This window comes from Hominimerdicola aceti, from assembly GCF_025567495.1.
GTDB classification, from domain to species: Bacteria; Bacillota; Clostridia; order Oscillospirales; family Ruminococcaceae; genus Hominimerdicola; species Hominimerdicola aceti.
This window is the reverse complement of sequence record NZ_JAOQJZ010000010.1, coordinates 1-57,671: the sequence shown is the minus strand read 5'-3', so window position 1 is coordinate 57,671 and position 57,671 is coordinate 1. Positions and strand designations below refer to the sequence as shown.

Below are 57,671 nucleotides of genomic sequence, written 5' to 3'. Positions count from 1 at the left end.
TCCCATATTTCGGCTATTTCAACTTCCGTGTTGATAAATGTAAACTTTTTCAGAAAACAGGTTGTAATATATGACAATTTGGGATAAGACTGTAGACAAATGGGGCGATTAGCAAGCTGCACAGCACATAGCTAAAAAATATGATGATGACGGATATCTTCGCAAGAAGGAATAGCATAAACAAAAAAATAAGCTGCTACAGAAAAATCTGTGGCAGCTTATTCTATTTAGAATAGTCCTAATTTTAACCTATCAATATCAGCTCCTGATATCTGTTTGTACGAATCCATAAGATTTTGAATCATATTTAATGACGAGCGGTTCGAAGGATCAGTTACATAGTGTATTGTCGGCGAAAACTTATTATAAGAAAAAATGGCTTTGGTTTATAAGCATATTACTTCTTCGTTGTCACACTCTTAACAGCCGACCATTCTCCATAATATTTAGTACCCTTTACAAGCGTATAGGAACGTACCTTAACATAGTATTTCTTATTTGCCGAAAGCTTTGAAATCGTCATTTTGTCGGTCTTGTTGTTTGCAACATCAAGCTTCTTTGCGCCTGTAAACTTAGAGTTTGTGGCGTACTGCACCTCATAACCTGTTGCAGAGCCTTTCTGCGCCCAATCAATAAAGAAAGCCTTTGACTTCGCTGTGAGCTTCTGTATCTTCTGCTTAGCAGGGTTTATCTTGAATGTCTTGCTGACAGTTCCGCCGTATTGTCCTTTGCCTGTTATCTTTACTGTGGCTGTTCCTACCTTTTTGTTGTTTGAATATGAAACTGTGTAATCTGTGCCGCTTTTAAGCGTCTTGCCGTTGTATTTTACCTTTACGCTCTGCGTGATATTCTTTCCTGTGTATGTCTTTGTAGAAATGCCTGAGATAGCTGACTTTGTAATGTCATACTTTGCGGCGGTAACATTTTTGCTGTCTGACCATGCTCCATAGTATACCTTTTCGCCAACGTTTGTGTAGGAACGTACACGAACATAATATTTATTTCCTGCTGTCAGACCGCTTATGTTGAGAGTATCAGGCTTGTTTGCGGTAAGCTTTTTAACCGTGCTGTCCTTAAAATCAGCATTTGTGCTATATTCTATCTCATATCCTGTTGCAGAGCCTTTCTGCGCCCAGTCTATGAAAAAGCCTTTGAAGCGTGTTTCAAGCTTCTGTATCTGCTGTTTTGCAGGCAGTATATCAAAGCTTTTCTTTATCTCGCCGGTATATGAACCTGTTCCTGTTATGGTGACTTCAACAGTACCCACCTTTGTGTTTGCAGAATAAGTAACAGTATAGTCAATACCCTCATCAAGGACGACATTGCCATTTTTGATAACTATATTTTGCGTAACAGGCTTTCCGGTGTACTCTTTGTCCTTAATACCTGAAACGGCAAGCTCGTCAATTTTTACCTGATATGTGTCATATGGAATTCCATTTTCTTTTGCATACTTTTCAGCGGCGCTATCCTTAGCGCAGGTCATTGAGAAGTTTTTATTAAGTGTAAGTTCTGAGCCGAAAGTATAACCAAAAGCCTCAGCGCCTATTTTCTTTACACTTACAGGTATGTATACCTTGGAAAGTGAAGTGCAGTTTTCAAAGGCATAATCGCCTATTTCTTCAACACCATTGCCAAACATCACGCTTTCAAGGGCAGTGCAGCCATAAAAGCTCTCATCGTCGATATATTTTACCGTATCAGGAATGACTACGGTTTTAATTGTCTTGTTGTTCTTAAAAGCACCAGTTATGACACCCAAAGGGTGAGAATTTGTAGGTTTACCCGACCAACCGCTTATACCTGTTATCGTATATCCATTGAGTTCAGCAGGGATAACGACATTTTCTTCCTTGCCATTATATTCAACTATATCAGCAGTTTTATCAGCTTTTATGATATACACAAAGTTGCCGTATGTTGCATAGTCTATGCTTGCAGACTTTGAGATATCATCGGCATAAGCTGATATTGGCGCAGCCACGCCTGTGAATGTCATTGTTATTGCCGCTAGTCCGGCGAGATAGTTTGTTGTTTTCATATTATTAACTCCTTTTTTACAATGTTTTTTCTTTGGTATATTAATTTTTTCTAAGATAAGTTCACCACCTTTCAATTGCCACCCACGCTCATCAACACGAAACAGTCTTGCTGAAAGCCGTGACAGTTTCATACTTTGAGCCACTGTAAACATCAGCAGTCGTCTTTACACGATAAGTACCGCTGCTTAAAGACTCTTTGGAATTTGAATAAATCGCATACCAACTGTTGAATGTTTTTGTCCAACTACTGTATTTATTCCATGAAGATCCATTTTTCTTCTGAAGTGTTTGAGTTATAACGATTTTAGTAGTTGTACCTGAAATACCACGTACAGTGGATTTACAAGTTGCAGCCTTGTTGGAGATTGACAATGTACCTGATATTTTATCTGTGTATAAATAACAAACAGAAATGTCATCGTCAGAAGGCGTTTGCAGTTCGGTTTCGGCAAAAGCTGTAAGTGATAGGCATAGCATAATAACAACCGATATAATTGTAGATATCACTTTTTTCATATATGTAAGTTCCTCCTTTCACAAAAAATAGGTGCAAGAGATTTATTTTCTCCTACACCTACTATGACAATGAAAATTGTTTGTTTGTGATATGTTTTTATTAATTTACTTTATTTTTGTGGATTCACACAATTCCAACACAGATCGTTTGTCTAAGTTGCTGCATATTTCAAAAATATATTTACCATTGTCCCATATAAATGTATGATCATGATCTGTATTATGAACTAGATACTCTTGTCCGTTTTCATCTGTATATGATTCAAATGTTGACTGTTCATTATCATAATTACTAAGATATGCATCTTTTGTGTATTGTTCAAAAAAGATATAATCATCATCCTTGAAGTATGTTATTATAATTGAATTTTCCATTTTATCATAGTCGACTTGTTTAAATCCATTGGGAAGTGAAGATATATGATATTCCTCGTCAATCGAATGCGGATATGAATTCACAATTTCACTGTCTGCTATAATCTCCGTATGGTCTGAAAAAATATTCATAAAGAAATTACAAACTGCCTCTCTCACAGCTTTTACGCTAAGCGAAGAAAATGATAGGATCAACAATGCTGCAACACAACAAGCAACACGTCTGCCGGTCGTGCATATCAGAGTAAAATAGGGCTTTTCTCTGTGTTTTATAAGTTTGTTTATTTTTTTATTGTACTTTTCCGAAAATTCATATCGTTTGTCTACTTCAAGAGTTTCAACATAATCATCCAATCTGGCATCTACGACTTCATCGAGAGCTTTTGAAAAATATGAAAAATTATTCATGTTATAAATCACCCTTTTCAAGTAATATCTTCAATCTGTTTTTGGCATACTGCAGACGTTTTCTTGCTGTGGCAGATGTAATGCCAAGCGTTTTTGAAATTTCAGAATATTCAAGTCCACACGAAAACTTTAAATAAAGAATCTCTTGATCGTCAACTTTCAGTTTCTTGATGCAACCTTTCAAAAATTCAAATTCGTAACATGACATATTTTCATTTACAAAATAAGAATCATCATCGTAGGAAACCGTCATTAAATTTTCTTTTTCCTTTTTAGATATATTCTTTGCCATGTTCCTACTAGTTATGACAATGTAATAATCCAATTTGTGATATTCTAAATGTTTAATTTTTTGAAAACATTTAGCCAACGATAAAAAAGTGTCAGAAGTTGATTCCTCAGCAAGTTGTTCATTTTTTAATATATTCAAGGATATTGCATGAACTTTATTTTTGTATTTATTATACAGCTTTTCAAAAGCCTTTTTATCTTTTTCATCATCGATCAATGCCATATATATCGGCAACATACAATCACTCCCTTCCTATCTCCATTTCAGAATATTATCCGTTTCCAATTTAAGTATATCATGTTTTCATACACCATGCAACTTGGAAAGGCTGTAATAATAAGACACGGATAGCCGTCTGAAGCAGGACGGCTATCCGTGTCTGAGTGTATTCGGCAGCTAAGGTAGGTATTATAAGTACGCAAATGATATCAGATTTTTTACCCCTAAGCAGTGATATGACTGTATGTCATATCCTGTTTTTCTTTCTCATCAGCTTATTTTCATACATTCGCTCATCAGCGGTCTTGAGCAGCTCGCTTACAACATTTTCACTGTAAGGAGCGCTTGCCCACCCTATGCTCGCTGTTATCTCGTAGGGCTTGTCGGAACTTCGACCCACAGCTTCGAGTGTTTTTAAAAAGCGTTCTGTCCGTCTTTGCGGTTCATCATCAGCGTATTTTCCTATCCCTATAAGACAAAACTCATCACCGCCTGTGCGTACACATATCTCATCATTACTGGTAATGCTCTGAACAACATTCGAGACGGTTCTGATCCCATAGTCTCCTTCAGCATGGCCAAAGGTGTCATTTATCGCCTTCAAGCCGTCCATATCTGTTCTAAGTACCATTGCAGTATCGTCAGGGGCGGCATTCTGAGCCTTTTCGTGCAGCCAGCTTTTCATGCCGCAGCGGTCTGACAAACCTACAGTGAAAACACGGCTGTACAGCTTAATGATAACCTTTCAATCATTCTGTACTGTCTGATCTGAGTCTGTGCAGCGTGAGCGGTACTCCTTGGGAGAGCAGCCGCCGGCGGATCTGAACTGCCTGTTGAAGTTCGAGAGGTTGTGATATCCGCATTCAAAAGCTATATCTGCAACGCTTTTGTCGGTGTCTCTCAAAAGCTCTCTTGCAAGCTTCAGGCGCAGCTGGGCTATATATTCCATTGCTCCGACGCCGGTTTCCCTCTTGAGTGCACCCATGAAATAGCTTTTGCTCAGGTGAACAACGCCCGCAAGCTGGTCTATGGTGAGGGGCTCAGTAAAATGCTCATTGATGTACTCTATCGCGGGGCGCATCAGTGAGCTTTTTTTTACAAAACCGTTCCTTGAAATGCTGCCGCTCTCATAGAGCAGGAACATGAACCGCAGCAGCTCGCTTTTTATCAGCATATCAAGAAGGGGCGTGTCACCCTTGGCGGCGCTTATCATATTTTCCGCCGTGGTCAGAAGCTCGCTGTAATAGCAATGCTCGGGGGTAATGTGAGTTTCTATACTGTACGCTCCTGAAATGAGAGGTGCGATAAACGCGTCTGCGGCACGGTCATTGTCACGGCTGCCCAGCATGGAGCCGTCAAGATCAAGGGTATCGTAGACACATCTCTTGTCATCATGCTGATAAACAGCATGGAGCATGTCAGGCGGCGTCAGCACAATATCGCCCTTGTAAGCTGTAAAGTGTATATCGCCCGTTACAAAATCACCCTCGCCCTCCAGAATGACATTAAGCTCAAATTCCTTATGCCAGTGCATTGGAGCATTGGGAAAGTATTCGGGAATATTCGAGATATAGTAAGAAAACGGCTTGTCGGCTGTGCTGTGCCGGCGGTGTTCCTTTAATGCGGCTTTTTCCATATTATCACCATAAAAGTATTATAGTATCGGTTTGTGATATTATCGGCGTAGATTATTTCTTCGATATGTAGTATTATATCATACAGAAGCAAACAAATCAACCCCTTGACGAATATTTATACGGAGGTAATTATTATGGCAAAAAGACCTGACTGGCTCGACGACGCAGTATTTTATGAGATCTATCCCCAGTCCTTCAAGGACACGGACGGTGACGGCATCGGAAATATAAACGGCATCACCGAAAAGCTGCCCTACATCAAGGAGCTGGGCTGCACGGCGATATGGATAAACCCCTGCTTTGAATCGCCCTTTTTGGATGCAGGCTACGATGTTTCGAACTATTGCAGGGTAGCCCCCAGATACGGCACAAATGACGACCTCGTCCGTCTGTTTGAGGAGGCTCACAAGCTGGGTATGCACGTTCTGCTTGACCTCGTGCCGGGGCACACCTCATGGGAGCACCCCTGGTTCAAAGAAAGCATGAAGGCCGACCGCAACGAGTTCACCGACCGCTATGTCTGGACGGACAGCGTTTGGGAGGAGCCTGCGGGCTACCCGTCAATAAGGGGCATATCCGAACGTGACGGCAGCTGTGCGATCAATTTCTTCACCCACCAGCCTGCTCTTAATTACGGCTTCTACAAGCCGAACGCTCCCTGGCAGCAGTTTATGGATTCCGAGGGCGCTGTAGCTACCCGGGAGGCGCTCAAGGACGTCATGCGCTTCTGGCTTTCACGGGGCTGTGACGGCTTTCGTGTGGACATGGCAGGTTCACTTGTCAAAAACGATGAGGATCAGAAGGGCAACATCGCCCTCTGGCAGAACATAAGGGCATTTCTTGACGAGGAATACCCCGAGGCCGCAATGGTCTCCGAGTGGGGAGAGCCTTACCAGAGTCTTGCAGGGGGGCTTTCATATGGACTTTCTGCTGCACTTCGGGTCTTCCCACTACAACGACCTGTTCAGGAATGAAAAGCCCTTCTTCAGTGGAGAGGGTGACGCATCGACGTTTGTGTCCAAATATATGGACAGCTATGAGCGCTCGGAGCGTAAGGGACTGATTTGCATACCCTCGGGCAATCACGATATGGACAGACTCGCCCGCCACATCAAAGGAGAGCGCAGAAAACTTGCCTTTGCCTTCCTGCTGTCGATGCCGGGAGCACCCTACATCTACTACGGCGATGAGATCGGCATGAATTACGTTGAGGGGCTGAACTCTGTTGAGGGCGGTTACGGCAGGACCGGCTCGCGCTCACCTATGCAGTGGGACAGCTCGGAGAATGCAGGATTTTCTTCCGCTCTGGCAGAGAAGCTCTATATCCCCCTTGACCCCGACCCCGACAGACCGACTGTGGAGAAGCAGATTGCCGTCAATAATTCGCTGCGCAGCGAGGTCAAAAAGCTAATTGCAGTAAGACAGGCGCACAAAGCTCTGCAAAGCCTTGGAGATATCGAGTTTGTCTGCGACGGCGCAAAGGGCAGACCTCTTGCATATGTCAGAAGCTTTGACGGCGAGAGAATACTCGTTGCAGTAAACCCCACCGATTCCGCCTGTGAGCTGACGGTCGGCGGCTCACTTGGAGAGGTTATATACAGCTTCGGGAGCGGTGCAGAGATAAGCGGCAACAGCTGCGTTATTGGAGCAGGCTCGGCAGCGTTTGTGAAGCTTGATTAAAAAGGACGGTGATACTATGCGAATAAGAAATCTTGCGGCTTTTATGGCGGCAATGTCCATAATGCTCAGCTGCACGCTTTCGGTGAGCGGCACTTCATCGGGCAGAACAGTGAACATAACCGTTGATACGGGCAAGGACAGAAAAGCGATCTCTCCCTATATTTACGGCGTTAATGCGGAGCTTATGGAAAATGACGTTTCCTGTAAGGCGGTGCGTGCGGGCGGCAACCGCTACAGCGCTTACAACTGGGAAACGAACGCTTCAAATGCAGGAGCTGACTGGAAAAACATCTCCGACGGATATTTTCAGCAGAATGTTCCGGAGAATATGAAGGACAAGCCGGGCTGTGCCGCTCTGAAGCTGAATGAGGTCTGCACCGCAAAGGGCGCATACCCTCTTATGACGCTGCAGCTTGCGGGCTACGTTTCTGCCGACATGAACGGCGAGGTCAGCAAGGCTGAGAGAGCGCCCTCTGACCGCTGGAAAAAGGTTGAACTTGTAAAGGGCGATGAATTCAGCCTGACGCCCGATCTAAATGACGGCACTGTTTATATGGACGAGTTTGTAAACTACCTTGTGAACACCCTTGGCGACTCACAGAACGGCGGCATCAGGGGCTATTCTCTCGACAATGAGCCGGGGCTGTGGAGCAGCACTCACTCACTCGTTCATCCCGAAAAAACCACCTGCGCTGAGATCGTTGAAAAGTCGGTAACTATGTCTAAGGCAGTAAAGGATATTGACCCGAATGCCGAGATATTCGGTCCTGCGCTTTTCGGCTACGGGGCGTTTACGAATTTCGCCGATGCGCCTGACTGGAAAGAGATAAAAAACGACAACCCCGAGTACAAATGGTTTATAGATTACTATCTTGACGAAATGAAGAAGGCAGAGGACGAGAACGGCAGGCGACTGCTCGATGTGCTCGATGTGCATTTTTACACCGAGGCAAAGGGCGCCTGCGGAAAGCGCTACTGCGAGCATTATGGCGATCCCGACTGTGTTTACAATAAGCTGAACTCGACCCGAAGCTTCTGGGACGATACCTACACCGAGGACAGCTGGATAACCGACGCAGGCGCAGAGTTCCTGCCGATACTTCCGGCACTTAAGGAGTCAATAGATACCTATTACCCCGGCACAAAGCTTGCCATCACTGAATATGATTTTCAGGGAGCTTACGATGTCTGCGGTGCTATAATGGAGGCGGACACCCTCGGCATTTTTGCACAGAACGGGGTCTATGCTGCCAACCTGTTTACAATGGACGCACAGTATCAGCTTGCCGCGATCAATCTGTACACCAACTATGACGGCAGCGGAAGCGGCTTTGGCGATACGCTTGTGTCCTGTACCACGGACGATATCGAGACCTCGACCGCCTATGCTGCAATTAACGGAGATAACGAGGACGTCATCACCCTCGTAGTGACAAACAAGGCGTTTGACGACAAAACGACCGCAAATATCGAGCTTGGAAACGAGTACAAGTACGCTCACCTTTACGGGATAAACAGTATGTCAGCACAGTTATTTGATATGACCGATTCAAACCCGGCTGTGACACTGAATGGCAGCAGCCTGACTCTTGAAATGGAGCCAAGGACGGTATCGCTTCTGGTAATTGCCAAGGATAAGGAAGCTCTTGATACAAGAGAAGCTGTTTCCTCCGCTGCCGAAAAGGGAGAGGGAAAAAGCAGTCTCCCGCTTATCTTGGGGATAGTCGGAGGGGCAGCGGCTCTTGTGGCAGCTATAGTGTTTGCTGTATTCAGGATAAAGAAAAATCAACACTGATCGCAGGTTCTCGGAAACGCCCTGAAAGCGTTTTCGAGGGCTCTTTTGGGCGCTTTAGCGTAATTAAACGTCCGGTTCTACCGGGGACATAAAAAAAGCTTCAGCGAACGCTTTAAAATAACCTCCGAATATGATAAAATAGTAGTAATTTGGCGACTGCATTACTAAATTAAAATACACGGAGGTTATAAACAAATGAAATTAAGCACCTAACATATAAGGGCTGCCAGTGAGTGTAATGCGGTGCTGAACCCTCGGAGTCTCTTGAGGGGCAAAGCCAGTAACAGTTCCTTTTTGGAGCAGAGCAAACCACCACTTTTGTGGTGGTAATGATTATAAAAAGTCACTTTAACTATGCGTGCTAATATCCTCTTTCTAAAATCATCTCCGTCATTTCCTTCTCGGCAACAGACTGCTGTATGAAAAATACAATAAGAAGAATAAGGACTCAGTAACCAAACGGTTATGGAGTCCTTTCTGCTTTCATGAGACAGATAATGTCTGTTAGAACTCTATTTTAAATATGAAATTTCCAGAGCTGAAAGCAAAGATAATTCTGATTTTGGAATATACGGCACAGCGATATTTTTCCAGCTATACTTAAAAATGAGGGCTATCGTCAGCACATCTGTCATCAGGTTCGGCTGTTTGGTGTCGATCACAGGCGTAAGATCATCACTATGCCGCCCATTGTCATTTTAACGGACAGGGCAATATATCGCCTATGCCTGATTATGCAGCTTGCAGATTCTTTTTGAATCTTTTGTAAACGAGTGCAAATTTCACCCGAGTTCTGTCCTATATATGTGAAACGTGTATTCAGTTAGAGCAGGCTGGCTCTTTTGACCAAATTTCATTTTTTCTCGCAAGTATTGACAGAGCATATGCTCTGTCACCCAAACTCTTCCAATTCTGCTTTCCTGCAGAATTGGGCTAAAATGGAACCCTGACCCTTTTAGAACCGAGTATCCGTAACACAGACAACAAGGAGGTCGATAATATTAAGGTAGAAAACAGGAAGTATAAACATCTCACGTTCACGCTTGGTGAATGGGAAGAGGTAAAACAAAGAGCCGACGAGTGCCATATGAAAACTGCTACATATATTAAGTACATGGCACTGCACGGTAAGATCGTGAATGTTGATATGGAGAACGCCAACAGTATCTTGGGTGCGTTGAGCCGTATCGAAAAAAGCGTGACTGACAGCCGCCTAAAATGCTTGATGGATTATCTCCTGTCGATTACAGACTTAGAGCAGCATAGCAAAAGCGACCAAGATCACTCTTAGTCGCTTTGCATAATTATTCCTTATGGAACCCTCTGCGGTGATATGACGCAGAACATTGAAGAACGTGCAAAAATCAACACCTTCCGTTCCGTCAGTGCCATGATTGCAATCGGTATTATCAATATTATCACACTGCCGTTGATTTCAAAACTGGGCGGCAGTGACAAGCGTGGTTATCTGCTGGTAGCTGTACTTTATGGTGCGATTTTTGCTGCCTGTCATATTTTCTGCTTTGCTAAGACAAAGAAAGCAGTAACCATTCCGGAAAAGAAGAAAATCCCCATAAAGCTGCAAATTCAGACTGTGCTTCAAAATAAGCCCTATCTGCTGGCATTACTGGGACAGTTCCTGTTTGGCGTGACACTCTGTGGAAGAAATGCAGATGCACTATATTATTTTAAGCATGTGGAGGGAACTGAATCCCTGTTTACTACTTATTCCATGGCAATTATTATTCCGTCAATTATTGGTGCCGGACTGTTTCCTATTATTTTCAGATGGTTTGGAAACAAAGGCAGATCAGCTTCTATATTGGCGCTTGGAACAGGTGTATGTATGCTGTCGCTGTATCTGTTCAGTCCTGTAGAGACACCTGTTCCGTTTTATATCTGTTCTGGTCTGACACGGTTCTTCTTTGCAGGTTTTAACACGGCTATTTATGCCATTATTCCCGATTGTGTAGAATATGGCGAATGGAAAACCGGTGTCCGCAATGACGGGTTCCAGTATGCATTTATCTCTCTTGGAAATAAAATCGGCATGGCAATCGGTACATCTGTTTTTGCAGCAGTACCGGGAGCAGCTGGTTTTGAGGCAAATATGCAGCAGAAGCCTTGTTGCGTAAGGAAGTGAAAATTGATGTAATCACATTGGGCAAATTGGGCGCTTATGTACGGACATATGACGGCGGTCAGATCGTCAAGGGTTTCAGAAATAAAGCATTAGATGCAACCGGAGCCGGCGACGCATTCTGTGGCGGATTTCTCTATCAGTTCTGCCGCTGCGGAAAACTTCCGGAAGAGGTATCTGTTTCTGAAGCGGCATCATTTTTTTATTTGCTGTTTTATATTGCTCGGAACAGATTCAACCAGATCTTTTACAATATGAATCTCTCCACGGAGTGTAAATCGCTTTGTTTTGACACTTTTTACGAAAATTGATTACATTTATTGTTAGTTTATTGATTGCATAAAAGCAAAACCCCTAATTCGAGATGAATCTAGGGGTTTTGCGACAGGCTGAGCGTCCCGAAAATTATCGGAACGCTCTTATTTATTTCTTCTTGTCAGAAAGCTCAGTGATTATCTGAATGAACGAATCAACGTCAGAGAAGTCCTTGTAAACGGAAGCAAAACGCACATATGCAACGTGGTCAAGCTTTTTCAGTCCCATAAGCACCATATCGCCTATCTCGCTTGTAGTGGTCTCGGTCTGCATTTTGTTTGCAAAGGTGTTCTCTATATCGTCAACAAGGTTTTTCATATCATCAACACTGACAGGACGCTTTTTGATAGCGTTCTGAATGCCTTTTATAAGCTTCTGTCTGTCAAAAGGCTCAAACGAGCCGTCACGCTTGTATACCATAAGCTGTGGCTTTTCCACCACCTCATAAGTAGTGAAACGCTTTCCGCATTTCGGACACTCACGGCGGCGACGCTTTTTTCCCTCGCTTGGACGTGAATCTATTACTCTTGTATCTTCATAGTTGCAAAAAGGACATCTCATTATAAACACTCCTTAGTTAAGAGAAAATTTTGTGCGTGATATTGCATATATTGTGCTTTTATTAATTAATTATACCATAGATTGTGGACGATTGCAAGAGGGTATATAAAAAAAGTTGCGGTAAAGGGACTCAGCAGTTTTGCGGCAGACAAACCATAGCATAATTGTAGAGGACGACGTCCCCTACATGGGTAGCGCAATATTTATGCACGGATATTGCAGACTTGAAGGAAGTTTTAGTGTACAAAAAAACAGACAGCAGAAGCCGTCTGTTTTTGTTTGATATATTACTTGTTAAGATATTCGAGATTTTTTCTGATAAGCTCGCATCTCTGCTTTACGCAGTCAACAGAACGCAGTGGGTCTGACGGAGTGTTGAATGTGTAATCCATAAGCTTGTCGATCGTTGTTGCCGCAACGTGAAGTCTTGTGTCTGATGAAGCGTAGTAAATATACACGTCACCGTTTTCACGAACGATCGCGCCGTTTGTGAACGCAACGTTTGATACGTCACCCACTCTTTCACTGCCGTGTGGTGCAATGAAAAGTCCTGACGGCGAAGCGATTAGCTTAGAAGGGTCTTTAAGGTCAGTTGCAAATACATAAATTACGTATCTAAGACCTGCGGCTGTGTTTCTTACGCCATGTGCAATGTGTATCCAACCCTTTGGTGTCTTGATAGGCACTGCGCCTGCACCGTTCTTTACCTCTGTGATTGTGTGATACTGCCTTGGTGAGATAACAACTTCATCTGTGCAGATAACAGGATTTGTGATGTCTTCGCAAAGACCAAAGCATACTCCTCCGCCTGAGCCAGTTTCGATAAAATCGTCCTGTGGACGTGTGTAAAATGCGTACTTTCCGTCAACGAACTCAGGGTGAAGCACAACGTTTCTCTGCTGTGGCGACTTGGACTTGAGATTAGGAAGCCTTTCCCATGTCTTAAGATCCTTTGTCCTTACGATTCCAGCCTGAGCCGTAGCGGCAGAAAGATCGTTTGAAGTCTTGTCTTTGCTCTCTGAGCAGAATACACCGTATATCCAGCCGTCCTCATGCTGAGTAAGTCTCATATCGTATACGTTTGTTTCCTCCGGTTCAGTGTCAGGAAGCTGAACAGGGAAGTCCCAGAAACGGAAACCGTCAACAGGGCTGTCGCTCTCTGCTACTGCAAAAAATGACTTTCTGTCATTGCCCTCAACTCTTGCAACAAGGTAATACTTGCCGTTGAGATAAATAGCGCCAGAGTTCAGTACTGCGTTTATGCCCAATCTCTCCATGAAGTATGGATTTGTCTCAGGGTTCATGTCATATTTCCAGATAATAGGTGCGTGTGCGGCTGTCAGAACAGGGTAAACGTATCTGTCATAAATTCCGTTGTAGCTGTCGGACACAATGTTTTTTCTGTTGATGAGAGCCTCGTATTCGGCTGTCACCCTTGCTTTGTTTCTTTCAAAATCTGTCATATCAAGCAATTTCCTTTCGGTAAAAAATCTTCTTAAACAAGTATACTATAATAATTCGCTAATTACAAGTACCACTGAAAACATCAAACGATTACATGAAAAAAGTTTTACGAACTGCATAAATGCTGTACATATTTTGCTGTTTTGGTTAATGTTTTCTACAAAAAGCTCTTGTATCTGTTTTATATTCATTCAAAACGGGCATATTGAATATTTGAACTTTATGCGTATATTTTAAACTATATTGATTGTAATACCGCGTTTTAACAATACATATGGATTTAATTGTGCAAAGTGTACAATTAAATTGCTGATAATTGTGCTATAATGGTGATTGACAATAGCTTTGTATGTGTTGTATAATTATAGCAAGATTTAATATATGAACTCATCAACTACATACGGACAGCTTTGATGCTAAAATATTGAATTATGGAGGAATATTTTATGAATTACAAAAAGTACATAGCGGCTGTAATGGCTTTGTCAATGGCAACAGGAGTAGCGGGTTGCGGAAGCTCATCAAACTCTTCAAGCAAGGCGGAGGACGATTTTTCTGCAACAGAGAACGTTGCGGTAGCTGACACGGAATCTATCGAGGCTATCCCTGAGGGTGCTGAAAAAGAGATACTTTATCTCGGTGAGGGCGACCTTAACCCTACTAAGGGCAGTCCTGAGAAGAGCACAGAGCTTCAGCTTTTTGAGAGCAAGGGCGGAAAGATAAGATTCCAGCAGACTTCAAATGAGGACAGATTTGATAATCTTGCTGCTGCTATCACAGCTAACAAGGATATTCCTGATATATTCAAGTATGAGTGGCTTGCGTTCCCTTCACAGGTAGTAAAGGATATGTATCAGCCTATCGACAGCATAGTTGATTTCAGCCAGCCTTTGTGGTCTGCAACAAAGGATACAGCAGATCAGTTCATGCTCAATGGAAAGCACTATGTTGCGCCTCTTGGCTATTCTGCTTCTGCTATGCTCTGCTATGATAAGGATATCATTGACGCAGAGGGCCTTGACGATCCATATGAGCTTTATGTAAACAATGAGTGGACTTGGAAGAATTGGGAGGATATCATGTCCTCATATGTTGGCAACGCACCGGCTGATACTGAGCGTTACGGTGTAAACGGCTTCTTCAGAGCGCACGTTGTTCAGCAGACGGGCAAGCGTCTTGTAAACTATGATCCTGCAACAAACGAGTTTTCAAGCAACCTTAACGACCCTGATATCGAAAAGGCTCAGAACTTCCTTTATAATATGATGAAGGACGGACTTATCCTCAACGGCTGGGTAGGCTCTGCAAGAGATTGCTTCAATCAGAACTGCTTGTTCTATGCAATGGGCGATTGGGCTTACACAGGCAACCAGACTCCAAAGGAGGGCGAGAACTGGGGCGTTGTTCCTATCCCTCAGTATGACGATAATCAGCAGAAGATAACAACGTCTGATATGACAGCTTTCATGTGGGTAAAAGGTTCAACAAGAAGCGAAGCTGTTAAGTGCTGGTTTGAGTGTGTAAGAGCTTCAAAGACAGATCCTAAGTATGAGCAGACAAACAAGGACAAGTTCATGGAGAACAACCATAATTGGACAGACGAGATGTATGATGTGAAAATGGACGTTGTTTCTGACGATTACCTTATGCTCTTCGACTATGCTTACGGTATATCTTCCGCTCTCGGCGACAGAAAGCAGTTTGACGGAAACCAGTGCCTTGTTGACGCACTCTACAGTGATGCTTCAAATGTTAATGAAGAGGGTGTACAGTCCACATGGACGCAGGTTCGTGAGAAGTATTCTGCAACTGTAGATTCCGAGATCAAGGAACTCAACCAGAAGATCGCAAGCCTTAAATCATAATAAATAACTCCTGATAAAAAAATAACGCAGGCTGTAAAAAGTCTGCGTTATTTTTATGCGTATTTTAGAATAGCCCAAGACCTAAAGCTGTGCGGACTGTGATGAAGATAAGCCCGGCAAAGGCGAGTATGGTAACTGGTGCGGTGAAATAGATGACTATCTTTTTGCCTTGTGAAACGTCAGGGCAGAAGTTTATGAGCCTGAAGCTGTCACGGTGATACCTAAGCTCTTTTACAAAAAGTACAAGTCCTACTATCATAAGTCCGAATGAAAGCAGTGCGACAGCTATTATTATCATTGGTGCTGTGCCTGTTATCCTGCCCTTTTCGAGTTCTGCGGCAAACTTGTCAAAGTCTATGGAACCAAGTGCGACGCTCTGAATTGCTCCGATAGTGTTCATGGTGAAGTGAAGTATCAAAGACGGGAAGATAGAACCTGTTTTTGCAACCATAAAGCAGGCACACATTCCCATAACAGCCGCATAGAGTATCTGCTGATAGCTTCCGTGCCACAGTCCGAAGGTCAGACCTACCATTATAATGCCTGTGAGCTGACCGCATTTTTCGGCATTTCTGAAAAGCGTACCTCTAAACATAAGTTCCTCAAAAAACGGTGCAAGCACTGACATTGCCAGCACGCTCGTTACGCCGCCCAGGGCAGTGCCGCTTGAAGTGAAGTCAACGCCTTTAAGGCTCGTTCCCGAAGCTTTCTGCACATATGAGAAAATAAATGTGTTGATATAATTTGCGGCATAGATAAGCCCGAATGATATGACGATCCATTTTGCGACCCATTTTGCAGGCATTGAAGGTTTTCTGAAACAGGCTGTTATTTTAAGCCCCTCTTTTTTGCCACTCACAAGTCTGAATACAACAAGAACAATTGGCACAACTACTAGATACTGTATGCAGTAGCTCACAAGCTGAGCGATATCCTCATAGTAGGCGGACTTTCCTGCGATATGGTACACCACTAAGTCGCCAAGTCTTATAAGTGCGATATCAAGCATATAGAAAATTATCACCATAAGTGAATTTACGTTTGAGGTTTTCCGTATAAGTTTTATTGTATCATTATTCATTTTATAATCTCCATATTTGCGTTATGTGTTTTACAAGAAAATTATATCACAGGTGGAGTTTTGTGTCAATCGAAACGTTGTTGTCAGTGAGGAATTAGGAGTGAGGAGTGAGAAATTATGGTATCGCCTGCGGCGATGATTTTTTATATGAAAAAAGACCGCCCTATGATGAGCGGTCTTATATGTACTATGAAATTAGAGCTTAACTATCTCGCCGTACTGCTCTCTGCCTGCGCCTACAGCGTTTGACTCGTCTGTATCAATGTGCATAGCAAGAGCGAACTTGTCGCTTACTCTGATAACGGTGTCGCAGAGGATAGCTGTTCTTTCTGCAGACTCTATCTTGACAGCAACGATATCCTTATCCTTTACGCCGAATGTTTCAGCGTCAGCAGGTGTCATGTGGATATGTCTTTTAGCAACGATAACGCCCTCAGAACACTCAACTTCGCCACATGGGCCAACAAGCTTGCAAGCGCCTGAGCCTGCTGTGTCGCCTGACTCTCTGATAGGAGCGGCAACACCGATAGAACGTGCGTCTGTAGCTGAAAGCTCGATCTGGTCTGCTTTTCTTACAGGACCGAGGATAGAAACATTTGCAAGCTCTTTCTTAGGACCTACGACTGTAACTCTCTCCTCACAAGCAAACTGACCAGGCTGTGAAAGATCTTTCTTCTTTGTAAGTGTTGCACCCTTTCCGAACAGCGTTTCAAGAGTTTCCTGAGTAACGTGAACGTGACGTGCAGATGTTTCAACGATAAACTTTGGCATGATGAACATTCCTTTCAATTATTGTATTTACATTTCTATTTTACTACTATTTTCGCCACAGGTCAAGAGGTAATTTAACTTTGGGTAACAAATTTTTTGTCATGTTGATCAAAAAAACAGCGGCTGCCGTTTGAGACAACCGCTGTGTGCAGTTAAGAGATCAGTTATTTCTTGTGCTTTTTCTTTATTCCCATTGCCGCACCGCCGCTTATCAACAGCATTGCAAGCCAAAGGCTCATACCACTGCCGCTTCCGGTCTGTGGATTTTTCTGCTCGCTCTTAGGCTTATCAGCCGTGGAGCTGTCTGCCTTGGTTTCGCTTGAATCGTTTTTCGGCTTTTCTGCTGTAGAGCTGTCTGTCTTGCTCTCATTAGTATCGCCTTTCGTATTATCTGGCTTTGAGTTATCTTTTTTGTCATCACTTGGAGTGTCTTTCAGCTTATCTGTAATAGTGTCTGCCTTTTGTATCTCCTTTGTGCCGTCCTTGTCACCGAAATACTTGCCGCATTCTTCGCAGTACCAATACTCGATATTTCCCTCTTTGTCATGTGTTGCGTCAACTTTATCTATATGTGTGAGCTTTCCATGATTGTTCGGGTCGATATCGCCGTATTCACTGCCGCAGATATCGCAGGTGGCTTTCTTTGTGCAGGTCGCCTTGCCGTCGGAATGTGTACACTTGTATCCACACTCTGTACATTCGCCTGCGTTCCATTCATGGGGTTCTCTCTCGATAGTCACCTCGCCGCAGCAATCATATTTTTTCTCGTGTTCTTTGCTGTCAAAGTCCCAAACAGGTTTGCCTGTGTGATTTGTCGGGTCAAGGTCGCTGTATTCTTTATTACAGAATTTGCACTTTGCTTTTTCAGTACAAGTCGCAGTGCCGCCCACATGGTTTTCCAGCACAGTTACTTCTTTTTCACCTGTGATGACAAAACCGTCTTTGAGTTTTGCCGAAGCGTAAACCGTCATTGTTCCGCTCTCAAGATCTGACGCACTTACCTTTGCGGTGTAAAGATCGTCTTTTGCGGTAAACGCCAATTCCGTACCGTCGCCTGCAAATCTGAAGCCTACTGTTACGTCAGTACAGCCCTCAGGCAGAGCAAATGTAAATTCATAATCACCTAAAGGACAGGTCTCGTCAGTTCCGTTTATGGATATCTTCAAAATAGTTGATTTTTTCGTTTCATATCCGCAAATTGTACATTCCTGCCAATATTCGCCGTCTTCCGTATTCCACTTGTAGGCGTGAAGTTCCTTTTGGCTGTCAGTTCCGCACTCACTGCACTGCTTCCAATGTCCGTTTTCGTCGGATATATAATCGCCGAAGCTGTGTTCGATAGGCTCGCCCTCAGTAGCCTGACAGCGTTTGCAGGTCTTTGGAGCTGTGCAGGTCGCTTCTTTCCAATCATGTCCCAATGGGTTTATAGGCTCATCTTTGCACTGTGAACATTCGGAGCAATTAAACCTCTTCACACCCTTATCGATGCAAGTCGGCTCGGAGATTATCGTTCCCTCGTCAAATATATGTCCGTCTACTTCGCAGTTTCTTATTACTGTAAGCGTTGCTTTTTCCGATACCCAGGTACCCACATAGTCCGTATTTTCAGCGTTCTTGACCGTACATCTGTACATATATCCGTTAAAGCTTATGTTCGTTGCACAGGTGGTGAAAGTAGTCGACCATTCTTCCTTGCCGTCCACGACTTTTGAATCAAGAGAGAACGTTCCGTCAGCTTCGGTAACGTCTGCAAAAGTCTTTCCATCGTCCTTGCTCACCTGCCATATCACCTCAGCTCCGTAAGGATTTCCCTGAGCGATAGGAAGTGTGAACGTAGCCTTTTCTCCGCTGTTTATGGTCTTATTGCCGAGTGAGGCTGTAAACTCAGGAGAATAATATATTGTAAGCTTTGCCGCATTTGAAACTACAGAGCCGTATTCATTTGATACAACACAGCGCACAAGCTTTCCGTTGTTTTCTTTTCGCACTTTTAATGAATGTGAATTGTCGTTGGTATGTGGGATATCAACGAAAGTTTCTCCATTATCGCTGCTTTCCTGCCACTGATATTGGAGCGGTTCACTGCCTGTTGCTTCTACATTGAAGAAATAGTAACGTTCAATTACGATAGTTATTTCTCCGGGCTTAACAGGTTTAGGCTGGCTAGGAGCGTTTGTTGCACCGCTTTGCGGGTGTTTTACTATGACCGGTGCTTTTTCGGAGAAGTTTATCGTAACAGGGCCGAAAACGGTCGGCTCAGTTTTTTGTCCGTCGCCTGTTGATACCCATGTTTTGCATCTTATCTGCCAGCCGTTCATTTGGCTTTCTATAGTAGGCTCGTAAACAGAAGAAGTTTCTCCGTCAATGGCGGTGAAAGTCTTTCCGCCGTCCTTGCTCACTTCCCATAGATATTTGAGCCTTACTGCGCCATTTGGTGTATTGTTTGTGACCTCGAATTTTGCCTTTTTATCCAAGTGGAATTTGTCAGGAGCAGTAAATACCGGCTCGTCAATGAAGATATATGCGTCATAGGTATATGAATGATTGAGCTTGGAATCCCAGCCTAAATAATATACATCTGCCTGATAATGCGTACCATTGTCACTGTTGCCCATACGCCCCACATACATGCTTGTGCCATGGGCATTTATTTTTGTGCGCTTGTCGTTTTCAACACTGTACCATTCTACTCGGATATCACTGTCTTGCAGTGAGGACGGCTCGTTTTCCATTGTTTTCAGCGTAACGACGTCGTTCTTTTTCACAACAAAGTATTTTAATGTTATAGGATCAAAAGGTATCCTATGCTCTAAGATATTCGTTCCATAACGCAGATTAAAATAGGTGTTCTCATCTTCAAGAGTGCCGTCAGCTTTTATTTTAAAAGCATTCACGCCATAAATGGAATCCTGTGACTTGAGCCAGAGATGAAGCTTGTTTCCGTCATGGAATATTTCTGAGCGGTTATAGCCATAAAAATCGTCATATGGCGGCTGACGTGTGTTAGCACTGCCTATAAACTCATTGCCATCTGCACCCCTTGCAACATAGGTGTACTTGTGTACCGAGTTTCCTTTTGCGTCCACAGCCTTGCCGTTGTCATTGAAGTCAGCGCTTCCGCCTGATATCTGCAAGATTACGTTGTCACCAAGCGTTCCAGAGTAGTTTCCGCTATCAATGATGACCTTGCCCTCTCCTACAATGTTAAGTCCTCGCACGATCGCACTGTTTGTAAATTCTATCGTGCCGCCTTTCAGCTCGATAGGATAAGTGAAATTATATGTTTTATCAGGGGAGGTCTTTAATTTTAAAGTTGCGCCGTCATAGACAATGATCTTCGGAAGCTCAAAACCGCTTTTGATATCTATGTTCATTTTGATATCGCCTGAAAGTATGTTTACATCAAATGGAACGTTGGTGTCCAGATCGATTTCATATATATCTTTTAGATCTATTCCGCTTGCTAAATAAAATGTTTCATAATCATGCATATCCTTGAAATATGACATTTTACCACGGCCATTATCATCTTTTATATAGATGTCATCCATGTTTTCTGTATAATATTCTGTATACCCTCCGAAGCCATACTGCGCAAACTTCTTGAAGTCAGCGGGACAAGTATCGCTTTCATAGAGTTTCAGCCGTCCCGAAACTGTTATTTCGTTGCCGCCTGATTTACGGAAACCACGATTGACGCTTTCATAATCCACATACTCTGTTCCGGCACGGACACGTCCTCTTCCTAAAAATTTTATGGCGTAATGGTGAACTTGTACGCCATATTCCATGAATCCCGGCGTGGACGGATTAATGTTTCTGCCTTCTACTGTGGCGTTGTTCTTTATTACAATACCGCCTGCTTCAAGGCCTGAGGTGTATTCTGAATCATACTCTTGTGGTTTGTATATCTCTTTAAAGACGTTACCTTCGACCTTACTGCCGTCAACTGTCAAAATTCCATATACCATTATTCCTGCAATAGTTGAACCTGCATTGTTGAAATATCCGCCTGAAGTGAGATTTTTTGGTCTGTAGTGTGTGTAATTGGTGCACTCTCCCTTAACAGGTCTGTATGTAGCACGACCCTCTACGGTGGTATTAGTGCCGTTTACATAAAGCGACCCCTCAACATAAATGCCGTTCATGCCCACAGTTGGTCCGTTTGCGCAAGCCCAAACAGTACTGTAGTCATTAACTATCATATTATACTTTACGATAATGCAAGCGCCGAAGCTTTCGCACGATACATTAGTAGCATTTTGTTCAGTTCCGTCGCCGATAGTAAGATTTGAGCAGTATATTGCTGCGTCATGTGTTACTGCTGAAAACGTTCCGCTGCCAATGATAGTGATATTACTGTCAGGAGCATAAATTCCGCTGTAGCTCTCATTGTATTTTGTTGCGGCTTGGCTTGAAAACGGACTGTCGCCAAGATCAATGCTGCCGACAAGCTTTATGTTCAGATCTTGTTCGCCTTCAACGTATATAAGACCAAATCGGCTGGGTCTTTCGCTGTTGCCGTTTATACGTTTGCCTATAGTCGCCATATTGTAGCCAAGAAGCGTCAGAGTCTTGCTTTGTATATCGTATTTCCAGCCTTGTTTGCTCCATGTTTTATCAGACGTTACCTGTTCTTCACCTATCCATATGCCATATTCTGTGACCGCAAATGCGTTCAAAGGCGTAATGGACATTACCATACATAGAGTAAGTATGATGCTCAATAACCGTTTTTTCATCTTGTTTCCCCCATTTCGTCGTCTTTTGAAAGTTTAAAATCGAATGTCATTTCCAACATTGCAAACAGCTTATACATGACCTCAGTGGCGATAGCTCTAATATCAAGCGATCTAATAAATGCAAGCACTTTTGCCTGTTCTTCCTCTGGTACTTTATACACTCGCATTGCCGCCGTCAGAAAACGGCGAAGCTTGTGGTAAAGTGGGAAATGGATATCGCATTTTCTTGCCATATAGTTGCGCATTATTCCTGATGTTCCGATTTCCATTTCATAGAAATCGCTTTCGGTATAGCCCGGAAAATTCGAGCCGAATATCTGTTTCAGTTCCGCCGTAGTGTGAACATAGATATACTCAGCCGTTTCAGGCATAGTATAAGCTTCAATGTAGATCTCTCGGAGATTTTCATTCAGCTCAGTGAGGGTTATCTGTATGGCAGTTTCCACCGCATATGTGTATATCGGCGACATATTATCACCAACAATGTTTTTTGCCACTCCAAATTGTCCGCTGAACATCGTGCCCACAAGTTCCATTAGAATAGCGTCTTTTGTGGAGAATAAGTTCTGAAAGCTTCCTCTTGCAACGCCAGCTTTTTTTACTATCTGCGAGATAGTTGTCTGTTTATACCCCTGTTCCAGAAACAGTTGGACGCATACAGTGAGTATCTTTTTTTTCGTTTCGATACCGTCTTTTCTTGTAGAAATATGTATCACCTCTTTTCATTATTTATTAATAATGATTTATAAATTAGTATGTGTATTAGTTATAACATATATAACACAAATTGTCAAGTATCAGAAAGGGGTAACAGCGAAATTTTACAATGGGCAACGATTTTTTGTGTTATTTTTGCCTTAATGATTTAAAGCAAAACTCTTGTATTATTATAAAAAGTATGGTATAATCAAATTACGAATTTTATTGTATATTTCTAAGGAGGAAATAATTATGAGTATGTATATCACTTGTCTTGACCTTGAGGGAGTTCTCGTTCCTGAGATATGGATAGCTTTTGCTGAGGCTACAGGTATCCCTGAGCTTAAAAGAACAACAAGAGATGAGCCTGACTATGACAAGCTTATGAAATACCGTATCAACATTCTTAAGGAGCATGGTCTTGGTCTTAAGGAAATTCAGGATACTATCGCAACTATCGACCCAATGCCAGGCGCAAAGGAGTTCCTTGACGAGCTGAGAAGCTTCACACAGGTAATAATCATCAGCGATACTTTCTCACAGTTTGCAGGTCCTCTTATGAAGAAGCTTGGTTATCCTACTATCTTCTGCAACACTCTTGAAGTTGCTGACAACGGCGAGATCACAGGCTTCAAGATGAGATGTGAAAAGTCAAAACTCACAACTGTAAAGGCTCTCCAGTCTATCGGCTTTGAAACTATCGCAAGCGGTGACAGCCACAATGACCTTGGCATGATTCAGGCAAGCAAGGCAGGCTTCCTTTTCAGAAGCACAGACAGCATAAAGGCTGAATATCCTGAGCTTCCTGCTTATGAAACATATGATGAGCTTATGGCTGCAATAAAGGCTGCTATGGACTAATAGTTTTTAGACAGAGGAAAAACATAGATGAAAAAGGTAATATCACTTATAATAACAGCGGCTTTGTCACTGTCTGCGATGCATTCATGAAACAATTCGCAGAGCTTTTAAGCAAATAATATTTGTTTTTTTACGGCGTTGTGTCTTTTGGCACTTCGCCGTATTTTTTTGCAAAACAATACCAAACATAATCTGCGATATGTAACGCATATTATATATAGTATCTTCGCTTTTGCCGTGAATATTTTATCATATGAAAAGTTTATACTTCTGACATAAGTTTCCCTTGACAAACGGGGTTAGTTTGTGCTAATATGAATATGGTTAGTAAATACTAACCCAAATTAATGAAAAGGAGGAGTTCAGAAAAGTATGAGCGTTATAATAGTAGGCGGAAATGACCGTATGGCAACACGCTATAAGGATATCTGCAAATCATATGATTGCAAGGCTAAGGTGTTCATCAAATATCCTACAGGTTTTGATAAGAAGATAGGCAGTCCTGATCTGGCAGTGGTGTTTACTGATACAGTGTCACATAAAATGCTCAATGGTCTTAACCAAAGAGCAAGCAAACTTGATTTTCCCGTGGCTATATGCCATTCATCAAGCTGTTCGGCTTTGAAGAACGTGCTTGAAAAATATTGTACTAAAGGCGTTGTAAACGCATAGATTTATATGTATAGGTTAGGAATTTCTAACCAAAGGAGGGACTATGTCACAGTCTGAGCTGAGAAATTTTGAAAAAAGCATGGCTTATCATCTTGCCCCTGCAATGCTTGGAATAAAGCCTGCCTGTCTTATGTCAATGGAAAAGAACAAGGACGGGCTTGAAGAGAATGTCGAGCTTTTTAACAGCAGGGCATATACAAAGGGCATGAAGCTAACAGTGCTTTGCGAGTGCAAAAGCAGAAAGCTGCTTTTTCTCTATAACGAAAAGCTTTTATCTGACAGACTTGCAGACAACAGAGTAAGAAAGCTTCTTGAAAGCTTTGGCTATGACAGCCGTATGACCCTTGAACAGCAGCTTGAAAGGCTGTCTGGAAGAATATCCGCAAGTGAGGATTTTCCTCATGAGATAGGTCTGTTTCTAGGCTATCCTGTTGATGATGTTACAGGGTTCATACAGAACAAGGGAAGAAACTATCTTCTTTGCGGATATTGGAAAGTCTACTCTGACGAAAACAGAGCAAGACGTATTTTCAGCAATTATGACAAGTGCAGAAATTATCTGTGTAATAAACTTGCTCAGGGTGAAAGCATTTACCAAGCCCTGAAAATTTCTTAGGAGGTAATCATAATGAAAACAGCAGTAATTTATTGGAGCGGTACAGGCAACACAGAGGCTATGGCAAAGGCAGTTGCAGAGGGTGCAGGCGCAGAGTGCTTCGCAGTTTCTGAGTTCAGCGGCAATGTTGAGGATTATGACGCAATAGCTCTTGGATGCCCTGCAATGGGTGCAGAGGAGCTTGAGGAAAGTGAGTTCGAACCATTTTTCGCAGGTATAGAGGGCAAGCTCTCAGGAAAGAAGATAGCACTCTTCGGCTCGTACGGCTGGGGTGACGGCGAGTGGATGCGTCAGTGGCAGGACAGAGTTACGGGCGACGGTGCAACACTTGTAAATGGCGAGGGACTTATTGTAAACGAAACTCCTGACGACGACGCTCTCGCAAGCTGCAAGGCTTTGGGCGAGGCTCTTGCTAAGTAAGCATATATCTCTAATGTAATAATGTAAACTGCAAACGCAGGCGGAAAAAGGCAGTTTTGCTTTTCTGTCTGCGTTTGTGCAGTAATTGAGTTATTAAAAACTAACTAAAGTTATGCTTAACTAACTTATGATTTTGTGCAAGCTTACAAAATTAAAAAAACGGCACATTTAGTCTTGACAAATTCGGTTAGCCATGCTAAACTATATTACGGGTTAGAAAATGCTAACCCTTTTAATAAGCCTGAAAGTTAGATAAGTCTAACTTTTGATACTGACAAAAGAACAGGAGGGTCTGAATGATGCCGCTGACATTTGCAAACGTAGGGGAAGAAAACATGATAAAGAAAGTAGGCGGAAAACCTGAAACAAGAAAGTTTCTTGAAAATCTGGGTTTTGTCGCAGGTGGAACGGTAACGGTAGTAAGCACTATCGGAGGAAACGTTATCGTTAAGGTCAAAGAATCAAGAGTAGCTGTTTCAAAGGAAATGGCTGCGAAGATAATGGTATAGGAAACATTTGGCGGTCAAGCCATGATAAATATGTTTGAAGATATTTTGTATAGTTAGGAGGATCAGGTTATGGCAACATTGAAAGAAGCTAAGATCGGTTCAACAGTTACTGTGAAGAAGCTCAACGGCACTGGTGCTGTAAAGAGAAGGATCATGGATATGGGCATCACAAAGGGTGTTGAAGTCCATGTAAGAAAGGTTGCGCCTTTGGGTGACCCTATTGAAGTAACGGTCAGAGGCTATGAGCTTTCGCTCAGGAAGGCTGACGCTGAGATGATCGAAACGGTCTGATACATAGTTCAGGCAAACAGCAAAAAATTTCATCGGCAGAGCTGATGTGTACTTAGAAGATGAGGATATATCAGAGTGCCAAAATTCTGAAAGGATCGAATTGTATGGAGATCAAAATTGCTCTCGCAGGTAACCCTAACTGCGGTAAAACAACTCTTTTCAACGCTCTTACAGGTTCAAACCAGTTCGTAGGTAACTGGCCGGGCGTAACAGTTGAAAAGAAAGAGGGTAAGCTCAAGGGTCATAAGGACGTAGTTATCATGGACCTTCCTGGTATCTACTCACTTTCACCTTACACACTTGAGGAAGTAGTTGCAAGAAACTATCTTATAAGCGAGCGTCCGGACGCTATCCTCAATATCATCGACGGTACAAACCTCGAAAGAAACCTTTATCTTACAACACAGCTTGTTGAGCTTGGTATCCCTGTTGTTGTTGCTATCAACATGATGGACGTTGTTAAAAAGAATGGCGATAAGATAAATACAGACCAGCTTGCTAAGGAGCTTGGCTGTCAGGTCTGCGAGATATCCGCACTTAAAGGCACCGGTATCAAGGAAGCTGCTGAGCTTGCAGTAAAGGCTGCTGAGTCAAAAGTTCCAATGGTACCTCAGCATTCATTCAACGGTGTTGTTGAACACGCTATCGCTCATATTGAGGAAGCATTCCTCAATGATGTTGCTGAAGAACAGCAGAGATGGTACGCTATAAAGATATTCGAGAGAGATGAGAAGGTCATCGAACAGCTCGGTATGTCTGAGCAGGTAAAGACCCATATCGAAAAGGATATCTGCGCTGCTGAAAAAGAAATGGACGACGACTCGGAGAGTATCATCACAAACGAGAGATACATTTACATAGCTTCAATAATCAAGGATTGCTATAAAAAGAAAAATCAGGGTGGTCTTACAACATCAGATAAGATCGATAAGATCGTAACGAACCGTTGGCTCGGTCTTCCTATCTTTGCAGTGGTTATGTTCCTTGTTTACTATATCTCAATGGTAACAGTAGGTTCTGCCGCAACTGACTGGGCAAACGACGGACTCTTTGGTGACGGTTGGCATCTGTTCGGCATTGGTTCATCTGACGCTGAGGACGCTGCTGACGAATATGGCAGCTCGCTTGACATAATCAACGCATTTATCGAGCAGCAGGGCGGCGAGGCTATCGACAACGAAGCTGACGATTTTGACGTTGACGCTGCTAAGGCAACAGCAGACAACCTGCTTGCTACAGTAGATAAGTCCGCAACTGCTGATTATACAGTAGAGGACGAGGAAACACTTGAAGAAACAACAGAAACAGCTAAGTATGCTGATCTGAAAGCTGCAGTTGCAGCCGCTGAGAAATACAGCTTCGCTGATCCAGACCCAGCGGATTACGGCGTATGGGTACCTGGTATCCCTGTACTTATCGAAAGAGGTCTTGACGCAGTAAACTGCGCAGATTGGCTCAAGGGTCTTATCCTTGACGGTATCGTTGCCGGTGTTGGTGCGGTGCTCGGATTCGTTCCACAGATGCTTGTACTCTTCATTCTCCTTGCTATCCTTGAGGCTTGCGGTTACATGGCTCGTATCGCATTCGTAATGGACAGGATCTTCAGAAAGTTCGGTCTTTCAGGAAAGTCATTTATTCCGATCCTTATCGGTACAGGTTGCGGTATACCTGGTATCATGGCTTCAAGAACTATCGAGAACGAGCGTGACAGACGTATGACTGTCATGACAACAACATTTATTCCTTGCGGTGCTAAGACACCATTTATTGCAATGATCGCAGGCGCTATCTTCGGTGGCTCTGCTTGGGTAGCAACAGGAGCATACTTCATCGGTATCGCAGCTATCATCATTTCAGGTATCATGCTGAAAAAGACAAAGATGTTCGCAGGAGATCCTGCACCATTCGTTATGGAGCTTCCTGCTTACCATATCCCTACAGTAGGCAACGTACTCAGATCAATGTGGGAGCGTGGCTGGTCATTCATCAAGAAGGCTGGTACTATCATCACACTGTCAACTATCTTTGTATGGTTCACTTCATACTTCGGCTGGGTAGACGGTTCGTTCGGTATGCTCACAGAAGACCAGATGGAATACAGTATTCTGGCTCATATCGGTAAGGCTATCTGCTGGATCTTCGCACCTCTTGGCTGGGGCAACTGGCAGGCAACTGTTGCAGCTGTTACAGGTCTTGTTGCTAAGGAGAACATCGTTGGTACAATGGGTATCCTTTACGGCGGCGGAGATGGTTCAGTTTACTCTGCTATCGGTGCTGCATTCACTGGCATCACAGGTATGTCATTCCTTATCTTCAACCTCCTCTGCGCACCTTGCTTCGCAGCAATGGGAGCTATCAAGCGTGAGATGAACAGCAGAAAGTGGTTCTGGTTCGCTATTGGCTACGAGTGTGGTTTTGCTTATGTTATCGCACTTATCGTAAATCAGCTTGGCAACCTCTTCACTGGTAATGTGAATGTTATCGGTCTTATCTTTGCAATAGCTCTTATCGCTCTTATCATCTATATGCTCGTTAGACCTTATAAGGAAAGCACAAAGCTTGAAAAGGACGTTAAGGTAGGCGCAAACACATAATAAAAAGCAAATATCATCACTGATCTTGCATAAACAGTTGGGAGGATAATTATGGACACAGTAGGCGGTACGATTCTGGTTGCAGTGATTCTTGCTGCTATCGTGGCAGCTATAATTTACAAGCTCGTAAAGGATAAGAAGCAGGGCAAAAGCTCTTGCGGTGGCAGCTGCGGCTGTTGTCCAAATTCTTCTCGCTGTCACAGATTATGATAAAACAGTAATAAACTTCGGGGAGGTCATCTGAATGCTGACTAAATCACAGAAAAGGTATTTATTTGCCATATACAGACTGGGTCAGAACGGCAGACCTGTCAAGTCCACAGAGGTAGCTTCTGTTCTGGGCGTGACAAAGGCAAGCACCGTCAAGATGACTCAGAAGCTTATAGACGAGGGTTATATAATCAAAGAGCCTTACCGTGAGATCACACTGACATCTGAGGGCATAAAGGCAGCCAATGAGCTTTATACTCCAAGTGTGATACTTCAGGATTTTCTTGAAAACCGTGTAGGCGTTGAGAGAAAAAATGCCGAGAATGACTCGGTGGCTATTGTTTCTCAGATATCTGATGACGCTCTCGACAAGCTTGTAAGCTTTGCTTTGCAAAGCACGACAAACGGCTAAATTAGTAATATTTATATCGTTAGATCCCGCCTTTTTCGGCGGGATTTATCAGATATATCGGTTAGCTGCAATTAACCGCAATGTGAAGTAAGTTATGGCATACAAATATGTATAATATGACGTTTAAAAACGGCAAAGATACATTATTAAAATAAATAGTTGGAAAGGGGAATGAAGGTGTTTCTTGAAATAAAGAACATAAAAAAGCATTTTGGCGAGGGCGAGAGCAGGGTTGAAGTGCTTAAGGGCATTGATATCGAAATAGAAAAAGGAGAGTTCTGCGTGCTTCTCGGACCGTCAGGCTCAGGTAAATCAACACTTCTGAACATTATAGGAGGAATTGACGCCGCTGACGAGGGGTATATCTCAATAAACGGCGAAAAAACAGCCGACATGAACGAAAAGGCATTGACCCTTTACAGAAGAAAGCACTTGGGTTATATCTTCCAGATGTACAACCTTATACCTAACCTGAATATCAAGGAGAATATCGAGGTAGGCGCATATCTTAGCGACAACCCTCTTGACGTTGACGACCTGCTTAAAACCCTTGGGCTTTACGAGCATCGTCACAAGCTTCCTAATCAGCTTTCGGGAGGTCAGCAGCAGAGAACTGCTATTGGCAGAGCTATCGTCAAGAACCCTGATATCCTGCTCTGCGACGAGCCTACAGGTGCGCTTGACTACAATACCTCCAAGGAGATATTACAGCTTATAGAGGACGTAAACAAGAAGTATGGCAACACTATCATAATGGTAACGCATAATGATGCTATCAAGCAAATGGCTGACAGAGTTGTAAAGCTTAGAGATGGTATGATAAGAAAGAATTATCTTAATGAAACTAAGCTCACAGCTGCAGAGCTTGATTGGTAAGGAGGGGCAGCATGAAAAACCCTCTTATCAAGCGTTTGCCCAGAGAGCTTAAGGGCGAAATAGGAAAATACATCGTTCTATTTTTGTTCATCACAATGATGATAGGCATAGTATCAGGCTTTCTTGTTGCGGCAGGCAGTATGTCTGTTGCTTATGACGAAAGCTTTGAGAAATACAATATCGAGAGCGGAAATTTTGAACTTCTTCAAAAAGCCGATGATGATGCTATCAAGAAGATAGAGGACGGTGAGGAGAAGATAAAGGTATACGAAAATTTTTATCTTGACAAAGAAACAAAAGAAGTTGACAGCACTATCAGGCTTTTCAAAAATCGTAAGGATATCGACAGGATATGTATAATGGACGGTGAGCTTCCTTCTACTGATGACGAGATCGCTATTGACAGAATGTATGCTGACAATAACAAGCTTAAAGTTGGCGACAGCCTGACGGTCGGCGGCAAGAAGCTTAAGATAACAGGTCTTGTTGCGCTTTCAGATTACAGCGCACTGTATTCTAATCCGTCTGATATGATGTTTGACGCTTTGAAGTTCGGTGTAGCTATCGTTACCGATACGCTTTTTGACGATTATGGTGAGGCTGATCTTCATTACAGCTACTCATGGAAATATGATAAAACCCCGGCAGACGACGAGGAAGCTCAGGATATGGCTGAGAAGGTCATGAAGCATATAAATGGAATCTCAATGCTCACTCAGTTTATTCCGGAATACTCAAATCAGGCGATACATTTTACAGGCGACGATATCAAGGGCGATAACACCATGATAACAGTTTTTCTTTATCTTGTTATGGTCATAATCGCATTTGTTTTTGCTATAACAACGGGAAACACTATTGCAAAAGAAGCAAACGTTATAGGTACGCTCAGAGCCTCAGGCTACACAAAGGGCGAGCTTGTTAGACATTATCTTGCAACGCCTATGATAGTCGTGCTTGTATCTGCCATTGTAGGCAACATACTGGGTTACACCTGCTTTAAGGATTTTGCGGTCAAAGCGTACTATGGAAGCTACAGTCTGCCAACATACAAAACGATCTGGAACGCAGATGCGTTTATAAAGACGACAGTAGTTCCTCTTATAATACTTTTCGTAATAAACCTTGTAATGCTTGTAAATAAACTAAGTCTTTCACCGCTTAAATTCTTAAGGCGTGATCTTAAAAAGCGTCAGAAGAAAAAGGCTTTTAAGCTCAACACAAGGATAGGCATATTAAAGCGTTTCAGACTTAGAGTCATCTTCCAGAACATTCCTAACTATATTACAGTGTTTGTTGGCATTCTTTTTGCCAATGTTATCATCTTCTTTGGCCTTGGCATGAAGCCTATGCTTCTTCATTATCAGGATATAATAGAAGATAATATGATAAGCAAATATCAGTATGTGCTGAAAATGCCTGTTGAAACTAAAACAGAGGGTGTAGAGAAATACTGTTCAGGCTCTCTTAAAACTGTCGATGACAAGCTAAAAGAGGAAACGGCTACAATTTACGGAGTTAAAGAAAACAGCAAGTTCGTTCATGCAGATATAAAAGACGGCGGAGCGTTTATCTCTGATGGTTATGCTCAGAAGTATAACATAGAGGTCGGCGATGAAGTGACGCTGAAAGAGTCTTACGGAGATAAAAAATACAATTTTAAGGTAGAGGGTATCTATGACGATCCTGCAACTATAGCAGTTTATCTGACAGACAGCGACTTCATAAAGACCTTTGAACTTGAGGACGGGTATTTTAATGGTTATTTCTCCAATACAAAGATAAAGGATATAGACGATCTGTATATTGCGACAACTATAACGAAAGACGACCTGACAAAAACATCACGACAGCTCATACTGTCTATGGGTTCTATGATAAGTATGTTTGCGACAGCGGGTGTTATAATGTTCATGCTAATTGTTTATCTTCTTTCAAAGGTCATAATAGAAAAGAACAGCCAGTCTATTTCTATGACAAAGATACTGGGTTACAACAACAGGGAAATAAACAGCCTTTATATAACGACTACGACCATAGTCGTTATAGCCTCAATGCTGCTGACTGTTCCTATAGTAAATGTTACTTTGAAGTATATATTCAAAGTTGCTTTCGCTCAGTATTCAGGCTGGATGCCATATTATGTGCCAGCAAAAATATTTGTTGAAGTGCCGTTGCTCGGTATCGTTTCATATGCGGTGATAGCATTTATTCTTACAAGACGTGTAAAGAAAGTACCTCTTGATGAGGCACTCAAAAATGTAGAGTAATTCTTCCAAATCATTCTTTCTTAATTGAGCTGTGCTGTCGGTATGTATCGGCGGCACAGTTTTTTTGTGTTTTTTATAACTTTTTTTGAAAATCGCTAATTTGGAAAAATGAGTTAGGCAATCGTCGTAAATTTTATTAATATCTTTACTATGCTTTAACATATTATTAACAGCATGGTGATACATTATATGATATGGAATTATACGCTTTTGATGATCAGGCTCTGCTTAATGAAGAGAAGAAGTGCAGAGAACTGCTGTGAATGGCAGTATGTCATTCGGTGGGAGGAAAAATATGAGTAAACAAAAGAAGCCTGCAGGCGGTTTGAATATTATCATTGTGGGCTGCGGAAAAGTAGGTACGACCCTTGTTGAACAGCTTGTGAAAGAGGGCCACGATATCACGATAGTCGACAAGAATGCAAAGAAGATACAGGAACTCAGTAGTCTTTATGACATTATGGGTATCGTAGGGAATGGCGCAAGTTTTAGCGTTCAGCAGGATGCCGGCATAGAGAACGCCGACCTTATAATTGCTGTCACAGAGTCTGATGAGCTTAACCTGCTTTGTTGTACACTTGCCAAGAGAGTAGCGAAGTGTTCAGCTATAGCAAGAGTAAGAACACCTGATTACAGCAAGGAGATAGTCTATCTAAGAGAGAAGCTTGGTCTTGCAATGGTCATAAATCCTGAGCTTGAGGCTTCAAGAGAAGCGTCAAGAATACTTTGTCTGCCAACAGCTCTTGAGGTAAACACCTTTGCAAATGGTCAGGCGGAGCTTATAAAGTATAAGATACCTGAGGGAAATCCTCTTGTCGGCACTACGATCGCTGAGCTTAGCCGTAAAACGGCAACAAGCCTGCTTATATGTGTTGTTGAGAGAGAAGGGGAAATATATATTCCATCTGGCGATTTCACAATGAAAAAGAATGATGTTATCTCATTTTGCACCCAAAGAAATTTTTCAAGAACATTCTTTGAGGATCTCAGTGTGAAGACAAATCAGGTGAAGAACACAATGATAATAGGCGGCGGCAAGGCGGCTTATTATCTTGCAAAACGTCTTATTGGCATGGGGATCAACGTCAAGATAATCGAGAATGACAGACAGCGCTGTGAGGATCTCAGCGTGCTTTTGCCAAAGGCGATAATAATAAACGGTGATGGCACTGACGAGGAACTTCTGAAGGAAGAGGGCATAGAGTATGCAGAGTCATTTGTGGCTCTCACGGGAATAGACGAAGAAAATATCTTGCTCACTCTTCATGCCAGACAGGTGTCAAATGCTAAGACTATCACAAAGATAAACAGGATAAACTTCAAGGACGTTATAAGCAGACTGGACCTTGGAAGCGTAGTATATCCAAGATATATCACCTCTGAGGCGATAATAGCTTACGTCCGTGCGAAGAACGAATCGGGAGATAGCAATATTGAAACGCTGTATCATTTGTTCGATCATAGAGTAGAAGCTATCGAGTTCAAGGTGGATCAGGAGTCAGAGGTCACAGGTACACCGCTTCAGGCTCTTGATTTAAAAAGACATTTGCTTGTGGCGTTCATAAACCGAAACGGCAAGATCATTATCCCGAGCGGTCAGGATACTATAGAGAGGGGCGACACTGTAATGGTCGTCACTACTCATACGGGATTTAACGATATCACTGATATTCTGAAATAGCGGAGGAAATATGAACAGCTCGATCATTCGATATATTTTAGGAAACGTTATGCGAATGGAAGCCTGCTTTTTGCTGCTGCCTTGCATAGTGTCGCTGGTTTACGGGGAAGGCGTGGGACTTTATTATCTTGGAACAGCCATTGTGTGCCTTGCTTTTGGCGTGGTAATGGCTTGGAAAAAGCCTAAAAACTATGTGTTTTATCTCAAAGAGGGTTGTATAGCAACATCTTTGAGCTGGATAGTTATGAGCCTTGTTGGGTGTATGCCTTTTTGGATAAGCGGAGAGATACCAAGCTTCACGGATGCTATGTTTGAAACAGTTTCCGGCTTTACAACAACTGGTGCTTCGATCCTTACCAATGTTGAGGCGCTTTCTCATACTGCACTTTTTTGGCGAAGCTTCACGCACTGGATAGGCGGTATGGGAGTTTTAGTTTTCCTGCTTGCTATCATACCGCTGAGCGGTGGCTCAAATATAAATCTTATGAGGGCGGAAAGCCCTGGACCATCAGTGGGCAAGCTTGTTCCAAAGATGAAATATACCGCAAGGATACTTTATATAATCTATTTTGGCATGACCATATTGGAATTTATTTTCCTTATTATTGGCAAAATGCCTGTGTTTGACAGCATTTGTACAGCCGTTGGAACGGCAGGCACGGGTGGTTTTGGAGTCAAGAACGACAGCTTAGGAAGCTATTCGCCATATTTGCAGTGGGTGGTTGCCATTTTCATGATACTGTTTGGCGTGAATTTTAACGCATACTATTATATTATATACAGGCACTTTAAAAAGGCATTCAAAATGGAGGAAGTACGGTGCTATTTTGCTATAATCCTCATTGCCACAGCTATAATATTCGCAAATATCCTCGATCGCTGTGTTAGCATTTTTGACGCACTTACAAAATCAGTATTTCAGGTGGCGTCGCTCATTACAAGTACGGGCTTTTCAAGCACTGACTTTAATCTGTGGCCTCAGATATGCCGGACGGTGCTTGTGCTTATAATGTTCATAGGAGCTTGCGCAGGCAGTACGGGCGGAGGTATAAAGGTATCAAGAGTGATCGTGCTTTTCAAGACAATGATAAAGGAGCTTCACTCCTATATACACCCAAAGAGCATACGCAAGGTAAACCTTGACGGCAAACCTGTTGAGCATGAGATAGTGCGTTCTATAAATGTTTATATCGTAACATTCGTGATAATTTTTGCTTCATCAGTTTTTATGGTGGCATTTGATGGTAAAGATCTTGTAACAAACTTTACTGCTGTGCTGACAACCATCAATAACATGGGACCTGGTCTTGCGGAGGTAGGTCCAGCAGGCAACTTTTCAAACTTCTCTGTTTTTTCAAAGTTCGTTTTCATGTTCGATATGCTTGCAGGCAGATTGGAGCTTTTCCCTCTGCTGATACTTTTCCACCCCTCTGCATGGAAAGATCTTATTTCTAAAAGGGCGGAAGCAAGAAAATTCTGATAACATAAAAAGGACGGCTCAAGCCGTCCTTTTTTCATTTTACAGCCTTTTTGAACTGCTGTTCATATTTATGCTTGGTCGCTATTCCGCCTCTTATATGTCTTTCACGTTTGTTTTCCTCAAGGACCTCTTTTACGCTTTTGAAAAGCTGAGGAGAGATTTTCGGCAGACGTTCTGTCAGATCCTTATGTACTGTGGATTTGCTTATGCCAAATTCCTTTGCCGCACAGCGTACCGTGGCTCTGTGTGCCGCAACATATTCTCCAAGCAGCACACATCGTTCCTTTTCGGATCCATTCATTGTTCACACCCCATTAAATTTTTCTGTAGTAATCTATATGCTGTTCCTTACATCATTATTACTTGACGTTCTCTCAGACTTTACAAAATAATTGCCGATAATCAAATATTTTTATGCAAAATGCTTGAAATCACACTGGGAATGTGCTATAATGTAAGTGTGATAGAGATACTGTCACAGAATATGAACGAAACGAGGGGATAAGGGCAATGAAACTTAATTTTATCGGTGCAACACATGAGGTAACGGGAAGCTGTACATATATAGAAGCCTGCGGAAAGAGATTTCTGGTGGATTTCGGAATGGAGCAGGGCGTTGACTATTTTGAAAATGCGAAGATACCTTGTCCTCCTGGAAATATAGATTTTGTATTGCTGACTCATGCTCATATAGATCATTCAGGTCTGCTTCCACTGTTGGCGGCAGGCGGCTTTGCTGGACAGATACACGCAACGGAGGCCACTTGTAATTTATGTGAGATAATGCTGAGAGATTCAGCGCATATTCAGGAGTTTGAAGCAGAGTGGAGAAGCAGAAAGGGCAAACGTAAGGGTACAGGCGAGGTGTCGCCACTCTATACTATGGCAGACGCAGAGGCGGCTATTGCCTGCCTTTGCCCACACCCATACAGTGAGGTGACGGAGATATCCGAGGGCATAAAGGTACGCTTTATCGACGCAGGTCACTTGCTTGGCTCATCAAGTATTGAGATATGGCTCACAGAGAACGGTGAAGAACGTAAGATCGTATTTTCGGGAGATATAGGAAACCTTGACCAGCCTCTTATCAGAGATCCGCAGTATATAACGGAGGCAGATTATGTTGTAATGGAGTCCACCTATGGTAACCGTCGCCATGATAAGCCGAAGGACTATGCAAAGAGTCTTGCAGAGGTCATTCAAAAGACTTTTGATAGGGGAGGAAACCTTGTTATACCGTCATTTGCAGTGGGCAGAACTCAGGAACTGCTGTATTTTATAAGGCATATCAAGGCGGAGAATATGGTGACGGGTCATGGGGATTTTCCTGTGTATGTGGATTCTCCACTTGCTATCGAGGCAACGCAGATATTCAATAAAAACAAAAATTCATGCTTTGACGAGGAAGCAATGTCCTATGTGAACAAGGGCATAAATCCTATCACTTTCAGCGGACTTAATATCGCTGTCACAAGTGACGAGTCAAGAGCCATAAACTTTATCGACACACCTAAGATAATAATTTCCGCAAGCGGTATGTGCGAGGCAGGCAGAATAAAACACCACCTCAAACACAATTTGTGGAAACCTGAAAACACCATACTTTTTGTGGGCTATCAGGCTATGAATACCCTTGGAAGAAGTCTTGTGGAGGGTGCAAAAACTGCAAAGCTTTTCGGCGAGGAAATCGTTGTCAGGGCTGAGATACTTGTGCTTCCCGGCGTGAGCGGTCATGCTGACGTTGACGGTCTGGACAGGTGGATAAAAAGCTATGAAAAGCCGCCTAAGAAAGTCTTTGTCAATCACGGCGAGGATTCAGTTGCTGAGGCGTATAAGGAGCATTTGCGTAACGATTTCGGGCTTAACGCCTTTGCGCCATACAGCGGTGCGGAACTTGACCTTATAAGCGGCGAGTTCAAAAACACGACCCCTATAAAGATAGTCAAGAAGACAGGTGCGTCGCCTAACTATCAGCGTCTGCTCAGCGCTCTTGACAGGCTGACGGCTTTGGTAAACAAAAGCTCAGGTCTTACGAACAAAGACCTTGCAAAGCTCACTGATACCATAAATAATATCTGCGCAAAGTGGAACGATTAGCTTTTGCTGCACATATAATATGAGATACAGGGCAACACTGCACGCTTTATGTGTGGTGTTGCCTGACGCATACGAAAGGAACAAACCACACAATGAAGAAGATACACGTCAGTGCTATAAACAGAAAGGTCAGAGATGACGAAAAGCTTTTTGTTGAAGAGTGCGACAGAAAATATAATGAAAAGCTCGTTGCCATTGCAGACAGCATAGAGGAGCATCAAAAGGAGAAGCCTATATTGCTTTTGGCAGGTCCGTCAGGGGCGGGCAAGACCACAACAGCGTTGAAGATAGAGGAAATACTTGACAGCAGGGGAATACACACCCACACTATCTCTATGGACGATTATTTTCTGCCTTCTGACAGCTTCACCGCTGTTATAGGAGAGGACGGCAAGCCTGACTATGAATCTCCTGACAGAATAGACAGAAAGCTTCTTTATGAGCATATGGAAAAGATAAACAGCGGTGAGGAAGTCGTTCTGCCTAAGTTTGAATTTTCAGAACAATGCAGGCGTGATGGAGAAAGACTCAGACGAAACAAAAACGACATAGTTGTTTTTGAGGGTATCCATGCCCTTAACCCAGAGGTCACAGGTGCGGCTGGGGATTATGCAAGATGTATGTACGTCAGTGTAAGAAGCAGACTCGAATTGAAAGACGGTGAGCTTCTGCATCCTTGCTATATCAGGCTTATGCGCAGACTTATAAGGGACGGATTTTTCCGTGGCAGAAGTGCAGCGGAAACACTAGATATGTTCGACAGCGTTGAGGCTGGCGAGAACAAGTATATAATGCCATACAAGCACAGGGCTGAGTTTTCAGTGGATACTTTTCACGCTTATGAGCCTGCCTTGTATAAGAACTATCTTTTGGATACACTGCGACGTGAGAGCAGGAGCTATAAGGATTTTGAACGCTTTTTGCCTATGCTAAAAGCCCTTGAGGAGATAGAGCCGGTGATGCTCGAAAGTGTGCCTGTAAATTCCCTTGCAAGGGAGTTTGTAGGTGAGAGCAGCTATAGCTACTAAGACGATAAAACGCCGTCGGAAAAGGACGGCGTTTTGCTATGCTTGCTTGACTTTTTTTATAAAAAGTAGTAAAATGAAATAAGGTAAGTACAGGTATTTTTGAAAACGTTTTCCTGAACGTGATCATTGAATAAAAAATTAGTGGGGATAAAAATGAATTTTGATAATGATTTGATGCTTTTCTTCCGAACGATATATGAAGATTCGGCGGATATGGACGAATGCAGTGCCAAGGTGAAAAGTGCTGTGGCTGCTGTGGCAGACAAGCTTGACATCGTCAGAGCGGAGCTTGCAGTGAAAATGCCTGCAACAAAGCTTTGTGAAGATGGTGCAGATATGCTCATGGTGCTTTATGACAGAGAGAAGGACGTGGAAAACGAGCCTTTTGAGGCAAGTTTTCCTTTGTTTGAAGGCGGCTTTATAACAGTGACCTTTTATTCTGGTAATTCCAATGGCTTTGATAACGAGCAAAGGAATATCGTAGAGATAATCGCAAACACTGTTTTTATCCAATTTAACAGGGTAATTATGCAGGAGCTTGTTACTCATGTTATAAAAACGGATATCGAAACAGGTGCAGCAACTTTAGACGCTTTGATAAATCACGCCGGTATGCTTATAGCGCAAAACAGGATAGAGGATTTCAGTATAATCTTTTTCAATATACATAACTTCAAATATGTAAATAAGGTATTAAATTACGAACAGGGCGATGTTGTTTTGCGTAATTATACAAAGACCATATACCGAAATCTTTCAGATGGTGAGATGATCACAAGACTTGGCGGCGATAATTTCGTTATGCTTGTAAAGAACGAATCGCTCAGAGAATATATTGATATGCTCAGCTTTATGAACATAAGGTATGATGATGGCAAAGTATCAAAGGATTTTATTTTTAGTGCAACCATCGGATATTCGTCAACTGTGGGTATAAGGTATCCAAGAGAAGTAATGGCTCGTGCAAGCATTGCATATTCTGCTGCAAGACGAGTTGGTGCAGGCCATGTAATGGAGTATTCCGAAAATATAAAACAAGAACTGATGAAAATTCAGGGAGTGCTGTCAAACTTCATGGGTGGGCTTATGGCAGGTGAGTTCGAGGTGTATTATCAGCCAAAGGTACGCATCGAAACCAAGGAGATATTTGGTGCAGAAGCCCTTGTACGTTGGCATAGAAAGGGAAGGTTATCAGCACCGGTGGAGTTTGTTCCGCTTCTTACGAATGACGGAAGCATAATAAAGCTTGACTACTATGTGCTTGAAGAAGTTTGCAAATGGCTGAGAAAACGCATAGATATGGGTTTTGAACCTTTGAGGATATCAGTGAATTTTTCGAGGAAGCACCTGGAAGAAAAAAATATGATAGGTAATATAGTTGCCTTGATCGACAAATACGAGCTTGATCACCAGCTTATAGAAATAGAGCTTACTGAAAGCGAGGATTATCAGAATTTTGAGCTTATCACAGAGATCGTGAATGGTCTGAGAGCTAATGGTATCGTCACATCTATGGACGATTTTGGTACTGGCTTTTCATCGCTCAATATGATAAAGAATGTTGATCTGCAGGTAATAAAGATAGACAAGTCCTTTATTCCTCTTGAAAAGGATTATGAGGGCAAGGATAAAGATCTTATAATGTTCTATTACATTATAAAAATGGTTAAAAAGCTTGGCAAGGAAACTATCGCCGAGGGAGTTGAAACTGAGCAGCAGCTTGACTATCTCAGAGAAGTTGGCTGTGACGCTGTTCAGGGCTTTGTGTTTGACAAGCCTCTGCCCGCGGCTGAGTTTGAAAAACGGCTTGCCTGCGGTTATAACTGATAAATAAAAGGACGAACATTTTGTGTTCGTCCTTTTTTTTGCATGAATGAAAACAGCCGCAAAACCGCATTTTATTATTAGTTTTGTACATCTTTGCTGAGTATCTCCTCTATGTTCTCAAAAATAAATTCCTGCGCTTGCTTTGGAAAAAGTATCGTTTTGTAGCTGTTTCCAAGCTGTGATATTTTTTCACGCTCTATTATTCCTGCTTCAGGGGAAAGTATTGTAGTTTCAAGAAAGCCCCTGCCGTTTGCACCGTCTTTTGCAAGATAATTTTCACCTATGAGCCATTCTTTTATGGCAAGTTTTATGCTTCTTATATCGCCGTCTGTGCCGAGCTGATAGAAAATGCTGTCGCATACTTCTGAAAGGGTCATATCCTGTTCCTTGCCTGAAAGCTCACCTGCGTTGGCAATTATATATTCCTTTGTGCTTTGACCGCCAACCGCATTTTGTTTTTGCAGATAGCCCTCTGGGATATATTTATAACCCGAAGCAGCGTCAGGATTTTCCTTGAGATATTTCTGTATCTCAGCTACAAAGTATCTTCCATAACGTTCCTGCTTTGACTTGCCCACCCCTGAGATATTCAAAAGCTCCGTCTGCGTCTTAGGCAGCTTTATACACATATCACGCAGTGAAGCGTCTGTAAGAATGATATATGCAGGCAGACTCGCCTGTGTCGCAAGCTTGCTTCGCACAGCTCTGAGCCGTCCGAAAAGCTCCTTGTCAAATGTCGTAACTTCGTCCCTGCCGATCTTTGTGACCGTTTCGCTCTTTGGCTTTTTCTTTGGAAGGCGTATTGTAATAGTCTTTTTGTCCATTAATATCTCTGCAGACCTTCTTGTAAGAGTAAGCACAGAAAAATCCCCGTGTGAAGTCTGTGTGATGTAATCATCAGCTTCAAGAAAAGCTATAAGCCTGCGGATATACACCTGCGTGGAGTCTTTCATTATGCCGTAGGTTGAAAGAGTGGAAAGGTCAAAACGCTTTACCTTTTCGGAGTCTGAGCCTTTAAGTATCTGTGCTATGACACCTGCTCCAAAAGAAAGGTTTCGCTGGTGAAGTCTATAAATGCAGGAAAGCACTTTTTGGCAATCTACAGACACGTCAACTTCTTCTGTTTCTCCGAAATCACCCAAACAGCCTGAGCAGTTCTGACAAGGCTTGTCCTGCTTCTCGCCGAAATATCCAAGGATAAACTCTCTCAGACAGCCGTTTGTATTGCAGTAATCGGTCATCTTTTTCAGACGCATAAGATCACGTTTGCGTATCATTTCAAGAGTGTCATCGTCAAGGTCGGGATTGTCATGAGAATTGTTTATAAGAAACTTGTTGGTCGCAACGTCCTGACTGCTGTAGAGCAAAATGCACTTTGCTTCGTTTCCGTCACGTCCCGCTCTGCCTGCCTCCTGATAATAGCTTTCAATATTCTTAGGCATATTATAATGTATGACATAGCTCACGTTTGATTTGTCTATTCCCATGCCGAAAGCATTGGTCGCCACCATGACCTGGACACGGTCAAAGATAAAATCGTCTTGATTTTTACGCCTTTCCTCATCAGAAAGTCCTGCATGATAGCGTGAAGCGTTGTAGCCGTCGGCACAGAGCTTTTCACACACGCTCTCAACATTTTTTCTTGTGGAGCAGTAGATTATTCCGCAGTTGTCCTTGTATTTCTCAACTATCCTCACTGTTTCACTGTATTTGTCATGAGGGTGAGAAACGCCAAAGTAGAGATTTTTTCTGTCAAAGCCTGTGGTTATGGTGAAAGGGTCACGGAGTTCAAGCATTTTGATAATGTCCGCTTTTACTTCTGCGGTGGCAGTGGCGGTGAATGCGCTGACTATGGGGCGGTAGGGAAGTTTACCAAGAAACTCGGGTATCTTCATATAGGAAGGTCTGAAATCCTGTCCCCACTGAGAAACGCAGTGGGCTTCGTCCACCGCAAGCATGGATATCTTCACCGACGAAGCCAGTGACAGAAACGAACCTGTCATCAGCCTTTCAGGTGCAACATATATTATCTTGTACATACCACGGGCGGCGTTTGATATAGCCATTTCATACTGTGCCGCCGTCAGTGACGAGTTCAGATACGCTGCCCTCACTCCCGATTGTATCAGCGAGTTCACCTGATCTTTCATAAGGGATATGAGCGGCGAAACAACTATAGTTATCCCGTCAAACATAAGAGCAGGTATTTGATAACACATAGATTTGCCTGCGCCTGTTGGCATAACTCCAAGGCAGTCACGCCCTGCAAGTATGCTGTCTATTATCTGCTCCTGACCGTTTCTGAACTGAGAGTGTCCGAAAAAGTCCTGAAGCACTGAATACTTATTGCGAAAATCTGTCATTTTATCCTAACTTTCCATTGTGTGTATGCTTATATTATACTACCAAAAACCAGCTAAGTCAAACAGATATACAAAATTCCATGCACGATTTTGTAACATCTTTTCCTTAGTCGCTATTGTAATTTTATCGTGATTATGTTATAATAGGCTTGATAAATAATTAGTTATAAAAATATAAAAAATTAACAAATCTCCAAAGGAAGGGTTGTCTGAACACAGTCGAATATTCAGGCATGGTGAAGATCATGGATATGGAAAATAAATTGTGGCAAAGCTATTTTGGTGCTGTCTGGGGAAAGGTTTGTTCAATATGGCACAATATCGGTGGGTTTGTTATGGACGAGAAAAGCGGAGAGTTTTATGCCGATGAAAACTGTCGTGCTCTTATGGGACTTAGAGAGAACACAGATTATGACAAGTTCAGAGATATAGTTGCATTGAACGGCGGAGGACGAGATCTTGGCCTGCCGTTGTGTATAGAACTTCTTGACACTCCAAGTGGCATTACCGCCGGAATAGTGTATCTGTCGAAAGAATATATGTCAAAAAGTGTTTTTGAAGGGCTCGACATTATACCACAATCAGAGCTTGTAAGACTTCTTGATGGAATGACACGCTCATCATTGCTTGCTCTTGTAAGATTTGATGGAGCAGGGAAGCTTTTGGATTCAGACTACTGCATAGGGGAGGCACTTAAGGCGGCTGTTGCAGTTTTGCCTGAAAATACTGTGACGGCATTCAATTCAGACGGTCAGTTTTGGATATATGTTCCACGCTTTGGAGGTAAGCCTGAGGAATTTGCTGACAATATCCGTAAAGCGGTGAAGGAGTGTTGCCTGCCAGATGAATTTGGAGTGAGATCGTCTTCAAATCATTCGCTGTCTGTGACGGCTGGCATAAGCAGCGGCTTTGAAGTGCCAGCAAGACTCATGCACGCAGCAGGCTTTGCACTCTATGAAGCTAAGGCAAAGGGTGCAGGCAGTATTTGTTGCTTTGATCCTGAAAAATATGCAAAGCAGAAGAGTGATATCGAAAATATCAGGGCTTTTTCAGAGCTTCTTGATAAAAATCTGTTTACATATCATTTTCAGCCTATCGTTAGTTCTTCAACAGGCGAGATAGTCGCTTATGAAGCGCTTATGAGAACAAAGGGAAATATAGCACTCAATCCGCTTCAGATACTCAACTGTGCTAAAAATTTCGGCAGACTTTACGATATAGAGAAGGCTACACTGAAAAATACTCTTAAATATCTCAGCAAGCATCAGCTCGATTTTGAAAACCGCAGGCTGTATATAAATTCAATATCATCTCATGCTCTTGAAGATAAGGATTTTTATGCGATCGTCAATGATTATGGCGAACTTCTTGAAAAGGTCGTTATCGAAATGACAGAGCAGACAGAGATCAGCGAGGACGACCTCGATAGAATAAGGGTGCGTCTTGAAAAGAACAATATGAGCCTTGCTATTGACGATTACGGCACAGGCTATTCAAATACATCGAATCTTCTGCGATATGATCCTGAGGTGGTAAAGATAGACCGTTCTCTCATTTCTGGCATTGACCAGAATCCTAAGGCTCAGAAGATAGTTTCAAAAATGGTGGAATATTTCCATTCAAGCGGATATACCGCACTTGCAGAGGGTGTTGAAACAAGCGAAGAACTTAAAACCATGATATATTTCGGCGTCGATCTTATTCAGGGTTATTATGTTTCTAAGCCGAAGCCTGTGCTTATCCACGATATCTCGGAAAATATCCGTGAGGAGATAGTGGCTTACAGTATCGAGGCTGGAGATAAAGATAAAAAGGTCTTCCACGCTGAGGATAATGACGTTATCGACCTTGCTGAGATGTATAAAAAAAGATATTCTGACATTTTTCTCGGCACAGGTACATTTACTCTTTCAGGAAAGGCTGAGGACGATCATGCAGTGCCTCTGTCTGTGACAGTTGGTAGTGGCGTTGATTGCGTCATTCACTTGAAAAACGCATGGCTCACTACATATGGGGAACTACCGAACATAAAGCTTGGCACTGGCTCTAGAGTAAGGATAGTGTGCAGCGGTGAAGATCATATAGACGGCAGAGGCATTTATGTCCCTGAGGGATCGTCGTTAGAGCTCGTAGGCTCAGGTGAGCTTTATGTCAGATCAGAGTCGAAGGATTGCTATGCAATAGGCACTGACAGCAGGCAGCCTTGCGGAAGGATAACTGTCGCAATGACAGGTATTCTTGATATAACTGCAAATGGCGACAAGTGCGTCGGAATAGGCGGAGGAGGCTGCAAAGATGGTATTGTCATTGCAGGCGGTGATATAGCTGTAAATTGCAGTGGCGATAGGTGCGTTGGTATTGGAAGCATCGACGGCGACGCAGATGTGACTATATCAAACTGTGGCTGCAGGCTAAAGCTTGCGGCAGGAATGTCAGTGGGCATTGGTGCCGTAAAGGGCAGTGCTGATATAAGCATTTCAGACTATAACATGAGTTGTGAGCTTTCTGGAAATAACCTGACTGCAGTGGGAGTTATGAGTAACGGGACCGGAAGGATATGTATTCTTGATGGCAGGCTCAACATTTCCATGAAAGGAAGAACTCTCAACTGTGTGGGAACAAGGGACGGCGAGCTGGATTGTGAGCTTAAAAATACTGTCTTTAAGCTTTATTGCGAGGGCGGTTCTGTTTCAGGTGTTGGAGATAAAACTGGTAAAGGTGACGTGACAGCACAAAGCTGTCAGTTCGACGTAATGTTCCTTACAGGCGATGGCTGGTGGCTTGGAAGTCCGAATGGTACGCTTTCAGTGGTCGACTGTAAGAAAGATATCAAGATAAACGAATAAGGCAAAGCCCATAGGCGTGCCTTGTGTGACGCTGCTTTAGATCGTCTGAAGCAGCACGGCTGATTTGTACGGAGGATCATGAGATGATGAATGATACTGCTAAACGTAGACGTATAAAAATAGGACTTTTGGTGAGCCACCTTGAAGATGATTTTGACGATGCGGTTGCAGAGGGCGCAATGATAGGCGCAGAGCAGTGCGACGCCGACCTCGTTATTTTTCCAGGCAGATATATAGATGGGGTCTATGCCGATAAGCTGAGAACGGTGTATGAGTATCAGTATAATACTTTGTTCGATATGGCGGCGGCAAATAAGTTCGACGTTCTGCTTGTGCTTATCGGCACACTTGGAACATATCTTGACAACGAGCATAAGGTTCAGTTTCTGAAAAAATTTGCTGGAACGCCTGTTATAACTATAACGGCACATATTGATGGTTATCCTTGTATCATGCTCGACAACAGAACGGGAATGAAGGAGGCTATAGAACATCTTATAAAGGTGCATGGCTGTAAAAAGATAGGTATGGTAAGCGGACCTAAAACAAGTGATGATGCCCTTGAAAGACTTGACGTTTACAAGGAAACTCTTGAGGAAAATGGTATCATCTATGACGAAAAGCGTGTTGCATATGGTAATTTTTCGAAATTCTGTGTTGACGAAGTCGGAAAGCTAATTGACGATAATCCAGAACTTGAAGCTATAGTTTTTGCAAACGACCAGATGGCAATCGCAGGCTATAAGGCTATGGAAGAGCGTGGGATACGTCCTGGCAAGGATATCCTTGTGACAGGCTTTGATGACGATCCAGTGGCTGAGGAGCTTAATCCGCATTTGACGACTGTCAAGGCTGACCCTTCTGAGCTTGGCTATCATGCCGTTCAGGAGGCTGTGAACTATGTTGTAAATAAGGCTATAAACAACGATAAGATCTCTTCAGAAATGGTAAGAAGAAATTCCTGCGGCTGTCAGGGCAACTCAAAATTAAAGACCATATCTTTTGGTCGCATATCAGATGATCCGGAAGCGTTTGCAAGAAGAATGAGCCAGTTTTTGTTCAATAAATACAGTGCAAGTGAAACAACTGCGAAAATGCGAGAAAATTACGTCAAGATAATATATGCTCTTGATGATTATGCCCGTGAGGAAAATCTTGATAATGAGATCAAAAAAGACAAAGTATTAGAAATGGTCTCAACTCTTGCCAGTGAAGAATTTTTTAGGTTTGTGAACGTTGATGAGCTTTATGCTTCTGTTGAGTATATTCAGCAAAAGCTTATCTCTCGTTTTGATAACGTGGAGAAGCATTTGAAGTTAAATCAGACTTTTATTCAGATATACAAGATACTGGCAGAACGCAATGCGAATTACTGTAAGGAAAAGCTTGAGGATAATGAGTTTCTTGCATGGCAGGCAAACTCTATCACAAGGGATATGCTTGTGTTTGAAGCTTATGATGACAGAGCATATGAGACCGTTGTGGATAAGCTTATGAGGCTTCATATGGAATCAAGCTTTCTGTTCAGTTTCGAGCCTGCCATTATTCACTTCGGTACAGATAAGTGGCAACCGCCGGAATATATGTATCTAAAAGCCTATCACAATGGTTCTGACGCTATCCAGCTCCCACATGAAGAGCAGGCTGTAAAGTATACAGAGCTGTTGTCGAATAAGTATCTGCCAACAGACAGACGTTATACATTAGTGGTATCACCATTGTTCTCTAACGAGGAGCATTACGGAATACTGATGTGTGAGATAAAGCATGAGTATTTTAATTATTTGCAGTCGGTGACAGTTCAACTTTGTGCGGCGCTTAAAATTATAACCTTGATGAAGCAGCAGGCTGTTACCCAGAAGCAGCTTAAAAAGAGCCTGATCGAGATCAAGGAGAACAATGAGCTTCTTCGAGATCTTTCAAGGCAGGACGCTTTGACGGGTTGCTACAATCGAAGGGGATTTTTTGAGGAACTTCGTAAAAGACTCAGCAATGACAAAAACGAGGGTGAAAAGGCTATCATGGTCTTTGCCGACCTTGACTGTCTGAAAACCATAAATGATAAGTTTGGTCACGAGGAGGGCGACTTTGCTATACTATCTGCGGCAAAGATACTTAAACACTCTTTTGGCAACAGTGAGATAGTGGGTCGTATAGGTGGCGATGAGTTCGTTGTATGCGCTTTTCTTGATAACGCAATAGATATCCCGTCAATGAGAAACCATATAGAAGCGGTCACAAGAGAATACAATATTAAATATGCCGCCGATAAGCCATATATAATCCATACGAGCGTAGGCGTTTATCCGTTCGTATGCAGTGCCACGCTTGAGATAGGAGAGCTTCTCAGCCATGCTGATATCCTGCTTTATGAGGAGAAAAAGCACAAGAGAAGTATTCTTAAAAGCGATTATGAATAACATTTGCAGGCTGTCTGAAAAAGGCAGCCTGCTTTTTGTTTTTATGCTTGACAAAATATCATGGCTGTGATATAATAAAACATATTTTACGAAAGGAGCGTCGGATGACATGAGAATTACAAGAATATGGGTGAGAAACTATTAAACCGAATATCAGGCAGGTGCATTGGCACAAGCCGCTCCGACTCTTCCGTATAACGTTTTGGTTACACGCCTGAGGGTGTGTTTTTTTATGCCTGAAAAAGCCGAAGAGCGGCTTGATAACAGACATTAGGAGTGATTAATATGGCAGAAATGTTTGACAACACAATAAAGAAAGACCGTGTGCTGTTGGCGGCAGTGGATACAGGTTCATATGACGTGGAGCTTTCTCTTGATGAACTTGAAGAGCTGACAGAAACAGCAGGCGGCGAGGTGATAGCGAGAGTGACACAGAAAAGGCCGTCCTTTGACAGCGGCACCTGCATAGGCTCAGGCAGACTTGAAGAAATGGCTGAGATATGCAGAAATGAAAATATCGACAGGATAGTTTTCGACTGCGAACTGACAGCCACACAGATAAGAAATATCGAGGACGTGTGCGGCGTTTTCACTATCGACAGAACTATGCTCATACTGGATATCTTTGCTCAGCGTGCGACTACTCATGAGGGCAGATTGCAGGTAGAGATAGCACAGAACAAATACAGACTTCCAAGGCTTGCAGGCATGGGAACTAATATGTCACGTCTTGGCGGTGGTATCGGCACAAGAGGTCCTGGTGAGTCGAAGCTTGAAACTGACAAGCGACACATCAGAACACGTATTGCGGCACTTTCAGACGAGCTTAAGGAGATAGAGAAGCGTCGTGGGCTTATGAGAAAACGCCGCAAGAAAGACGGAGTTCTCACAGCGGCGATAGTGGGCTATACAAACGTGGGCAAATCCACACTGCTTAATTATCTTACAGAAGCGGGCGTGCTTGCAGAGAACAAGCTTTTTGCGACTTTGGAAACAACATCAAGGGCTATAGAGCTTCCTGACGGCAGGTCGGTGACGCTTATTGACACGGTAGGACTTATCAGACGTCTGCCGCATCAGCTTGTGGAAGCTTTCAAATCCACTCTTGAAGAGACGTCAAGTGCGGACGTTATAATCCATGTGTGCGACGCCTCGGCTGATGATTGCGAGGAGCAGGCAAAAGTTACCCTTGAACTGCTCAAAGAGCTTGGCTGTGAGGGAATACCTGTGGTGACAGTGTTCAACAAGTGCGACAAAGTGCCTTATATAAACGAGCTTGACACAACAGGTGAAGCGGTGAAGATATCCGCCAAAAACGGCACAGGCATTGACAGCCTGCTTGCGGCTATACAAAAGGCATTACCCGAAAACAGCGTAAGATGCAGGCTTCTTCTGCCTTTTGACAAGGCGGGTCTTGTGAACACCATAAGGCAGGAGGGCAGGATATTCAGCGAGGATTATACCGCTGAGGGTATCGTTCTTGACGCTCTTGTGGATATCAAGGTCTATCATCTGGTGGAAAGCTATAAGGTAAAAAGTGAAGAATAAAGTGTTTTGCAAACGTTAAAAAAATGTAAACTCTCGGCATGGCTATTGACAAGCCCTGCCTGTGAGAGTATAATAATCGTGGTTAGCAATAACAAATAAATCGAAAGGGAAAAACAGAATATGTCTACTGTTATCATGTCTGCAGTCTTTACATACTTCTTTATGAGCTTGAGCTACTTTTATGGCTTCGAGTTTTTTTGGCGTGTGAAGAAAGCGACGAGATCAGAATAGGCGTATAGAGAAGTTTCTGTTTTTATATATGCGTTTATTATAAGCCGTGGCTTTCTTGTAAAAGAATGTCACGGCTGTTTTTATTGCCTATACAAATTTGATTTTCGGAGGAAAGTAACATGATCATCGTATTGAAAAACAATTCACAGGAAAAACAGGTAGAAGAGCTTTTGAACTGGCTAGACCAGTTCCACGTATCGACGAATCTGGTAGAGGGCGTTCATTCAAATGTTATCGGTCTTATTGGCGACACAACTCAGATCGATATAGAAGCAGTTCAGGCTAAGGAATGTGTTGAAAATGTACAGCGTGTTCAGGAGCCTTACAAGAATGCTAACAGAAAGTTCCACCCTGATAATACTGTTATCGACGTTGCAGGCAGAAAGATAGGCGGCGGAAAACTTCAGGTCATTGCAGGCCCTTGCTCTGTTGAAACTGAGGAGCAGATAATCACAACTGCTATCGCTGTAAAGGAAGCAGGTGCAACAATGCTCAGAGGTGGCGCATTCAAGCCAAGAACTTCACCATATTCATTTCAGGGTCTTGGCAAGGAGGGCATCGACCTTCTCATTCAGGCTAGAAAGATAACAGGTCTGCCTATCGTTACTGAGATCATGGATCTTTCTGATCTTGACTGCTTTGCTGACGTTGACGTTGTTCAGGTAGGAGCAAGAAATATGCAGAATTTCACACTTCTCAAGGCTCTCGGCAGAAGCGACAAGCCAGTTCTTCTCAAGAGAGGACTTTCATCAACACTTCAGGAGCTTCTCATGTCCGCTGAGTACATAATGTCTGAGGGCAATCAGAACGTTATCCTTTGCGAAAGAGGTATCCGTACATTCGAGCCTGCCACAAGAAATACTCTCGATCTTTCAGCCGTTCCTCTGCTCCAGCAGAAAACACATCTTCCTATCACTGTCGACCCTAGCCACGCTACAGGTATCGCTTCACTTGTTGAGCCAATGGCACTTTGCGCTGTAACAGCAGGCTGTGACGCACTTGAGATAGAGGTACACAATGACCCTAAGAACGCATGGAGCGATGGTGCGCAGTCACTTACTCCTGCACAGTTCGCTGAAACAATGAAGAAAGTTAAGGCACTTTCCGAGTTCATGGGCAAGCCTCTTGATGTAAACGAATAAACAAGACATTGAAAAAGAGGTGTTTTCGCACCTCTTTTTCTTTACAAATATTCAGTTATGTGGTATAATGTTTTAGGACTGTAAATGGATAAAGTACAAAGGAGGAAGAACGATGAAACTTGTGCTTAAACAAAGGCTTTTTTCATGGTTTGACAGCTATGATGTGTGCGACGAATACGGTAACGCAGTTTTCAGCGTAAAAGGCAGACTCGCATGGGGTCACTTGCTGGAGATATACGACAACATGGGAAACAAGGTCGGCGTGCTGAAAGAAAAGGTGCTGAAAATTTTCCCTACCTTTGAGATATACATAGGCGGAGAGTATATGGGCTGTATAAAGAAAGAGTTCACCTTTTTCAAGCCTAAGTTCGACATAGACTTCTGCGGCTGGAGAGTGGATGGTGATATTTTCGGCTGGGACTATTCCGTTTATAGCGGTGCTGAACAGATAATGTATGTGTCAAAGGAGCTTTTGCACCTTATTGATACCTATGTCATAGACGTTTATGACGATAGCAATGCTTTGGCAGGATTGCTCATTGCACTTGCGATAGACGCCGAGAAATGCTCAGACGGCAATTAGGCTTTTATGATAGCTGTGTAAAAAATTGTACTGAAAGGTTTTGATATTAATGAAATTCAACTGCGAGCTTAAAAGGGTCGTGGACGATTCTTATGATATAGAAATAGGCAGAAAATTGCAGGATACACTGGTCAGCGACCTTAAAGGCGGTCTTGTGGGAAAGATAAAGAAATTTGCCGTTGTAACGGATTCTATCGTTGTGGATCTCTATGGCAGAGATATTTATGAAAGGCTCAATGCCGCAGGTCTGAAAGCCGAGCTTTTTGTGATACCTGAGGGAGAAAAGTCCAAAACCAGGCAGATGAAAGAGTTTGTTGAGGACTCTATGCTTGAAAAAGGCTTTCGCCGTGACTGCTGTGTGGTAGCCGTTGGCGGTGGAGTTGTCACAGACCTTGCAGGCTTTGTTGCAGGAACATTCGGCAGAGGAGTGCCTTTTGTGAATTATGCCACAACGCTTCTTGCGGCGGCTGACGCTTCTGTGGGCGGAAAAACTGCCGTTGATACGCCCCTTGCTACAAATCTTATCGGTCTGTTCAATCAGCCCAAGAAAGTGTATCTCGACATAGACACATGGAAAACTCTGCCTGAAGAACAGCTTTCAAGCGGTCTTGCGGAAACTATAAAGCACGGCTGTCTTGGGGATAAGGAGCTGTTTGAGTATCTTGAAAAAAACGTGGAAAAGGTGCTTGAATGTGACGGTGAAGCCTGCGAGTATATCGCAAAGAAAAACTGCGAAGTCAAGTACAAAGTGGTAATGAAAGACGAGAGAGAGTCGGGTCTGAGAGAGGTGCTCAACCTTGGTCACACTGTTGGCAGAGCCATTGAAACTGTGTCTGATTATAGACTATATCATGGAGAAGCTGTAGCTATCGGTATGGTGGCACAGGCAAGATTGGGCGAGAAGCTTGGTTTCATATCCCATGAAAATGAACAGCGTGTGGAAAGGCTTCTTGAAAGGGCAAAGCTTCCTACAAAAATACCTGACTATATTGACAGAAAGGCTCTTGTGAAAAAGCTTTATACAGATAAAAAGGTCCGTGACGGAAAGCTGAGATTTGTTTTCCAAAAAGAAATAGGCGAGATGATGTGCTTCGGTGAAAATCAGTACGGCAAAGAGATATCCGAGGAGCAGATAGCAGAAATAATCACAGAGATGTAACGGAGGATAGCGATGAACATAACTGTATTTCCGAAAAAACTCAGCGGACAGGTGACAGTTCCGCCCTCAAAAAGCGTTGCACACAGAATGGTGATAGCGGCGGCGCTGTCAAACGGCGTTTCTGAGATAACAAATCTTTATCCCTCGGTGGATATCCTTGCGACTATGGATTGCATGAGGGCGCTTGGGGCGAAAATAGATTTTGACGGCGATAAGGCTGTGATAGAGGGCATAAAGGATATTCCTGAGAGCGCAGTTTTGGATTGCTGTGAGAGCGGCTCAACGCTGAGATTTCTCATACCTGTTGCCTGTGCGCTTGGGGTGGATACTCAGTTCATCGGCAGGGGCAGGCTTCCGCAAAGACCTATCACACCATATCTTGAAGAGTTTCCAAAGCATGGTGTAAGCTTTGAATATGACAACACTATGCCTTTTTCCACAAACGGAAAGCTCACAGGGGGCAAGTTCTATGTTGACGGTGGAATATCTTCTCAGTTTATCACAGGGCTTCTGTTTGCTCTGCCGCTTCTTGAGGAGGACAGCGAGATAATACTCACTTCTCATTTGGAGTCAAAGCCATATGTTGACATAACTCTAGGCACTTTGAGAGAGCATGGCTGTCAGGTGGAGGAAACAGAGAACGGATATTTTGTAAAGGGCGGTCAGAATTATATGCCTTTCAGCGGCAGAGTTGAGGGGGATTATTCTCAGGCGGCTTTCTTCAAGGTGGCAAATTCTTTGGGCAGTGATATTGATATCGCAGGGCTTTCTGAAAAATCTTTTCAGGGAGATAAAAAAATTGTTGAAATATGCGAGAAAATAGTGTATAATAAAAATGGCGGTTTGCAGCCTTTTGACCTCGACTGTTCGGATATACCCGACCTTGTGCCTGTTCTTACAGTACTTGGAAGCTTCTGCGAGGGAAAAAGCTATATACGAAATGCCGCACGTCTTAGGATAAAGGAGTGCGACAGGCTTTCGGCTATCTCACAGTGCCTTAACGCAATTGGCGGAAAGGTAACTGAGCTTGAGGACGGATTGGAGATAGAGGGCGTTGGCTCACTGAATGGCGGAGAAGTTGACAGCTTCAACGACCACAGGATCGCAATGTCAATGGCGGTGGCTGCCACAAGATGTACTTCACCACTGAAGATAAACGGTGCGGAGTGCGTCAGCAAGTCATATCCCGATTTCTTTGAGGTATATGAGAGCATCGGAGGAGAGATAAGCCGTGAGCCTTAACGTGGGCTAGTACAAAAATTTGTACTGATCTGGCGGGTATCTGCCGTTATTTATACAGGCTTTATAAGCTGACAGGAGGAAGTAAAATGTCATCAACATGGAACAACAATATAGGCTTTACCGTTTTCGGTGAGAGCCACGGCCCTGCAATAGGCGTTGTTATGGATAATGTACCGCCGGGGGAGAGCATCGACCTTGACAAGATATATCAATTTATGGCAAGAAGAGCGCCTAAACAGAATAAGACCTCTACACAGAGAAAAGAAAAGGATATGCCGCAGATAATGTCTGGCTATTTTAACGGCAAGACTACAGGTACTCCTCTTTGTGCGCTTATAGCCAATACAGACCAGCATTCACAGGATTATTCAAATCTTTCAAGGCTTGCAAGACCAGGTCACGCTGATTATACAGGCGCATTGAGATACAGAGGCTTCAATGATGTAAGAGGCGGCGGACATTTTTCAGGCAGACTTACTGCGCCTCTATGCTTTGCAGGAGCAGTGGCAGGTCAGATACTTGAAAAAAGAGGTATCTATGTAGGCGCTCATATCGCAGAGATCCATGGCATAAAGGATAAGGCTTTTGACCCTATAAATACCACTAAGGATATGATAAGGGAAGTTCGTGAGAAAGAGTTCCCGACTATTATCGACGTTCAGGGCAACGAAATGATAAAGGAGATAGACAAGGCAAGAAAGGATAAGGACAGCGTTGGCGGAATTATAGAATGTATCGCTATCAATGTTCCAGCCGGTATCGGCTCGCCTATCTTTGACGGACTTGAAAACTCTATAGCTCAGCTTATTTTCGGTATCCCTGCGGTAAAGGGTCTGGAGTTTGGTGCAGGCTTTAAGGTGGCGGAAATGACAGGTTCGGAGAACAATGACGAGTTCTATGTAAATGATAAGGGTCACGTTGTGACAAAGACAAACAATCACGGCGGAATACTGGGCGGAATAGCTTCTGGTATGCCTATCTCACTTAGAGTTGCTTTCAAGCCTACTCCGTCAATAGCAAGACCGCAGGCAACTGTGGACTATTCAGCTATGAAAAATGAAACTCTCGAAGTAAAGGGCAGACACGACCCTTGTGTTGTTCCAAGAGCTGTGCCATGTGTTGAGGCGGCTGTTAATATAGCTTTGCTCAATCATATGCTTGAATACCCAAATTTTTAGAGAAATTTCCAAAGGAGGATTGATAGCTTGGTACAAAATCCTGAGGCTCATATATCAGAGAACATGAAGAACATTTCCGACGTGTATGAGGTTCAAATACTTCTGGCTTATTTTCTGGGTCAGATAAATCAGCTTTGTACGCCTAATCAGCTTACTGAGATAGCCACGGGCGAAGGCGTTGTGAATTATTTTGTGTACACTGAGGCTGTCAGCAGAATGTTGGAAAACGGCACGCTGGAGCTTGCGGAAATAGAAGGCACGAATTACTATCGGCTCACTGAAAAGGGCATTGAGGGCGCTGAGAAATTCAAAAAACTTGTGCCGAAAAGTTTTAGAGATAAGATATATGCGGCAGGTCTAAGACTGTTCGTCAAGCTTAAAAACGATCGTGACGTAAGCTTTGATATAAAGCCTGCAAAGCGTGGCTATAACGTGCATTGCCGCTGCTGTGACGATGATATGGTGCTTATGGACATAACTCTTTACGCACCTGATCAGGAGCAGGCAAATTATATAAAATCGAAAATTCAGATGAATCCTACAGATTTCTATTGCAGAGTGGTGGACTATATAATCGAGAACGAGGAATATGTGCCGTCTGCTGCAGAGGAGCAGGGATTGTTCTAAAGAAAGTGGAGCCGTCTGGGCGTATGCTCAGGCGGCTTTTGAAAAAATATTTTTTATTTTTTGTGACATTTCGGGAGAGAAAAAGTATTTATTATAAAGGGGTGATCAAATGGACGTCAATTTGAAAAATACGCCTTCAGAGATAGACAGGCTTATAGATAAATATAAAAGTACCGTTTATGGAATCGCTATAGCACGTCTTGGCTCAAAAGCAGATGCAGACGATGTTTTTCAGGAAGTGTTTCTTGCAGCTTATCGAAAGGGGATAACAGTCAAGGACAATGATGAGGAGAAGTTCTGGCTTATCAGGACTACTCTCAATCAGTGCAAAAAGATAACATTGTCAAGCTGGCGCAGGCGTACAGTTCCCCTTGAAGAAAGAAAGGAAGAGGTAAGCTTTTTCAGAAGCCGTGAGGAAAATGATGTTTTCTGCGCTGTAACAGAACTGCCTGAAAAATACAGAATGGTGGTCTATCTTTACTATTTTGAAGAGGTGTCTACTGATGAGATAGCAAAGATAATGAAAGTACGCAGTGGAACGGTGAGAATGCAGCTTACAAGGGCAAGAGAAATGTTGAAAGAAAAGCTGAAAGGAGGATATTTCTATGAATAAGGAATTTTTCAGAGGCATGAAAGAGCAGATAGAGCCTGATGAAGAGCAGGTCGAGGAGCTGAAAAATAAGCTCAAGAATACTGCGGCGGTAAGCAGGAAACCTATGTGGATAGGCGGAGTATGTGCGGCGGCACTGTGTGTGGCAGTTGGAGCAGGTCTGTTTTTATCCGACAGCAAAACTGATAAAAACAGCATAAAGACAAGCGGCAGTTCATCAGTGCAGTACAATGACAGTTGGTCGCCTGACCTTATAAATAGAAATGGGAACGGCTCTGACGGAAATCAGACAGTAGCTGGTGGCGAAACAGAGGAAAGCATTGTCGACAGTACACATGATTCAAAGATCGACAACGGCAAGACGGACGATACGCCCAATATAAACAACAATACGGGTGGAAATACGCACATAACAGACAATGACCGCATAAGTGACAACAATGGCGGAATTATTTCAGACAATAGTAATACAGAAAATACAGATAGTAATGCAAACGACAGCAAATCGGAGACCACATCGTCCAAAAATGAAACGGAAGACCCTATAGAGTTCGATGAAAAAGACCCTGTATACCCTGAGATATATGTGCAGGACGAAAGGCTTTTTGATATGACATTAAAGGGCAGGGCATTTGCATTCCCTGCAAAGTATAGTGATGTAGCGGATATGGGTCTTTGGGCGGCAGGTCTAAGTGGTTATTCTGAGAGCGTTGACCCGAAAAATTATGTGATAGCGGAAGATGATATGGAAACTTTTTTCAGTAATGGTGCAACAGGATATTCAGGAAGCATGACAATTGACAATAACACTTATGAGGAAGCGAAAGCAAGCGATTGTGATGTCATGGGATTGTTTTTGGATAACTGTCCTGAGTTCTCTATAGGCGGAATAAAGACTGGATCGACTATAGAGGAAGTGAATAAGACATTCGGTGTTAATTATACTAATGAATGCAGAACGCTTACTGTACATTCTCAGAACGGAGCTTTTACAGACAGCAAGGGTACTTTTACTTTAACAGTTGTATTTGCGTTCGATGACGGGGTAGTTTATAGTGTAGGCGAGTCAAAGATATATTCGACGTTCTTCTGATCGTCAATATTGTGTAAGTTTTGTACTGTTTCTGTGCAAAATAATGAAAATATCTATAAAAAACATAGAAACGGTACAAAACGCTTGACAAAATAGCATAAAAGTGATAAAATAAACAAGTCGCCTCGAGAGAGAGCGATAAAGGAAGAAGCGAAACGAAGGTAAAAGGTTCGGGAGAACAGA

The 57,671-nt window shown here is 43.0% G+C and carries 47 protein-coding genes and 1 pseudogene; 34 read left to right on the top strand and 14 right to left on the bottom strand.

The window, feature by feature from the left end; genetic code table 11:
* Positions 1 to 397 precede the first annotated feature (397 nt).
* The 6 genes from OCV57_RS10025 to OCV57_RS10000 form a co-directional block, all read right to left on the bottom strand.
* Positions 398 to 2,041 (bottom strand): fibronectin type III domain-containing protein, encoded by a 1,644-nt coding sequence (locus OCV57_RS10025; protein WP_267301410.1) that lies wholly within the window; start codon positions 2,039 to 2,041, stop codon positions 398 to 400.
* A 91-nt stretch (positions 2,042 to 2,132) separates the two neighbouring features.
* Complete coding sequence (locus tag OCV57_RS10020) at positions 2,133 to 2,558, bottom strand: hypothetical protein (RefSeq protein ID WP_267301409.1); 426 nt, start codon at positions 2,556 to 2,558, stop codon at positions 2,133 to 2,135.
* Positions 2,559 to 2,663: 105 nt separating this feature from the next.
* Positions 2,664 to 3,341, bottom strand: a complete 678-nt coding sequence (locus tag OCV57_RS10015) for a DUF4367 domain-containing protein (RefSeq protein ID WP_267301408.1) — start codon at positions 3,339 to 3,341, stop codon at positions 2,664 to 2,666.
* Position 3,342: 1 nt separating this feature from the next.
* A complete protein-coding gene (locus OCV57_RS10010) occupies positions 3,343 to 3,870 on the bottom strand; it encodes an RNA polymerase sigma factor (RefSeq protein WP_038671217.1) in 528 nt (175 codons plus the stop codon).
* A 229-nt stretch (positions 3,871 to 4,099) separates the two neighbouring features.
* Positions 4,100 to 4,555 carry a GGDEF domain-containing protein gene (locus OCV57_RS10005; protein ID WP_256320925.1) on the bottom strand — a complete coding sequence of 152 codons (456 nt, stop codon included), beginning with the start codon at positions 4,553 to 4,555 and terminating at the stop codon, positions 4,100 to 4,102.
* 42 nt (positions 4,556 to 4,597) lie between these two features.
* Positions 4,598 to 5,488 carry an AraC family transcriptional regulator gene (locus OCV57_RS10000; RefSeq protein WP_267301407.1) on the bottom strand — a complete coding sequence of 297 codons (891 nt, stop codon included), beginning with the start codon at positions 5,486 to 5,488 and terminating at the stop codon, positions 4,598 to 4,600.
* Positions 5,489 to 5,623: 135 nt separating this feature from the next.
* Between OCV57_RS10000 and OCV57_RS14300 the strand changes: the two genes are divergently transcribed.
* The 6 genes and pseudogenes from OCV57_RS14300 to OCV57_RS09980 all read left to right on the top strand — a co-directional run bounded on the left by OCV57_RS14300 (position 5,624) and on the right by OCV57_RS09980 (position 11,415).
* Positions 5,624 to 6,463: an alpha-amylase family glycosyl hydrolase gene (locus OCV57_RS14300; RefSeq protein WP_317245416.1), complete on the top strand. Its 840-nt coding sequence runs from the start codon at positions 5,624 to 5,626 to the stop codon at positions 6,461 to 6,463.
* Entirely contained in the window at positions 6,408 to 7,169 is a 762-nt protein-coding gene (locus tag OCV57_RS14295; protein WP_317245415.1) for an alpha-amylase family glycosyl hydrolase, read from the top strand. The genes OCV57_RS14300 and OCV57_RS14295 overlap by 56 nt, the downstream gene beginning before the upstream one ends.
* Positions 7,170 to 7,185: 16 nt before the next feature.
* Positions 7,186 to 8,964: a glycoside hydrolase family 44 protein gene (locus tag OCV57_RS09990; RefSeq protein ID WP_117958320.1), complete on the top strand. Its 1,779-nt coding sequence runs from the start codon at positions 7,186 to 7,188 to the stop codon at positions 8,962 to 8,964.
* A gap of 946 nt (positions 8,965 to 9,910) precedes the next feature.
* Positions 9,911 to 10,255, top strand: a complete 345-nt coding sequence (locus OCV57_RS14390) for a plasmid mobilization protein (protein WP_394804280.1) — start codon at positions 9,911 to 9,913, stop codon at positions 10,253 to 10,255.
* Positions 10,256 to 10,261: 6 nt separating this feature from the next.
* Positions 10,262 to 11,083, top strand: a pseudogene (locus OCV57_RS09985) (MFS transporter); the annotation flags it as partial.
* Between the two features lie 8 nt (positions 11,084 to 11,091).
* Entirely contained in the window at positions 11,092 to 11,415 is a 324-nt protein-coding gene (locus OCV57_RS09980) for a PfkB family carbohydrate kinase (protein WP_158455083.1), read from the top strand.
* Positions 11,416 to 11,527: 112 nt separating this feature from the next.
* On the opposite strand, the gene nrdR is transcribed toward OCV57_RS09980, so the two are convergent.
* Both nrdR and OCV57_RS09970 read right to left on the bottom strand, forming a co-directional pair.
* On the bottom strand, positions 11,528 to 11,980 hold the full coding sequence (gene nrdR / locus OCV57_RS09975; RefSeq protein ID WP_022288601.1) for a transcriptional regulator NrdR: 453 nt from the start codon (positions 11,978 to 11,980) through the stop codon (positions 11,528 to 11,530).
* A gap of 287 nt (positions 11,981 to 12,267) precedes the next feature.
* Positions 12,268 to 13,443, bottom strand: a complete 1,176-nt coding sequence (locus OCV57_RS09970) for a glycoside hydrolase family 130 protein (RefSeq protein ID WP_117924267.1) — start codon at positions 13,441 to 13,443, stop codon at positions 12,268 to 12,270.
* Between the two features lie 447 nt (positions 13,444 to 13,890).
* Here OCV57_RS09970 and OCV57_RS09965 point away from each other — a divergent pair, with 447 nt between their 5' ends.
* Positions 13,891 to 15,309, top strand: coding sequence for an ABC transporter substrate-binding protein (locus tag OCV57_RS09965; protein ID WP_267301406.1), 1,419 nt, complete (start codon positions 13,891 to 13,893; stop codon positions 15,307 to 15,309).
* A 64-nt stretch (positions 15,310 to 15,373) separates the two neighbouring features.
* Here OCV57_RS09965 and OCV57_RS09960 read toward each other — a convergent pair whose 3' ends face one another.
* The 4 genes from OCV57_RS09960 to OCV57_RS09945 all read right to left on the bottom strand — a co-directional run bounded on the left by OCV57_RS09960 (position 15,374) and on the right by OCV57_RS09945 (position 22,619).
* Positions 15,374 to 16,390 carry a CPBP family intramembrane glutamic endopeptidase gene (locus OCV57_RS09960; RefSeq protein WP_267301405.1) on the bottom strand — a complete coding sequence of 339 codons (1,017 nt, stop codon included), beginning with the start codon at positions 16,388 to 16,390 and terminating at the stop codon, positions 15,374 to 15,376.
* A gap of 195 nt (positions 16,391 to 16,585) precedes the next feature.
* Positions 16,586 to 17,161, bottom strand: a complete 576-nt coding sequence (locus OCV57_RS09955) for a phosphate propanoyltransferase (RefSeq protein WP_038671236.1) — start codon at positions 17,159 to 17,161, stop codon at positions 16,586 to 16,588.
* 164 nt (positions 17,162 to 17,325) lie between these two features.
* Entirely contained in the window at positions 17,326 to 21,903 is a 4,578-nt protein-coding gene (locus tag OCV57_RS09950; RefSeq protein WP_267301404.1) for an NPXTG-anchored protein, read from the bottom strand.
* On the bottom strand, positions 21,900 to 22,619 hold the full coding sequence (locus OCV57_RS09945; protein ID WP_267301402.1) for a TetR/AcrR family transcriptional regulator: 720 nt from the start codon (positions 22,617 to 22,619) through the stop codon (positions 21,900 to 21,902). Before OCV57_RS09945 ends, OCV57_RS09950 begins: the two co-directional genes overlap by 4 nt.
* Before the next feature lie 241 nt (positions 22,620 to 22,860).
* On the opposite strand from OCV57_RS09945, the gene thrH reads away from it, so the two are divergent.
* From thrH to OCV57_RS09880, 13 genes are all read left to right on the top strand, one after another.
* Positions 22,861 to 23,463 (top strand): bifunctional phosphoserine phosphatase/homoserine phosphotransferase ThrH, encoded by a 603-nt coding sequence (gene thrH / locus OCV57_RS09940; RefSeq protein ID WP_038673078.1) that lies wholly within the window; start codon positions 22,861 to 22,863, stop codon positions 23,461 to 23,463.
* Positions 23,464 to 23,835: 372 nt separating this feature from the next.
* The gene (locus tag OCV57_RS09935; protein WP_022288593.1) at positions 23,836 to 24,135 is read left to right on the top strand and encodes a DUF2325 domain-containing protein; all 300 of its coding nucleotides are present in this window, start codon (positions 23,836 to 23,838) and stop codon (positions 24,133 to 24,135) included.
* 43 nt (positions 24,136 to 24,178) lie between these two features.
* On the top strand, positions 24,179 to 24,751 hold the full coding sequence (locus OCV57_RS09930) for a DUF3793 family protein (protein WP_038671240.1): 573 nt from the start codon (positions 24,179 to 24,181) through the stop codon (positions 24,749 to 24,751).
* 12 nt (positions 24,752 to 24,763) lie between these two features.
* Complete coding sequence (locus OCV57_RS09925; RefSeq protein ID WP_267301401.1) at positions 24,764 to 25,171, top strand: flavodoxin; 408 nt, start codon at positions 24,764 to 24,766, stop codon at positions 25,169 to 25,171.
* A gap of 296 nt (positions 25,172 to 25,467) precedes the next feature.
* Positions 25,468 to 25,680, top strand: a complete 213-nt coding sequence (locus tag OCV57_RS09920) for a FeoA family protein (protein ID WP_022288590.1) — start codon at positions 25,468 to 25,470, stop codon at positions 25,678 to 25,680.
* Positions 25,681 to 25,749: 69 nt separating this feature from the next.
* Positions 25,750 to 25,971, top strand: a complete 222-nt coding sequence (locus OCV57_RS09915) for a FeoA family protein (protein WP_022288589.1) — start codon at positions 25,750 to 25,752, stop codon at positions 25,969 to 25,971.
* Positions 25,972 to 26,075: 104 nt separating this feature from the next.
* Positions 26,076 to 28,565, top strand: coding sequence for a ferrous iron transporter B (gene feoB, locus OCV57_RS09910; RefSeq protein ID WP_267301400.1), 2,490 nt, complete (start codon positions 26,076 to 26,078; stop codon positions 28,563 to 28,565).
* Between the two features lie 51 nt (positions 28,566 to 28,616).
* Positions 28,617 to 28,775 (top strand): FeoB-associated Cys-rich membrane protein, encoded by a 159-nt coding sequence (locus OCV57_RS09905; protein ID WP_138339051.1) that lies wholly within the window; start codon positions 28,617 to 28,619, stop codon positions 28,773 to 28,775.
* Between the two features lie 34 nt (positions 28,776 to 28,809).
* Positions 28,810 to 29,187: a metal-dependent transcriptional regulator gene (locus OCV57_RS09900; RefSeq protein WP_022288586.1), complete on the top strand. Its 378-nt coding sequence runs from the start codon at positions 28,810 to 28,812 to the stop codon at positions 29,185 to 29,187.
* A gap of 177 nt (positions 29,188 to 29,364) precedes the next feature.
* The gene (locus OCV57_RS09895) at positions 29,365 to 30,063 is read left to right on the top strand and encodes an ABC transporter ATP-binding protein (protein WP_117865143.1); all 699 of its coding nucleotides are present in this window, start codon (positions 29,365 to 29,367) and stop codon (positions 30,061 to 30,063) included.
* An 11-nt stretch (positions 30,064 to 30,074) separates the two neighbouring features.
* Positions 30,075 to 32,333 carry an ABC transporter permease gene (locus OCV57_RS09890; RefSeq protein WP_267301399.1) on the top strand — a complete coding sequence of 753 codons (2,259 nt, stop codon included), beginning with the start codon at positions 30,075 to 30,077 and terminating at the stop codon, positions 32,331 to 32,333.
* 295 nt (positions 32,334 to 32,628) lie between these two features.
* Positions 32,629 to 34,014 (top strand): Trk system potassium transporter TrkA, encoded by a 1,386-nt coding sequence (trkA, locus tag OCV57_RS09885; protein ID WP_046441598.1) that lies wholly within the window; start codon positions 32,629 to 32,631, stop codon positions 34,012 to 34,014.
* A 10-nt stretch (positions 34,015 to 34,024) separates the two neighbouring features.
* Entirely contained in the window at positions 34,025 to 35,494 is a 1,470-nt protein-coding gene (locus OCV57_RS09880) for a TrkH family potassium uptake protein (RefSeq protein WP_022288582.1), read from the top strand.
* A gap of 34 nt (positions 35,495 to 35,528) precedes the next feature.
* Here the strand turns inward: OCV57_RS09880 and spoIIID are convergent, their stop codons facing one another.
* On the bottom strand, positions 35,529 to 35,795 hold the full coding sequence (gene spoIIID / locus OCV57_RS09875) for a sporulation transcriptional regulator SpoIIID (RefSeq protein ID WP_038671255.1): 267 nt from the start codon (positions 35,793 to 35,795) through the stop codon (positions 35,529 to 35,531).
* Between the two features lie 209 nt (positions 35,796 to 36,004).
* Between spoIIID and OCV57_RS09870 the strand changes: the two genes are divergently transcribed.
* From OCV57_RS09870 to OCV57_RS09860, 3 genes are all read left to right on the top strand, one after another.
* Positions 36,005 to 37,591 carry an MBL fold metallo-hydrolase RNA specificity domain-containing protein gene (locus OCV57_RS09870; RefSeq protein ID WP_046441600.1) on the top strand — a complete coding sequence of 529 codons (1,587 nt, stop codon included), beginning with the start codon at positions 36,005 to 36,007 and terminating at the stop codon, positions 37,589 to 37,591.
* A 92-nt stretch (positions 37,592 to 37,683) separates the two neighbouring features.
* Positions 37,684 to 38,619 (top strand): uridine kinase family protein, encoded by a 936-nt coding sequence (locus OCV57_RS09865; RefSeq protein WP_117958331.1) that lies wholly within the window; start codon positions 37,684 to 37,686, stop codon positions 38,617 to 38,619.
* Positions 38,620 to 38,772: 153 nt separating this feature from the next.
* Positions 38,773 to 40,446 carry a bifunctional diguanylate cyclase/phosphodiesterase gene (locus OCV57_RS09860; RefSeq protein WP_267301397.1) on the top strand — a complete coding sequence of 558 codons (1,674 nt, stop codon included), beginning with the start codon at positions 38,773 to 38,775 and terminating at the stop codon, positions 40,444 to 40,446.
* Positions 40,447 to 40,523: 77 nt separating this feature from the next.
* On the opposite strand, the gene recQ is transcribed toward OCV57_RS09860, so the two are convergent.
* Entirely contained in the window at positions 40,524 to 42,809 is a 2,286-nt protein-coding gene (gene recQ / locus OCV57_RS09855; protein WP_267301394.1) for a DNA helicase RecQ, read from the bottom strand.
* A gap of 251 nt (positions 42,810 to 43,060) precedes the next feature.
* Here recQ and OCV57_RS09850 point away from each other — a divergent pair, with 251 nt between their 5' ends.
* The 11 genes from OCV57_RS09850 (at position 43,061) to OCV57_RS09800 (ending at position 57,488) form a co-directional block, all read left to right on the top strand.
* Positions 43,061 to 45,655 carry an EAL domain-containing protein gene (locus OCV57_RS09850; protein ID WP_267301392.1) on the top strand — a complete coding sequence of 865 codons (2,595 nt, stop codon included), beginning with the start codon at positions 43,061 to 43,063 and terminating at the stop codon, positions 45,653 to 45,655.
* An 83-nt stretch (positions 45,656 to 45,738) separates the two neighbouring features.
* The gene (locus tag OCV57_RS09845) at positions 45,739 to 48,075 is read left to right on the top strand and encodes a diguanylate cyclase (RefSeq protein WP_195221794.1); all 2,337 of its coding nucleotides are present in this window, start codon (positions 45,739 to 45,741) and stop codon (positions 48,073 to 48,075) included.
* 285 nt (positions 48,076 to 48,360) lie between these two features.
* Positions 48,361 to 49,623, top strand: coding sequence for a GTPase HflX (hflX, locus tag OCV57_RS09840; RefSeq protein ID WP_317245414.1), 1,263 nt, complete (start codon positions 48,361 to 48,363; stop codon positions 49,621 to 49,623).
* Between the two features lie 350 nt (positions 49,624 to 49,973).
* The gene (gene aroF, locus OCV57_RS09835) at positions 49,974 to 50,996 is read left to right on the top strand and encodes a 3-deoxy-7-phosphoheptulonate synthase (RefSeq protein WP_022288572.1); all 1,023 of its coding nucleotides are present in this window, start codon (positions 49,974 to 49,976) and stop codon (positions 50,994 to 50,996) included.
* A gap of 112 nt (positions 50,997 to 51,108) precedes the next feature.
* The gene (locus OCV57_RS09830) at positions 51,109 to 51,579 is read left to right on the top strand and encodes an LURP-one-related/scramblase family protein (RefSeq protein ID WP_267301389.1); all 471 of its coding nucleotides are present in this window, start codon (positions 51,109 to 51,111) and stop codon (positions 51,577 to 51,579) included.
* A 49-nt stretch (positions 51,580 to 51,628) separates the two neighbouring features.
* A complete protein-coding gene (gene aroB / locus OCV57_RS09825) occupies positions 51,629 to 52,738 on the top strand; it encodes a 3-dehydroquinate synthase (protein ID WP_267301478.1) in 1,110 nt (369 codons plus the stop codon).
* Between the two features lie 12 nt (positions 52,739 to 52,750).
* The gene (gene aroA, locus OCV57_RS09820) at positions 52,751 to 53,980 is read left to right on the top strand and encodes a 3-phosphoshikimate 1-carboxyvinyltransferase (protein ID WP_267301387.1); all 1,230 of its coding nucleotides are present in this window, start codon (positions 52,751 to 52,753) and stop codon (positions 53,978 to 53,980) included.
* Positions 53,981 to 54,066: 86 nt separating this feature from the next.
* The gene (gene aroC, locus OCV57_RS09815) at positions 54,067 to 55,158 is read left to right on the top strand and encodes a chorismate synthase (RefSeq protein ID WP_117892666.1); all 1,092 of its coding nucleotides are present in this window, start codon (positions 54,067 to 54,069) and stop codon (positions 55,156 to 55,158) included.
* 27 nt (positions 55,159 to 55,185) lie between these two features.
* Positions 55,186 to 55,785 (top strand): DUF4364 family protein, encoded by a 600-nt coding sequence (locus tag OCV57_RS09810; protein ID WP_022288567.1) that lies wholly within the window; start codon positions 55,186 to 55,188, stop codon positions 55,783 to 55,785.
* Between the two features lie 109 nt (positions 55,786 to 55,894).
* Positions 55,895 to 56,398 (top strand): RNA polymerase sigma factor, encoded by a 504-nt coding sequence (locus OCV57_RS09805; RefSeq protein WP_117877962.1) that lies wholly within the window; start codon positions 55,895 to 55,897, stop codon positions 56,396 to 56,398.
* Complete coding sequence (locus OCV57_RS09800; RefSeq protein ID WP_267301382.1) at positions 56,391 to 57,488, top strand: hypothetical protein; 1,098 nt, start codon at positions 56,391 to 56,393, stop codon at positions 57,486 to 57,488. The genes OCV57_RS09805 and OCV57_RS09800 overlap by 8 nt, the downstream gene beginning before the upstream one ends.
* The last annotated feature ends 183 nt before the right edge of the window (positions 57,489 to 57,671 follow it).

What these genes read in the sequence shown, in the direction of transcription:
- hflX (WP_317245414.1), top strand. Translation starts at nt 48,361, where the DNA reads ATGGCAGAAATGTTTGACAACACAATAAAGAAAGACCGTGTGCTGTTG.
- OCV57_RS09870 (WP_046441600.1), top strand. Translation starts at nt 36,005, where the DNA reads ATGAAACTTAATTTTATCGGTGCAACACATGAGGTAACGGGAAGCTGT.
- thrH (WP_038673078.1), top strand. Translation starts at nt 22,861, where the DNA reads ATGTATATCACTTGTCTTGACCTTGAGGGAGTTCTCGTTCCTGAGATA.
- aroC (WP_117892666.1), top strand. Translation starts at nt 54,067, where the DNA reads ATGTCATCAACATGGAACAACAATATAGGCTTTACCGTTTTCGGTGAG.
- OCV57_RS10020 (WP_267301409.1), bottom strand. Translation starts at nt 2,558, where the DNA reads ATGAAAAAAGTGATATCTACAATTATATCGGTTGTTATTATGCTATGC.
- OCV57_RS10015 (WP_267301408.1), bottom strand. Translation starts at nt 3,341, where the DNA reads ATGAATAATTTTTCATATTTTTCAAAAGCTCTCGATGAAGTCGTAGAT.
- OCV57_RS09890 (WP_267301399.1), top strand. Translation starts at nt 30,075, where the DNA reads ATGAAAAACCCTCTTATCAAGCGTTTGCCCAGAGAGCTTAAGGGCGAA.
- OCV57_RS09955 (WP_038671236.1), bottom strand. Translation starts at nt 17,161, where the DNA reads ATGCCAAAGTTTATCGTTGAAACATCTGCACGTCACGTTCACGTTACT.
- OCV57_RS09900 (WP_022288586.1), top strand. Translation starts at nt 28,810, where the DNA reads ATGCTGACTAAATCACAGAAAAGGTATTTATTTGCCATATACAGACTG.
- OCV57_RS09860 (WP_267301397.1), top strand. Translation starts at nt 38,773, where the DNA reads ATGAATTTTGATAATGATTTGATGCTTTTCTTCCGAACGATATATGAA.
- OCV57_RS09950 (WP_267301404.1), bottom strand. Translation starts at nt 21,903, where the DNA reads ATGAAAAAACGGTTATTGAGCATCATACTTACTCTATGTATGGTAATG.
- OCV57_RS09830 (WP_267301389.1), top strand. Translation starts at nt 51,109, where the DNA reads ATGAAACTTGTGCTTAAACAAAGGCTTTTTTCATGGTTTGACAGCTAT.
- OCV57_RS10010 (WP_038671217.1), bottom strand. Translation starts at nt 3,870, where the DNA reads ATGTTGCCGATATATATGGCATTGATCGATGATGAAAAAGATAAAAAG.
- OCV57_RS09850 (WP_267301392.1), top strand. Translation starts at nt 43,061, where the DNA reads ATGGAAAATAAATTGTGGCAAAGCTATTTTGGTGCTGTCTGGGGAAAG.
- aroB (WP_267301478.1), top strand. Translation starts at nt 51,629, where the DNA reads ATGAAATTCAACTGCGAGCTTAAAAGGGTCGTGGACGATTCTTATGAT.
- OCV57_RS09845 (WP_195221794.1), top strand. Translation starts at nt 45,739, where the DNA reads ATGATGAATGATACTGCTAAACGTAGACGTATAAAAATAGGACTTTTG.
- OCV57_RS09965 (WP_267301406.1), top strand. Translation starts at nt 13,891, where the DNA reads ATGAATTACAAAAAGTACATAGCGGCTGTAATGGCTTTGTCAATGGCA.
- OCV57_RS10025 (WP_267301410.1), bottom strand. Translation starts at nt 2,041, where the DNA reads ATGAAAACAACAAACTATCTCGCCGGACTAGCGGCAATAACAATGACA.
- OCV57_RS09880 (WP_022288582.1), top strand. Translation starts at nt 34,025, where the DNA reads ATGAACAGCTCGATCATTCGATATATTTTAGGAAACGTTATGCGAATG.
- OCV57_RS09865 (WP_117958331.1), top strand. Translation starts at nt 37,684, where the DNA reads ATGAAGAAGATACACGTCAGTGCTATAAACAGAAAGGTCAGAGATGAC.
- trkA (WP_046441598.1), top strand. Translation starts at nt 32,629, where the DNA reads ATGAGTAAACAAAAGAAGCCTGCAGGCGGTTTGAATATTATCATTGTG.
- recQ (WP_267301394.1), bottom strand. Translation starts at nt 42,809, where the DNA reads ATGACAGATTTTCGCAATAAGTATTCAGTGCTTCAGGACTTTTTCGGA.
- OCV57_RS09960 (WP_267301405.1), bottom strand. Translation starts at nt 16,390, where the DNA reads ATGAATAATGATACAATAAAACTTATACGGAAAACCTCAAACGTAAAT.
- aroA (WP_267301387.1), top strand. Translation starts at nt 52,751, where the DNA reads ATGAACATAACTGTATTTCCGAAAAAACTCAGCGGACAGGTGACAGTT.
- OCV57_RS09925 (WP_267301401.1), top strand. Translation starts at nt 24,764, where the DNA reads ATGAAAACAGCAGTAATTTATTGGAGCGGTACAGGCAACACAGAGGCT.
- OCV57_RS09800 (WP_267301382.1), top strand. Translation starts at nt 56,391, where the DNA reads ATGAATAAGGAATTTTTCAGAGGCATGAAAGAGCAGATAGAGCCTGAT.
- OCV57_RS10000 (WP_267301407.1), bottom strand. Translation starts at nt 5,488, where the DNA reads ATGGAAAAAGCCGCATTAAAGGAACACCGCCGGCACAGCACAGCCGAC.
- OCV57_RS09920 (WP_022288590.1), top strand. Translation starts at nt 25,468, where the DNA reads ATGATGCCGCTGACATTTGCAAACGTAGGGGAAGAAAACATGATAAAG.
- spoIIID (WP_038671255.1), bottom strand. Translation starts at nt 35,795, where the DNA reads ATGAATGGATCCGAAAAGGAACGATGTGTGCTGCTTGGAGAATATGTT.
- nrdR (WP_022288601.1), bottom strand. Translation starts at nt 11,980, where the DNA reads ATGAGATGTCCTTTTTGCAACTATGAAGATACAAGAGTAATAGATTCA.
- feoB (WP_267301400.1), top strand. Translation starts at nt 26,076, where the DNA reads ATGGAGATCAAAATTGCTCTCGCAGGTAACCCTAACTGCGGTAAAACA.
- OCV57_RS09930 (WP_038671240.1), top strand. Translation starts at nt 24,179, where the DNA reads ATGTCACAGTCTGAGCTGAGAAATTTTGAAAAAAGCATGGCTTATCAT.
- aroF (WP_022288572.1), top strand. Translation starts at nt 49,974, where the DNA reads ATGATCATCGTATTGAAAAACAATTCACAGGAAAAACAGGTAGAAGAG.
- OCV57_RS14295 (WP_317245415.1), top strand. Translation starts at nt 6,408, where the DNA reads ATGGACTTTCTGCTGCACTTCGGGTCTTCCCACTACAACGACCTGTTC.
- OCV57_RS09935 (WP_022288593.1), top strand. Translation starts at nt 23,836, where the DNA reads ATGAGCGTTATAATAGTAGGCGGAAATGACCGTATGGCAACACGCTAT.
- OCV57_RS14300 (WP_317245416.1), top strand. Translation starts at nt 5,624, where the DNA reads ATGGCAAAAAGACCTGACTGGCTCGACGACGCAGTATTTTATGAGATC.
- OCV57_RS09970 (WP_117924267.1), bottom strand. Translation starts at nt 13,443, where the DNA reads ATGACAGATTTTGAAAGAAACAAAGCAAGGGTGACAGCCGAATACGAG.
- OCV57_RS09805 (WP_117877962.1), top strand. Translation starts at nt 55,895, where the DNA reads ATGGACGTCAATTTGAAAAATACGCCTTCAGAGATAGACAGGCTTATA.
- OCV57_RS09905 (WP_138339051.1), top strand. Translation starts at nt 28,617, where the DNA reads ATGGACACAGTAGGCGGTACGATTCTGGTTGCAGTGATTCTTGCTGCT.
- OCV57_RS09990 (WP_117958320.1), top strand. Translation starts at nt 7,186, where the DNA reads ATGCGAATAAGAAATCTTGCGGCTTTTATGGCGGCAATGTCCATAATG.
- OCV57_RS09915 (WP_022288589.1), top strand. Translation starts at nt 25,750, where the DNA reads ATGGCAACATTGAAAGAAGCTAAGATCGGTTCAACAGTTACTGTGAAG.